Origin of the sequence: Leucobacter insecticola, from assembly GCF_011382965.1 — a bacterium.
Taxonomy (GTDB): domain Bacteria; phylum Actinomycetota; class Actinomycetes; order Actinomycetales; family Microbacteriaceae; genus Leucobacter; species Leucobacter insecticola.
The window spans coordinates 916,604-974,274 of record NZ_CP049934.1 but is presented as its reverse complement, the minus strand read 5'-3'; the positions used below and the strand labels follow the sequence as shown (position 1 = coordinate 974,274).

At 63.3% G+C, this 57,671-nt stretch carries 49 protein-coding genes, 1 pseudogene and 1 riboswitch (2 of these 51 running past the window's edge); of the genes and pseudogenes, 21 read left to right on the top strand and 29 right to left on the bottom strand.

What is annotated here, in order from left to right; all coding sequences use genetic code 11:
* From G7067_RS04515 to G7067_RS04490, 6 genes and pseudogenes are all read right to left on the bottom strand, one after another.
* A protein-coding gene (locus G7067_RS04515) for a flotillin family protein (RefSeq protein ID WP_244301253.1) crosses the window boundary here: on the bottom strand, positions 1 to 564 show its beginning. The gene continues 1,029 nt to the left of window position 1, outside the view; 564 of the gene's 1,593 nt are visible here — the first part of the coding sequence; the start codon lies at positions 562 to 564; its stop codon lies off the left edge, out of view.
* A 35-nt stretch (positions 565 to 599) separates the two neighbouring features.
* Positions 600 to 1,178 (bottom strand): hypothetical protein, encoded by a 579-nt coding sequence (locus tag G7067_RS04510; RefSeq protein ID WP_166322309.1) that lies wholly within the window; start codon positions 1,176 to 1,178, stop codon positions 600 to 602.
* Positions 1,179 to 1,384: 206 nt separating this feature from the next.
* A pseudogene (locus tag G7067_RS14100) lies at positions 1,385 to 2,736 on the bottom strand (ATP-binding cassette domain-containing protein).
* On the bottom strand, positions 2,697 to 2,894 hold the full coding sequence (locus G7067_RS14655; RefSeq protein WP_166322308.1) for an ATP-binding cassette domain-containing protein: 198 nt from the start codon (positions 2,892 to 2,894) through the stop codon (positions 2,697 to 2,699). The pseudogene G7067_RS14100 and the gene G7067_RS14655 overlap by 40 nt, the downstream one beginning before the upstream one ends.
* Entirely contained in the window at positions 2,891 to 3,865 is a 975-nt protein-coding gene (locus tag G7067_RS14095) for an ABC transporter permease (protein ID WP_166322307.1), read from the bottom strand. The genes G7067_RS14655 and G7067_RS14095 overlap by 4 nt, the downstream gene beginning before the upstream one ends.
* Entirely contained in the window at positions 3,862 to 4,881 is a 1,020-nt protein-coding gene (locus G7067_RS04490) for an ABC transporter permease (protein WP_244301329.1), read from the bottom strand. Before G7067_RS04490 ends, G7067_RS14095 begins: the two co-directional genes overlap by 4 nt.
* Before the next feature lie 289 nt (positions 4,882 to 5,170).
* Between G7067_RS04490 and G7067_RS04485 the strand changes: the two genes are divergently transcribed.
* The gene (locus tag G7067_RS04485; RefSeq protein ID WP_166325516.1) at positions 5,171 to 6,379 is read left to right on the top strand and encodes an IS110 family RNA-guided transposase; all 1,209 of its coding nucleotides are present in this window, start codon (positions 5,171 to 5,173) and stop codon (positions 6,377 to 6,379) included.
* A gap of 137 nt (positions 6,380 to 6,516) precedes the next feature.
* Here the strand turns inward: G7067_RS04485 and G7067_RS04480 are convergent, their stop codons facing one another.
* Positions 6,517 to 8,094 carry an ABC transporter substrate-binding protein gene (locus tag G7067_RS04480; RefSeq protein WP_244301252.1) on the bottom strand — a complete coding sequence of 526 codons (1,578 nt, stop codon included), beginning with the start codon at positions 8,092 to 8,094 and terminating at the stop codon, positions 6,517 to 6,519.
* Positions 8,095 to 8,396: 302 nt separating this feature from the next.
* On the opposite strand from G7067_RS04480, the gene G7067_RS04475 reads away from it, so the two are divergent.
* The 4 genes from G7067_RS04475 (at position 8,397) to G7067_RS04460 (ending at position 11,473) form a co-directional block, all read left to right on the top strand.
* Positions 8,397 to 9,590: an Ig-like domain-containing protein gene (locus tag G7067_RS04475; RefSeq protein WP_166322305.1), complete on the top strand. Its 1,194-nt coding sequence runs from the start codon at positions 8,397 to 8,399 to the stop codon at positions 9,588 to 9,590.
* Entirely contained in the window at positions 9,587 to 9,913 is a 327-nt protein-coding gene (locus G7067_RS04470; RefSeq protein ID WP_166322304.1) for an LPXTG cell wall anchor domain-containing protein, read from the top strand. Before G7067_RS04475 ends, G7067_RS04470 begins: the two co-directional genes overlap by 4 nt.
* 75 nt (positions 9,914 to 9,988) lie before the next feature.
* On the top strand, positions 9,989 to 10,363 hold the full coding sequence (locus G7067_RS04465) for a DUF2568 domain-containing protein (protein WP_166322303.1): 375 nt from the start codon (positions 9,989 to 9,991) through the stop codon (positions 10,361 to 10,363).
* A 57-nt stretch (positions 10,364 to 10,420) separates the two neighbouring features.
* Positions 10,421 to 11,473 (top strand): LLM class flavin-dependent oxidoreductase, encoded by a 1,053-nt coding sequence (locus G7067_RS04460; RefSeq protein WP_166322302.1) that lies wholly within the window; start codon positions 10,421 to 10,423, stop codon positions 11,471 to 11,473.
* A gap of 116 nt (positions 11,474 to 11,589) precedes the next feature.
* On the opposite strand, the gene G7067_RS04455 is transcribed toward G7067_RS04460, so the two are convergent.
* Positions 11,590 to 12,804 carry an NADP-dependent isocitrate dehydrogenase gene (locus G7067_RS04455; protein WP_166322301.1) on the bottom strand — a complete coding sequence of 405 codons (1,215 nt, stop codon included), beginning with the start codon at positions 12,802 to 12,804 and terminating at the stop codon, positions 11,590 to 11,592.
* Between the two features lie 167 nt (positions 12,805 to 12,971).
* Here G7067_RS04455 and G7067_RS04450 point away from each other — a divergent pair, with 167 nt between their 5' ends.
* The 4 genes from G7067_RS04450 to ppk2 all read left to right on the top strand — a co-directional run bounded on the left by G7067_RS04450 (position 12,972) and on the right by ppk2 (position 15,835).
* The gene (locus G7067_RS04450) at positions 12,972 to 13,880 is read left to right on the top strand and encodes an ROK family protein (RefSeq protein WP_166322300.1); all 909 of its coding nucleotides are present in this window, start codon (positions 12,972 to 12,974) and stop codon (positions 13,878 to 13,880) included.
* Between the two features lie 51 nt (positions 13,881 to 13,931).
* The gene (locus G7067_RS04445) at positions 13,932 to 14,384 is read left to right on the top strand and encodes a GNAT family N-acetyltransferase (RefSeq protein ID WP_166322299.1); all 453 of its coding nucleotides are present in this window, start codon (positions 13,932 to 13,934) and stop codon (positions 14,382 to 14,384) included.
* Positions 14,385 to 14,412: 28 nt separating this feature from the next.
* On the top strand, positions 14,413 to 14,727 hold the full coding sequence (locus tag G7067_RS04440) for a metal-sensitive transcriptional regulator (RefSeq protein WP_166322298.1): 315 nt from the start codon (positions 14,413 to 14,415) through the stop codon (positions 14,725 to 14,727).
* Positions 14,728 to 14,869: 142 nt separating this feature from the next.
* A complete protein-coding gene (gene ppk2 / locus G7067_RS04435) occupies positions 14,870 to 15,835 on the top strand; it encodes a polyphosphate kinase 2 (protein WP_166322296.1) in 966 nt (321 codons plus the stop codon).
* A gap of 24 nt (positions 15,836 to 15,859) precedes the next feature.
* On the opposite strand, the gene G7067_RS04430 is transcribed toward ppk2, so the two are convergent.
* Positions 15,860 to 16,363 (bottom strand): small multidrug efflux protein, encoded by a 504-nt coding sequence (locus tag G7067_RS04430; RefSeq protein ID WP_166322294.1) that lies wholly within the window; start codon positions 16,361 to 16,363, stop codon positions 15,860 to 15,862.
* A gap of 655 nt (positions 16,364 to 17,018) precedes the next feature.
* On the opposite strand from G7067_RS04430, the gene G7067_RS14090 reads away from it, so the two are divergent.
* Positions 17,019 to 17,819, top strand: coding sequence for a sensor histidine kinase (locus G7067_RS14090; RefSeq protein WP_244301251.1), 801 nt, complete (start codon positions 17,019 to 17,021; stop codon positions 17,817 to 17,819).
* Positions 17,816 to 18,463: a response regulator transcription factor gene (locus tag G7067_RS04420; RefSeq protein WP_166322292.1), complete on the top strand. Its 648-nt coding sequence runs from the start codon at positions 17,816 to 17,818 to the stop codon at positions 18,461 to 18,463. The genes G7067_RS14090 and G7067_RS04420 overlap by 4 nt, the downstream gene beginning before the upstream one ends.
* Positions 18,464 to 18,479: 16 nt before the next feature.
* Here the strand turns inward: G7067_RS04420 and G7067_RS04415 are convergent, their stop codons facing one another.
* The 4 genes from G7067_RS04415 to G7067_RS04400 form a co-directional block, all read right to left on the bottom strand.
* The gene (locus G7067_RS04415) at positions 18,480 to 19,793 is read right to left on the bottom strand and encodes a sigma-70 family RNA polymerase sigma factor (protein ID WP_166322290.1); all 1,314 of its coding nucleotides are present in this window, start codon (positions 19,791 to 19,793) and stop codon (positions 18,480 to 18,482) included.
* A gap of 165 nt (positions 19,794 to 19,958) precedes the next feature.
* Positions 19,959 to 21,089 carry an Ig-like domain-containing protein gene (locus G7067_RS04410; RefSeq protein ID WP_166322288.1) on the bottom strand — a complete coding sequence of 377 codons (1,131 nt, stop codon included), beginning with the start codon at positions 21,087 to 21,089 and terminating at the stop codon, positions 19,959 to 19,961.
* Positions 21,086 to 22,573, bottom strand: a complete 1,488-nt coding sequence (locus tag G7067_RS04405) for a hypothetical protein (protein WP_166322286.1) — start codon at positions 22,571 to 22,573, stop codon at positions 21,086 to 21,088. Before G7067_RS04405 ends, G7067_RS04410 begins: the two co-directional genes overlap by 4 nt.
* Entirely contained in the window at positions 22,555 to 24,840 is a 2,286-nt protein-coding gene (locus G7067_RS04400; protein ID WP_166322284.1) for a hypothetical protein, read from the bottom strand. The genes G7067_RS04405 and G7067_RS04400 overlap by 19 nt, the downstream gene beginning before the upstream one ends.
* 508 nt (positions 24,841 to 25,348) lie before the next feature.
* Here G7067_RS04400 and G7067_RS04395 point away from each other — a divergent pair.
* The 3 genes from G7067_RS04395 (at position 25,349) to G7067_RS04385 (ending at position 27,913) form a co-directional block, all read left to right on the top strand.
* The gene (locus G7067_RS04395; RefSeq protein WP_166322282.1) at positions 25,349 to 25,714 is read left to right on the top strand and encodes a hypothetical protein; all 366 of its coding nucleotides are present in this window, start codon (positions 25,349 to 25,351) and stop codon (positions 25,712 to 25,714) included.
* 655 nt (positions 25,715 to 26,369) lie between these two features.
* A complete protein-coding gene (locus G7067_RS04390; RefSeq protein WP_166322280.1) occupies positions 26,370 to 27,092 on the top strand; it encodes a 13E12 repeat family protein in 723 nt (240 codons plus the stop codon).
* Positions 27,011 to 27,913: an HNH endonuclease gene (locus tag G7067_RS04385; protein WP_166322278.1), complete on the top strand. Its 903-nt coding sequence runs from the start codon at positions 27,011 to 27,013 to the stop codon at positions 27,911 to 27,913. The genes G7067_RS04390 and G7067_RS04385 overlap by 82 nt, the downstream gene beginning before the upstream one ends.
* A gap of 143 nt (positions 27,914 to 28,056) precedes the next feature.
* Here the strand turns inward: G7067_RS04385 and G7067_RS04380 are convergent, their stop codons facing one another.
* The 3 genes from G7067_RS04380 to G7067_RS04375 all read right to left on the bottom strand — a co-directional run bounded on the left by G7067_RS04380 (position 28,057) and on the right by G7067_RS04375 (position 34,290).
* Positions 28,057 to 28,374, bottom strand: coding sequence for a hypothetical protein (locus tag G7067_RS04380; protein ID WP_166322276.1), 318 nt, complete (start codon positions 28,372 to 28,374; stop codon positions 28,057 to 28,059).
* Positions 28,375 to 28,765: 391 nt separating this feature from the next.
* Positions 28,766 to 30,232 (bottom strand): DUF7507 domain-containing protein, encoded by a 1,467-nt coding sequence (locus tag G7067_RS14085; protein ID WP_244301328.1) that lies wholly within the window; start codon positions 30,230 to 30,232, stop codon positions 28,766 to 28,768.
* Positions 30,154 to 34,290 carry a DUF7507 domain-containing protein gene (locus tag G7067_RS04375; protein ID WP_166322274.1) on the bottom strand — a complete coding sequence of 1,379 codons (4,137 nt, stop codon included), beginning with the start codon at positions 34,288 to 34,290 and terminating at the stop codon, positions 30,154 to 30,156. The genes G7067_RS14085 and G7067_RS04375 overlap by 79 nt, the downstream gene beginning before the upstream one ends.
* Before the next feature lie 330 nt (positions 34,291 to 34,620).
* On the opposite strand from G7067_RS04375, the gene G7067_RS04370 reads away from it, so the two are divergent.
* Positions 34,621 to 34,917: a metal-sensitive transcriptional regulator gene (locus G7067_RS04370; protein ID WP_166322272.1), complete on the top strand. Its 297-nt coding sequence runs from the start codon at positions 34,621 to 34,623 to the stop codon at positions 34,915 to 34,917.
* Between the two features lie 47 nt (positions 34,918 to 34,964).
* Here G7067_RS04370 and ccsB read toward each other — a convergent pair whose 3' ends face one another.
* The 10 genes from ccsB to G7067_RS04320 form a co-directional block, all read right to left on the bottom strand.
* Complete coding sequence (gene ccsB, locus G7067_RS04365; protein WP_425280693.1) at positions 34,965 to 35,876, bottom strand: c-type cytochrome biogenesis protein CcsB; 912 nt, start codon at positions 35,874 to 35,876, stop codon at positions 34,965 to 34,967.
* 65 nt (positions 35,877 to 35,941) lie between these two features.
* Positions 35,942 to 36,325 carry a hypothetical protein gene (locus tag G7067_RS04360; RefSeq protein WP_166322270.1) on the bottom strand — a complete coding sequence of 128 codons (384 nt, stop codon included), beginning with the start codon at positions 36,323 to 36,325 and terminating at the stop codon, positions 35,942 to 35,944.
* A gap of 83 nt (positions 36,326 to 36,408) precedes the next feature.
* Positions 36,409 to 37,206 carry an Ig-like domain-containing protein gene (locus G7067_RS04355; protein ID WP_166322268.1) on the bottom strand — a complete coding sequence of 266 codons (798 nt, stop codon included), beginning with the start codon at positions 37,204 to 37,206 and terminating at the stop codon, positions 36,409 to 36,411.
* On the bottom strand, positions 37,098 to 42,854 hold the full coding sequence (locus tag G7067_RS04350) for an invasin domain 3-containing protein (protein ID WP_166322267.1): 5,757 nt from the start codon (positions 42,852 to 42,854) through the stop codon (positions 37,098 to 37,100). Before G7067_RS04350 ends, G7067_RS04355 begins: the two co-directional genes overlap by 109 nt.
* Positions 42,851 to 44,008: a hypothetical protein gene (locus G7067_RS04345; RefSeq protein ID WP_166322265.1), complete on the bottom strand. Its 1,158-nt coding sequence runs from the start codon at positions 44,006 to 44,008 to the stop codon at positions 42,851 to 42,853. The genes G7067_RS04350 and G7067_RS04345 overlap by 4 nt, the downstream gene beginning before the upstream one ends.
* A gap of 258 nt (positions 44,009 to 44,266) precedes the next feature.
* Positions 44,267 to 44,668: a DedA family protein gene (locus G7067_RS14080; RefSeq protein ID WP_244301249.1), complete on the bottom strand. Its 402-nt coding sequence runs from the start codon at positions 44,666 to 44,668 to the stop codon at positions 44,267 to 44,269.
* Positions 44,665 to 44,829, bottom strand: a complete 165-nt coding sequence (locus G7067_RS14075; RefSeq protein ID WP_244301248.1) for an SNARE-associated domain-containing protein — start codon at positions 44,827 to 44,829, stop codon at positions 44,665 to 44,667. Before G7067_RS14075 ends, G7067_RS14080 begins: the two co-directional genes overlap by 4 nt.
* Before the next feature lie 176 nt (positions 44,830 to 45,005).
* Positions 45,006 to 45,905, bottom strand: a complete 900-nt coding sequence (locus G7067_RS04335; protein ID WP_244301247.1) for a bifunctional methylenetetrahydrofolate dehydrogenase/methenyltetrahydrofolate cyclohydrolase — start codon at positions 45,903 to 45,905, stop codon at positions 45,006 to 45,008.
* Between the two features lie 5 nt (positions 45,906 to 45,910).
* Entirely contained in the window at positions 45,911 to 47,209 is a 1,299-nt protein-coding gene (gene glyA / locus G7067_RS04330) for a serine hydroxymethyltransferase (protein WP_166322263.1), read from the bottom strand.
* Between the two features lie 17 nt (positions 47,210 to 47,226).
* Positions 47,227 to 47,309: riboswitch (ZMP/ZTP riboswitch) on the bottom strand.
* A 313-nt stretch (positions 47,310 to 47,622) separates the two neighbouring features.
* Positions 47,623 to 47,889, bottom strand: a complete 267-nt coding sequence (locus G7067_RS04320; protein WP_205881202.1) for a hypothetical protein — start codon at positions 47,887 to 47,889, stop codon at positions 47,623 to 47,625.
* Between the two features lie 81 nt (positions 47,890 to 47,970).
* On the opposite strand from G7067_RS04320, the gene purU reads away from it, so the two are divergent.
* A complete protein-coding gene (purU, locus tag G7067_RS04315; RefSeq protein ID WP_166322259.1) occupies positions 47,971 to 48,855 on the top strand; it encodes a formyltetrahydrofolate deformylase in 885 nt (294 codons plus the stop codon).
* 172 nt (positions 48,856 to 49,027) lie between these two features.
* On the opposite strand, the gene G7067_RS04310 is transcribed toward purU, so the two are convergent.
* The gene (locus G7067_RS04310; protein WP_166322257.1) at positions 49,028 to 50,278 is read right to left on the bottom strand and encodes an ATP-binding protein; all 1,251 of its coding nucleotides are present in this window, start codon (positions 50,276 to 50,278) and stop codon (positions 49,028 to 49,030) included.
* A gap of 191 nt (positions 50,279 to 50,469) precedes the next feature.
* On the opposite strand from G7067_RS04310, the gene G7067_RS04305 reads away from it, so the two are divergent.
* Together G7067_RS04305 and G7067_RS14650 are read left to right on the top strand one after the other, a co-directional pair.
* The gene (locus tag G7067_RS04305) at positions 50,470 to 51,786 is read left to right on the top strand and encodes an amidohydrolase (RefSeq protein WP_280115760.1); all 1,317 of its coding nucleotides are present in this window, start codon (positions 50,470 to 50,472) and stop codon (positions 51,784 to 51,786) included.
* Positions 51,762 to 52,115 (top strand): amidohydrolase family protein, encoded by a 354-nt coding sequence (locus tag G7067_RS14650; protein WP_280115759.1) that lies wholly within the window; start codon positions 51,762 to 51,764, stop codon positions 52,113 to 52,115. The genes G7067_RS04305 and G7067_RS14650 overlap by 25 nt, the downstream gene beginning before the upstream one ends.
* Here the strand turns inward: G7067_RS14650 and G7067_RS04300 are convergent.
* Positions 52,112 to 52,810 carry a TetR/AcrR family transcriptional regulator gene (locus G7067_RS04300; RefSeq protein ID WP_244301246.1) on the bottom strand — a complete coding sequence of 233 codons (699 nt, stop codon included), beginning with the start codon at positions 52,808 to 52,810 and terminating at the stop codon, positions 52,112 to 52,114. The two genes, G7067_RS14650 and G7067_RS04300, sit on opposite strands and share 4 nt — an antisense overlap.
* A 288-nt stretch (positions 52,811 to 53,098) precedes the next feature.
* Here G7067_RS04300 and G7067_RS04295 point away from each other — a divergent pair, with 288 nt between their 5' ends.
* Together G7067_RS04295 and G7067_RS04290 are read left to right on the top strand one after the other, a co-directional pair.
* A complete protein-coding gene (locus tag G7067_RS04295; RefSeq protein ID WP_244301245.1) occupies positions 53,099 to 54,661 on the top strand; it encodes an amidohydrolase in 1,563 nt (520 codons plus the stop codon).
* A 47-nt stretch (positions 54,662 to 54,708) separates the two neighbouring features.
* Positions 54,709 to 56,127, top strand: a complete 1,419-nt coding sequence (locus G7067_RS04290) for an APC family permease (protein ID WP_166325767.1) — start codon at positions 54,709 to 54,711, stop codon at positions 56,125 to 56,127.
* A 56-nt stretch (positions 56,128 to 56,183) separates the two neighbouring features.
* Here the strand turns inward: G7067_RS04290 and G7067_RS04285 are convergent, their stop codons facing one another.
* The gene (locus G7067_RS04285; RefSeq protein WP_166322253.1) at positions 56,184 to 57,029 is read right to left on the bottom strand and encodes a biotin--[acetyl-CoA-carboxylase] ligase; all 846 of its coding nucleotides are present in this window, start codon (positions 57,027 to 57,029) and stop codon (positions 56,184 to 56,186) included.
* A 130-nt stretch (positions 57,030 to 57,159) separates the two neighbouring features.
* Between G7067_RS04285 and G7067_RS04280 the strand changes: the two genes are divergently transcribed.
* Positions 57,160 to 57,671: the 5' portion of an acyl-CoA carboxylase subunit beta gene (locus G7067_RS04280; protein ID WP_205881201.1), read on the top strand. The gene runs 1,078 nt beyond the window's last position; the window shows 512 of its 1,590 coding nt (coding positions 1–512); it begins with the start codon at positions 57,160 to 57,162; the stop codon falls past the right edge of the window.

Sequence of the window (57,671 nt, the reverse complement as noted above, 5' to 3'; positions counted from 1 at the left end):
CTGCAGCGTATCGACCACGAGGCCCTGCTTCGTGAGCGCCTCTTCAGCGGCCTCCAGCACACTCTGCGCGACGACGGCGCGATCCCGGATAATCTGCAACACCGTCAAGCCACCGATAATCGAACGCAGCGAGCCCGAGAGCACTTCCTGGGTCGACTGGTCAATCTCGTCGGAGTTCGAGAGGAATCGCTGGGCGGCCGCGCGGATCATCTCTTGCGAGCCGCCGACCTTCACGACCGCAACGGCCTGCGCCTGAATCGTAATGCCGTCGGTGGTCTGCGCCTCGGTCATGATCGTGAGCCTGCGCGAACGCAGCGAGATCGTGAACGACTTCTGGATGAATGGAACAACAAAGACGCCGCCGCCAGTGACAACCTTTTGTCCGGAGAGATCCCGGCTCCTCCCACCGGACGCGTCAACGACCTCCTTGCCCTTGCCGCCGGTGACGATGATCGCCTCGTCGGGCTTTGCGATGCGATAGCGTTTGATAATGACAAGCGCAATCAGCACCAGCGCTATGACGGCGCCAAAGATGCCAACAATGGCAGGGCTAGCAAGGAACATTATTTCTCCGATCAATCGGTCGCGTGGGAAGTCGTCTAGGGTGCGGGTGTCTCAGGCGTTGTTGGTTCAGGATCCGCCGCCACCGGCTCTACTCGCACGGAGGTTGAGGTCACCGTCTGCACAATGCGAATTTGGGTCCCGCGTTCGATGGGGGTAGCTGCCGTAGCTGAAAGCGATACGCGCTCACCGTGCCTGGTGATGGCAATCTCACCAAGCCCCCCAGCAGGGATCGGGAGGACCACAGCACCCGTTGATCCAACGAGGTCCTCGTTGCTCAGGGCAGTGCTTGATTCTGCACCGCGGATGAGGCGCGTCAGCCACCACGCAGCCGCTCCTCCGAGCAGGCCCGCGGCGGCTCCCATTACCGAGGCGACAGGGGTGGCCATGCCTGCGCCCACACCGGCGAATGCCGTGAACCCGAAGATAGAGGTGAACGCAGCGATCGTCGTCAGACTCAGGGGGCCGTCACCAAAGTCGAAGGCATCGAAGATGCCGTCAAGAACGAAGGAGAGCAGTAGCAACACGCCGCCGACGATCCCGATCACAAGAAAGATACCGCCCGCAAAGAGGGACCCGTCAAAGAGCCGCTCGATCCAGTTCGCTGTTTCGTACACATTGCACCTCCCTGTCGCGTTCTCCCGCTCAGTCTATCGGTGGGTGGCGCGAGTAGAAGCCCTCGGTCCGTTGGTGGGCGCAAGGTCCCGCGGATCGGATGGAGTGAGCCGCGAGAGTCCCCCTTACCGACGAAAGGCCCCCTTATCCACACGTGGGTTTGGTGGTCTCTCGCAGCTAAGGGGGCCTCTCGTCGTCGGCAGGGGTGTCAGCCGAGGGTGAGTACCGTGGCCAGCCGCGGTACCGTCTCAAGCAGCTCGCGTCCGTAGGGGGTGCGCGGTGCGGTGAAGAACTCGGTGCCACCGCGTTCCACTACGCGGCCGGCCCGCATCACCAGCACGCTGTCACACAGCTCGTGCACCACCGCGAGATCGTGTGAGACAAACACGAGCGTCAGCCCGAGTTCGCGGCGCAACTCGCGCAATAGCGCGATCACCGTGGCCTGCACCGACACATCGAGCGCGCTCGTCACCTCATCGGCGATCAACACCCGCGGCCTGACGGCGAGCGCCCGCGCGAGCGCCACCCGTTGCCGCTGACCCCCGAGAGCTGGTGTGGGTAGGAGCTGGCGAGCGCGGGATCAAGGTGCACCAGGGCGAGGAGTTCCTCGATCGCGGTGGGATTCTGGTGGTGCCTGAGGAATTCGCCGAGAGTCTGGGCCACGGTCATTCGAGGATTGAGAGAAGAAGCTGGATCCTGCGGCACCAGCTGGATCCGCGGATCGCGCGTTCCTTGCCGCCCTCTACCGTGCCGCGGGGGCGCACCATCGAGCAGCACTTCGCCCGCTGCAAGCGGCAGTTGGCCCGCGATCGCGCGGGCCACGGTGGTCTTGCCCGATCCTGATTCACCGACAATGCCGAGGGCGCCGCCTGCCGGGACCACAAAGGAAACGTCTGCGGCGGCCCGGGTGCCTGGGGCGCCGGGATAGCGGATCTCTAGGTTGCGGACAGCAAGTGTGGGTGGGGAGTCAGATGCGGGGAGGATGCTGCGACTCGCGATGCTCGCGCAGCATGACGGAATGGGGGCGCAGGCCGCACCGGGCGACACCGGCGGGAGGGTGGACACGGCCCGCAGCAACTCGCGCGTGTAAGGCTCGCGCGGCGCCGTCACGATCTGCCGGGTGTTTCCCGATTCCACCACCCGCCCCTCACGGACCACGAGCAAGCGATCGCACACCGCAGACACCACCGCCAGATCGTGGCTGACAAACAGCAGAGTCAGACCGCGTTCGCGTCGCAGCTCAGCAAGCAACTCAAGCACCTCACGCTGCACAGTCACATCGAGCGCGGTCGTCGGCTCATCACACAGCAGTATTGCGGGATCACCGGCAAGCGCCATCGCGATCACCACCCGCTGACGTTGCCCGCCCGACAACTGGTGCGGGTAGGCGCGGGCGATCCTCTCGGGATCAGACAACCGCACCTGTGCGAGCAGATCCCTCACGCGCGCCTTCGCTGATCGCGGATCCGCGCCGGGGTGTCCTGCGGCGAGCGCCTCGCGCAGTTGCGCGCCGACCCGGGTCAGTGGATCCAGTGCGGCGAGGGGATCCTGAAACACCATCCCCACGGATCCTGCAGTGCTGATCTCCCCGCAGTCACGTACACGCCCCGGGGCATAAGGCCCATGACGGCACGCAGTGTCAGGCTCTTGCCGGATCCCGATTCGCCGACGATGCCGACTGCTTCACCAGGAGCGATATCCACGTCGATGTCACTCACGAGCGCCTGTTCTCGGGACGACGACGCGATCCGCAGCCCGCGGACCCTGATACCGCCGGGCCGCAACTCACGGTTCGCCCTTGCATCGGGGCGGTGACGTTTCGCCACTGTCCGCGGCGGCTGCGACGCCTGCCCCGCCCGGGCCGAAGCTCACCAGAGACCCGCAGCACATCTCCCAGGCCGTCGCCGAGCAGCGACAGCGAGATCCCCGTCACCACCACCGCGAGCCCCGGCAGCGCACTCAACCACCACTGGGTCTGGATGAACTGCTGGGAATCGGCGATCATGGTGCCCCAGTCGGGGGTGGGTGGCTGGATCCCGAGCCCCAAATACCCGAGCGTCACCACGGCCACCATGATGAGCACGATCTCGGTCGCGAGGAGCACGAGCGCCTGGGGCAGCACGTTGGGGAGCACATGGCGAAGCAGCACCCGCGCGTGAGACAGCCCGCCGCCGCGCGCCGCTTGCACCCAGCCCGAGTCGCGCAGTGACGCGGTCATCGCGCGGAGCACCCGCGCGTAGCCCACCCACCCGACGAGGGCGAAAGCGATGATGATGCCGCCCTCCCCTGCGCCCACCGCAAAGACGATCGCGATGACGATCACGTAGAACGGGAACGCGATCACCGTGTCGGTGAGGCGAGACGCGATCCAGTCCGTCGCACCGCCAAAGTAGCCTGAGACAAGCCCGACCAGCACGCCAATCACGAACGGGGCCGCCGCAGCGGAGAGCGCGATCCGGAGGTCGGTTTGGGCGGCGAACAGCATGCGAGAGAGCACGTCGCGCCCGAGCTGGTCAGTGCCGAACCAGTGCTCGGGCGAGGGTGGCAAGAGCCCGCCGGTGAGGTTCTGCGCGCTGGGCGCATAGGGCGCGATCACGGGCGCGAGGATCGCGGCGGTAAGGATCAGCGCGAAGAGCACGCCGCCCGCGACGAGGGTGCGCGAGGCGAGAGCCCGCTTGAGGGGGGTCATTGGGGGGATCCTTGATTCCGCGGGACCGGAGCAGCAACCCGCAGCCTGGGATCCAGCAGCCCAGACAGCAGTCCCGCGAGCGTCGTCACCAGCACGACCAGCACAGCGCAGTACAGCGCAACCCCCTGCACCACCGGGAAGTCGCGGCTGCCGATCGATTGGAACAGCAGTGTGCCGAGCCCGTTGATCCCGAACACCTTCTCCACGACCAGCGTGCCGCCGATGAGGTAGGCGGTGTTCACGCTCAACAGTGTGAGGCTTGGCACGGCAGCGTTTCGCAGCACATGACCGAACAGGATCCTGCGTTCGGACACCCGCGCGGCCCGGAGCGTCGTCACAAAGTCGGCGTCGAACACCTCCACGAGCTGCGCCCGCAACGACCTGATGAGGGGAGGTGCGAGACCGAGCGCGACGGCGAGCGCGGGCAGGAAGAGGCTGCGGATCGGCTCCCCCGGCCCGGATCCCACGCCGCCCACCGGGAACCACCGCAGCTGCACCGCAAACAGAATAATGAGCAGCAGCCCGATCCAGAACAGCGGCATTCCCATGCCCGCAGCGGGCAAGATCCTGACGAGATGATCCGCCCAGCCGTCGACGCGGCGGGCCGCCGTGAGCGCGAGGGGCACGGCGATCAGGATCGCGAGCGCGACGGCAAGCGCGACGATCCCGAGGCTGACGGGCGCGCGTTGGAAGACGAGCTCACGGGTGGAGACGCCGGAGACGAGTGAATCGCCGGTGTCGAACTGCGTAACGACGCGGGCGAGAAAGTCTATGAATTGCTGCCACAGCGGCAGGTCGAGGCCGAGTTGTTGGCGCAGGGCGGCGAGGGATGCGGGGGTCGCGCGTTCGCCCAGGATCATGGCTGCGGGATCCCCGGGCACCATTCGCAGCAGAAAGAACACCGCGACCACCACACCAAACATCACGGGCAGGATCCGCGCGAGCGTACCAAGGATCGCCCTCAGCACCCGCTGCGTTCGGCCCCGCTGCCTGCGTTCCCGCTGCGCTCCGTTCATCACGCTCTCACCTTACTTCTGCCCCGTTACTTTGTTCGTAGCTCCTGATCCGCGAGGATGAGGAGTGAGGCAGCCAGCCGGGGCCGGCATGATTGTTGCCCCCTGTCGTACCAATGATCTGGGGGGTGTTGTCACCGACCTCCGGTCTGGCGGTCGGTGATCGCTGATAGGGGCAAGACCACAGCCGCGCATATCGGGGCAGGGTCGTTCGTAACGTGGATGCCGACGCCTACCGCCACCTGACTGCCGAACACATACAAGCAGGACGGAGGAACACCCCTTGAACAGCATTGAGCACTACGACGACGTCGCGGTCTTCATCGGCCTCGATGTCGGCAAGAGCGAGCATCACGCGGTCGCGCTCACCCGCGACGGGAAGAAGCTCTACGACAAGCCGCTCCCGAACACCGAAGCCAAGATCATATCGGTGCTAGATCAACTCGCTGAGCACGGCCCCGCTCTGCTGGTCGTTGACCAGCCCGCCACGATCGGGGCGCTCCCCGTCGCCGTCGCGCAAGCGCATGGTGTGCTCGTCGGGTATCTCCCCGGCCTCACGATGCGCCGCGTCGCTGACCTCCACCCCGGTGAAGCGAAGACCGACGCACGGGACGCGTTCATCATCGCGGAGACCGCCCGCACGATGCCCTCAACTCTGCGATCGATCAAAGTCGCCGATGAGCAGATCGCGGAACTCTCGATGCTGTGTGGCTTCGATGATGATCTTGCCGCGCAAATCACGCAAGTCTCCAACCGCGTTCGAGGTCTCCTCACCCAGATCCATCCCACCCTGGAACGGGTACTCGGGCCGCGTCTGGATCATCCCGCGATCCTCGATGTGCTGCAGCGTTACCCATCACCGGGTGAGTTGCGCCGAGCCGGGCAGAAGCGCGTCGCGGCCAGGCTCCTCAAGCGTGCCCCGCGCAAGGGCGGGGCATGGGCGCAGGAGATCTTCGACGCCCTCGATCAACAGACCGTGACGGTCACCGGCACGAACGCCGCGAGTATCGTGCTGCCACGGCTCGCGAAGCAACTCAGCGAACTCCGCCAGCAACGCACCGATATCGCGTCCGAGGTTGAGAAGATCGTGGAAGCGCACCCTCTTCACCCGGTCCTGACGAGTATGCCGGGAGTCGGCGTCAGGACCGCAGCCAGACTCCTCACCGAGATCGTCGGGAAACATTTCCCCACGGCCGGGCACCTCGCGTCTTACGCCGGGCTCGCGCCCGTCACCCGCCGATCCGGCACCTCGATCCGCGGCGAACACCCCTCAAAGCGCGGCAACAAGGTCCTGAAACGTGCAATGTTTCTTTCCGCGTTTGCAGCGCTCCGAGATCCCGAATCACGGGCCTACTACGACCGGAAGATCGCGCAAGGCAAACGCCATAACCAAGCACTCATCGCACTGGCGAGGCGCCGCTGCGACGTCCTCCACGCAATGATCAGAACCGGCAGCCTCTACCAGCCACGAACCCAATCAGAAACCGCCCTCGCCGCTTGACAAACAACATAGGGGCACCCCCCGGCCCGGCCCGCAAGCACCATTCAGTTGTCACGGATGTGTACCAAAACGCCGGGAAGTACATATCCGTGACAACTGAACTGGAATAGTGCGGGCGACGGGCAGCGTGACGAAAGCTACCTCGCCAACCAGGCGTCTTGGAAGCGCACGCTGCCATTCGGGAGCACGGTGAATCCCTGCACCGCTTCGGTCGTGGCTTTCAGGTTTGAGGGGAAGTACAGCGGGATGTAAGGCACCTTCTCGGCGAGGATCTGCTGGATCTCCCGATATATTGCCTCGCGCTTTTCACCGTCGGGAGTCTCGCGTCCCTCGTGCATGAGTTCGGTCACCCGCGCGTCGGTGAAGTGGGTCCAATAGGACTTGCTGAAACCCTCGGGGTCAGCCTGGAAGGTGATAAAGCCGTTGGGATCCGGCGCGTCCGACTGTCCGTTGTTGATCATCATGTCGAAGTCGTAGGCGAAGAAACGTTCACGGAACACCGCGATATCGAGCTGCTCGATCTTGACGGTGATCCCGATCTCGGCGAGTGATTCTTGGATGACCTGAGCGATCTGGGCGCGCTGAGAGTTGCCGCTCGGGATCAGCAGCGTGGTTTCGAATCCGTCTGGATACGCAGACTCCGCGAGTTCCTTCTTGGCGGCAGCGACATCGAAGTCGAGCGCGATCCCCTTCTCACCGTTGGCTGAATAGAGGATGGTGGGCGGTAGCAGCACGTTCGCCGTTTCGGCGGTACCGAAGCCCGTGGCGGCGGTGATCCCCTCGCGGTCGAGCGCGTGGGCGATGGCGCGCCGCACGTGCTCGTCGGCAAACTGTTCACGCTGGGTGTTGAAGAAGACCTGCTCGGTCGACCAGGCCTTGGTCTTGCTGAGTACCGTGTTTGCCGCACCCTCGACCTCGGCAGCGTTGGCGGCAGGAACCGTGTCGATCGCATCGATCTGTCCGGCGGCGAGCTGCTGGCGAAGCTGCGTATCATCGGCGATGAACTTGTAGACGAGGCCGTCGAGGTAGGGCTTACCTTCTTGCCAGTAGTGCTCGTTCTTCACGAAGCTGATGTCGCCATTCGGATCCCACTCGTTCACGACGAATGGCCCGGTGCCGACGGGCTTCTTGAAGAACTCCTCTTCGCTTTTGCCGCCGAAATTGGCGGGGAAGATCCCGTTCGCGAAGCCGGAGAGCTCGGATAGAAATGGCGTGTACGGACCCGACAGCGTAATGACAACACCGCGATCCCCACTCGCTTCGATTGATTCGATGGGTGCCGTGAGCGGCAGCGGTCCGCCGACCTCGAGGTGGCGCTCGAGCGAGAAGAGCACGTCTTCCGGGGTGACGGCCTCACCGTTAGAAAAGGACACGCCATCGCGCAGGGTGAAGGTGTAGACGAGGCCGTCATCGTCGACCTCGTAGTCGGCGAGCCAGGGAATGATCTCGCCGTTGTCATCGAAACTCACGAGCGGCTCGAAGATCTTGTCGATCGCAAAGGCGTTGTTGGCGGTGATCTGCTGGTTCAGGTCGAGATTGTTCACCGCTGCAGTGCGGCCGAAAGTGAGCGTGCCGCCGGCGACCGGGGATCCTCCACCCGCGCCCGGTGCCGGGCTCGCGGCCGCGGAACATGCGCTCAATAGCAGCACGGCAGCGAGGGCAGCGGCGGCGACTGCGGCGAAACTCAGCCGAGTGCGGGTCTGGTGGTGTGGCACGGGTGGTCCTCTCGGGGTACGACAGCTTCGTGGTCTATCTGAATAAGCTAACCGAGAAGTTTCCGATGAACCACTTGTGCGCCCCTCCGCTAAACCACGCCTTGCGAAGATTCCTTCCGGGCGCTTTCTCCACACCACACGCCTCAAGGGAGCGCGGCAGGATTTTCCTGTGAACATCTGTGCAAAGTTGTTTCTTTTGTGATGCAAGATCTAAGATCATTTGGTTGATAACGACACGACAAGACAGACATTCCTGACCCTGTTGTGTGCGTATTGAATACCTATCTGAAAGTTCTGAATTCATGGGCCTCCTCAAGCGTCTTTTCGCCGGCGCCGGCGCAGCGATCTTCCTCATCGCCGGCAGCATTGCCGGGACAGCCGCAGCACACGCCGCCGTTGTCCCCTCGGCCATCACTTCCGTCTCTATCGAGCAGACGATGGCCATCAAATATGATTTCCTCACGATCCACCTGGGCTGGGCAGTTCCCGACGGCGCAGAAGAGGGCGACACCTTCAGCGTCACCCTTCCCGAAGAACTCCGCGCCGTCGGATCAGATTTCACGCTCACCGACGGATCCGGAGCGGTCGTCGCAACCGCGACCATGTCCGGAAGCACCGTGACCTTCACCCTGACGGACTACGTTGCCACGCACGCCAATACCCACGGCGACGCAACCATCCGGGCCCAGTTCTTTAGCGATGCGGCAGACAACACCTCGGTCCCGCTACGCTTCGTGACGGGCGACGGCGACGCATTTGATCTGTCGATCTTTAAGTACGCGGTCACCCCGATCGACCGCTCGCAGCCAGCAAAGGCCGCCTCCTGGATGGACCTGCAGGATCAGGGCATCACCAAACCGCAGAACGCGATCTGGTGGCAGGTCGCCGCCCCCAGGGGTCCGTCAACCACGACGCGCTTCACCGACACGCTCGGGCCGGGGATGAAGATGGACTGCGCGATGGGCTTTATGTCCACCTTCGAGGTGCAGCCATCTACGGGCTACCTCATCAACCAGGTCGACATCGATCCCAGCCGCGTCACCGTTCACAGCTGCACCGACACGGGATTTGACGTTTCAATCTCAGGTGCCCAGCCCGGTGAGATTCTCTCAGTCGGGTACTTCACCTCGCTCACTGATCAGTGGCTCGCCGACTACTCCAACACGGCCACGGTGACCCAGGATTCGGGATCCCAGATCGCCTCTTCCTCGATCCAGCGCTACAGCTCGGGCGGCTCCGGCGCCGGGAACAACCTCGGCCAGCTGACGGTCACGAAGGCATACGCGGGCGACGGGATCGCGCTGGCGAAGGGGCCGTTTAAGGTGCTCGTTGACTGCCAGAACGGCGGGAGCGCGGTGAACGGCTTCCCCCGCACCCTGAGCTTTGAGAACGCGGGATCGCAGTCGCTGGTGCTGCCGTTCGGTACGGTCTGCACCGCCGATGAAACGGATATCGGCAATGCCACCGCGAGCGACATCACCCCGCCGCCGGTGTGACCATCAGCGACACCCCGGCTGAGATCACGGTCACGAATACCTTTACGGCTCCGCCAACGGTCGTAGCTCCTGGCGGCGAAGAAACCACACAGAAGGGCGGATCGACGGGGCCTTCAACGACGCCGGCAGCGCCTGCACCGGCAGCGCCAGCAGACACTTCCGCTTCGGCAACACCGAACAGCGCGAAGTCCGAGGGCGGTCTCGCCGTCACCGGCGGCGAATCCCCGATCGCCGCCGCGGTGGCTGGTTTTGGCCTGCTGCTCGCTGCCGGAGGGATCTGGTCACTGTCACGCCGAGCACCTCGCACGGCAGGGCGCGTGTAACCCACGCTTATTCCAGCAGGGGCCGTGGCGTTCGGGATGACCGAGCTCCACGGCCCCTGCCGGTACACTTGACGGGTGACCAGCAATCCCGATTCCACACCAACCCCCTCAGTCCGCGCCGCCTCAGTACTGGTGCTCTCGCGAGGGCTGTTTCACCTGATCGCGATTGCGGCGGTGACCGTGTGGGGACTACTCGCCTGGCCATTACCCTTCCCCGGGATCCTGACCGGTCTCGGATTCCTCGTGCTGTCGGTGCTCGTGTGGGCGCTCTTCCTGTCGCCGCGCCCTGTGCTGCGCACCGATCGCTTCGGGCAGGCCCTCGTTGAGCTGCTGCTGCTCGCGGCCGCTGTCGCGGCGTTGCTCGACTTCGGAGTCTTCTGGGTGTGGGCCGCACTCTTCGGCGTGGCGGCTGCGGTAGTCGGCTTCCTCGCGTCTACGCCCCGCCGCTGACACGCGTGCCGCACACACGCGCGGAATACAATGTGAGTCGCCGCGGTTCTTACATGCATGAGCATTCAATCTGAAGCGCACGACCTCGTTCTCGGCCTCGACACCTTCGGCGACACCACCCTCGACCCCAGCGGCGATCCCAAAAGCCACGCCCAGGTCATCCGCGACGTCGTCGAACAGGCAGTGCTCGCCGACCGCCTCGGCATCGACGCGATCACCCTCGGCGAGCACCACCGCGACGACTTCGCACTGAGCTCACCGGAAATCGCGCTCGCGGCGATCGCCGGCAAGACGGAGCGAATCCTGCTCGGCACCGGAGTGACCGTGCTTTCGAGCGACGACCCGGTGCGCGTGTACGAACGCTTCGCGACTCTTGATGCGGTGTCGAACGGACGCGCGGAGGTGATCCTGGGCCGAGGTTCCTTCACTGAGTCGTTTCCGCTGTTTGGCTACGACCTGCAAGACTACGACGCGCTGTTCTCAGAGAAACTCGAGCTGTTCACTCGTCTGCGCAGCGAAGGACCGGTGACCTGGTCGGGCCGACACCGCAGCCCCCTTGTCGACCAGGAGATTTTCCCGAAGACCGAACAGCCAAACGGCGTGCAGGCGTGGATCGGCGTTGGTGGCAGTCCGCAGTCGGTGTTGCGCAGCGTGCAGGTCGGCATCCCGATGATGCTCGCGATTATTGGCGGTGATCCTGGCCGATTCCTGCCCTTCGCAAATCTGTACCGGCAGACCCAGGACGAGCTGGGCCGCGAACAGATGCCCCTCGGCGTGCACTCGCCCGGGCATATCGCAGCGAGCGACGCCGAGGCTCGGGATCAGCTCTGGCCGCACTTCGAAACGAACCGCAACCGCATCGGGGCCGAACGCGGCTGGCCCGCGACAACCCGCACCGAATTTGAACGCGAGGCAGATTCGGGATCGCTGTACGTCGGCTCCCCCGAGACCGTCGCGCAGCGGATCGCGGCGACCGTGCGCACGCTGGGCGCGAACCGCTTCGACCTCAAGTATTCAAACGGCACCATGCCACACGAGCAGCTGATGTCGAGCATCGAGCTTTACGGCACTGTCGTGATCCCGCGGGTGCGCGAGCTACTGGCGGAATAAAACCTGCGGGGCGTCGGCGCACTCAAGCACCAACGCCCCGCAGCTAAACAGAAGCTCTATGCCAACTCGCGCAGTAGCGCGACCACGTTTGGCGGGGAAACGCGCTGCGTTTCCCTCTATGCCAAACGTGCTTGCAGGTTCTCGTCGATCGCGGCGAGGAACTCCTCGGTCGTGAGGTACGCCTGATCCGGGCCGACCAGCAGCGCGAGATCCTTCGTCATCTTGCCCGACTCAACGGTCTTGATCACGACATCCTCAAGAGCGAGCGCGAACTCGATCAGCGCGTCGTTGCCGTCGAGCTTGCCGCGGTGCTGCAGGCCACGGGTCCACGCGAAGATCGAGGCGATCGGGTTCGTGGAGGTGGGCTTACCCTGCTGGTGCTGGCGGTAGTGGCGGGTGACGGTGCCGTGCGCGGCCTCCGCCTCAACAACCTTGCCGTCCGGCGTCGCGAGCACAGACGTCATGAGGCCGAGCGACCCAAAGCCCTGCGCCACGGTGTCCGACTGCACGTCACCGTCGTAGTTCTTGCAAGCCCAGACGTAGCCACCCTCCCACTTCATGGCCGAGGCGACCATGTCGTCGATGAGGCGGTGCTCGTAGGTGAGGCCAGCTGCCTCAAACTGCTCCTTGAACTCGGCGTCGTAGATCTCCTGGAAGATGTCCTTGAAACGGCCATCGTAGGCCTTCAGGATCGTGTTCTTCGTGGAGAGGTAGACCGGGTACTTGCGGCCGAGGCCGTAGTTGAGCGAGGCGCGAGCGAAGTCGCGGATCGACTCGTCGAGGTTGTACTGCACCTGCGCGACGCCGTCGCCGGGCGAGTGGTAGACCTCAAACTTCTGCGGCTCCGAGCCGTCATCGGGCGTGAACTCGACGGTCAGCTTTCCCTCGCCGGCGAAGCGGAAATCGGTGGCTCGGTACTGATCACCGAAGGCGTGGCGGCCGATGATGATCGGCTTGTTCCAGCCGGGCACCAGACGCGGGATGTTCGAGATGATGATCGGCTCGCGGAAGATCACGCCGCCGAGAATGTTGCGGATCGTGCCGTTCGGGCTCCGCCACATCTTCTTCAGGCCGAACTCCTCGACGCGCGCCTCATCGGGCGTGATCGTCGCGCACTTGACGCCAACGCCGTGCTTCTGGATCGCGTGCGCCGCATCGATGGTGACCTGGTCGTTGGTCTCATCGCGGTACTCGATGCCGAGATCGTAGTACTCGAGCGTGAGATCGAGATAGGGGTGGATCAGGCGGTCCTTAATGAACTGCCAGATAATGCGAGTCATCTCGTCGCCGTCGAGCTCGACGACCGTACCTTCAACCTTGATCTTCGCCAACGCGTCTCCCATTGTCTGTGATGTATTAAGCCGCGTTCCATCCTACCCGAGAATCGGACTTTATCTTGACGTCAAGATAATGCAGCGCCTCTGGCCGCGGTTCTTCCCCGGATTCAACTCCGGTGGCGGCACGCACAGCTACGCTGGAGTCAGGAGGAAGCACACCCATGACACCAGAACCCTGCGCCCGCATCGGCATCGACATCGGCGGCACCTCTACTGAGGCCTTGATGCTCAATGACCGCGGCAGCATCGAGGCCGAAGTCCAACTCGACACGGAGCCCGGCATCGAGGCCGTGCTTGACACCGTCGAACGTGCCGTCGCGATCCTCTCCGAACGGAGTGGCCGCAGCCTCAGCGATTTCGTGTCGCTCGGGATCGGGATCCCCGGCCAGGTCGATCACGAGCGCGGGATCGTGCGCCATGCCTACAACATCGGCGTCGACGAGCTCGCTCTCGCGAGTGCTGTGCAGGGACGGATCGGGATCCCAGTTTCCCTCGACAACGACGTCACCGCCGCCGCAATCGGCGCGGCACAGCTGATGCAGCTTGATGGCTCAGTCGCCTACCTTAATCTGGGCACGGGGATCGCGGCTGGCTTCGTCATCGACGGTCAGCCCATGCGCGGTGCACACGGCGTCACCGGAGAAATCGGCCACCTCGCGATCGATCCGCGGGGTCGGGCATGCCCGTGCGGTCAGCGCGGCTGTCTCGAAACGGTGGCGAGCGGATCCGCGCTGAGGTCGTTTTGGCGCGCGGATGCGAACGGCCGGCTCCTCATGTCCGAGCTTGCGGCGGGCGATCCTGGAGCGGAAGACGCCTTCGAAGCGCTCGTCACGGGCGCAGCAACGGCGGTGCGGCTGCTGGTGCTGACGCTTGACCCGCACACCGTGGTAATCGGTGGGGGCCTACGCATGCTGGGCGCCCCGCTTCTCGACGGGATCCGCGACACCCTCGATGCGTGGGCGGCGGCATCTCCGTTCCTTGCAAACCTCAACATGAGCGCCAGGATCCTCCCCCTGCCGGCCAATTCCCCCGCCGCCGCGGTGGGGGCCGCCCTCTCCTACCGCGGCTAGCCTCCCCCTCGCAGAGCTTGCGCATCGCCGAAGACACGTTAGCCTGGAAGCATGAGCACTCTCCGACTTGAAGAACTCTCCGCCGCGACCATCGTCGCCGTCAATAAGCTCGGCCTAAAGCCCGGTCAGGAACAGTTCGTCACGCCGGTCTCCTACGCGGCCGCCGCGGCGGTCACCCCAGCGCACACCGCCTGGCAGCGCGTGGTGCTCGAAAACGATCGTGTCGTCGGCTTCATTCACGGCAACTTTGACCCCGATGCTCCGCAGGAGGAATTCCGTGCGGCACTGTGGCGCATAAACGTCGATGCCGACGCGCAGGGCATGGGTGTCGGCACCTTCGCGGTGAACGCGCTGATTGAAGAGGCCCGGGCCCGCGGGGTGGATCGCCTCACGGTGCTGTGGGAGCGCGGCGAAGATGGACCGGAAGAGTTCTTCCTCCACATCGGCTTTGTTCCGATCGGCGAGACTCCGTACGGTGAAGTCATCGGAGCCATTCAGCTGTAAAGCGCGCGTCTGCGTGTATGGTGCTGACATGAGTGAGACAAGCGACTCGGTCACGGCACACGAGGGTCACGGCTATGTCGGGCACAAAGAAGACCTCCTGAAGCGTCTGCGCCGGGCGGAGGGACAGGTTCGAGGCGTGCATCGCATGGTCGAGGAGGATCAATACTGCCTCGACATTTTGACGCAGGTTTCCGCGGCGACGAAAGCGCTTGAACGCGTCGCGCTCGTCCTGCTTGACGACCACCTGAGTCACTGCGTCGCGACGGCGGCGGAAGAGGGCGGCGAGGTTGCGGCCGCGAAACTGCAGGAGGCTTCGGCAGCGATTGCGCGGCTGGTGCGATAGCGGGATCCCGGGCGACAAGCGCCCCCCCAGATTTGGAGGGTTGGCCCAGTCGAATCGCTGCTTCTCTATGTAAATCCGTAGAATAGGAAGAATGGCGCGCGCCGAAAACTGCCGCCTATTCACCCAGCGAAGGATGCCGCGTATGACCAACGATCCCACCCCGACATCGAACACCCCAGAATTTGAACTCGCAGAGCCGGGTCAGGTGGACGTCACCCCCGAAATCGATGAGATCAGTGAACTCCTCCGCGAAGACGCTCCCGACGACAACAACGGCCCCGACGCCGCGTGGCGCCAGGGATACCCGTATTCCGAGAAGATCTCACGGAAGTCCTACGAGAAGCAGAAGCGTAAGCTGCAGATCGAGCTGCTGAAGTTGCAGGCGTGGGTGAAGGAGTCGGGCGAGCGGATCGTGATCCTGTTTGAGGGCCGCGACGCCGCGGGCAAGGGTGGCGCGATCAAGCGGTTCACCGAGCACATGAATCCTCGTGGCGCGCGGGTCGTGGCGCTCGAGATTCCGACGGAGCGTGAACAGACGCAGTGGTTCTTCCAGCGTTATGTGCAGCACCTGCCTGCGGCGGGCGAACTCGTGCTGTTCGACCGTTCCTGGTACAACCGCGCTGGTGTCGAGCGCGTCATGGGCTATTGCACGCCGCAGCAGTACCTGGAGTTCACGCGTTCCGCTCCCGAGTTCGAGCGCATGCTCGTGAACTCGGGCATCCACCTCATCAAGTTCTGGTTCTCGGTCGGCAAGGCGGAGCAGCGCGAGCGCTTCGTTTCGCGATCGCAGGATCGCGTCAAGCAGTGGAAGCTCTCCCCGACCGACCTCGCAAGTTTTGACAAGTGGGATGACTACACGGCTGCGAAGGAGGCGATGTTCTTCTACACGGACACCCCTCACGCTCCCTGGACCGTCGTCAAGTCGAACGACAAGAAGCGTGCGCGCCTGGAGGCGATGCGCTGGGTGCTCTCGCGCTTCGACTACCCGGACAAGGACGAGTCGGTTGTTGGCACCCCTGATCCGAAGCTGATCGGCTCACCCTCGACGGTGTACGACGAGGGCGAGGCCCCGACCGGCACCTTCCCGGTCGTGACCCCGGGGTCGTAACGCCCCGGGTGTGGGCCCTGGCGGTTAGCTGACCGCGGTCAGGATCCCGCTGAAGACTGCTGCGGTGATGACGGTCCAGCCAACAATCGCGACTGCCTGCCAGATCAGGATCCGGGAGCGAGTAACCCCTGATGCCGCCAGCATGGTGGCGGTGACCTGCGTCGGCAGCAGCAGCGGGCCCAGCAGGCTCACGCCCGGCACGCCGTAGCGCTCGAACGCGCGCTGAAACTTTTGGCGACGCGCCGATGGTGTCTTGCGGGGAACCTCAAGATCACCGCGCGCACCCTCGCGAGCGAGCACCGCGGCGCGCGCACGCGAACCCAGCATGACGAGCACGGCGACGCAAATGAAGTTGCCGACGATCGCTGCGGCCGTGGCAACCACCGCGTTCATGCCCCCGGCCAGCCCGATAATCGCCCCTCCGTGTCCCTCGACGTAGGGCACGGCGCCGGCCGCGCCTATGATGAGCGGCTGCACCAGTTCGTGCACCTGGCCGAGCAGATCCTGGAAGGTATCGATAAGGGTCATAGTGTTGCTCCTTGTTGTTATGGTGACTGCTGTGATGGTGATTGCTGCCGTTTGGCACATCTATAGTTCATCGCCTGCGCACCCCTGGCGTAAGTGAGTGGCCGTCACCTCTTTGCGGGCATTTCGCACACGCGAGCAGTGACATTTGTCATGCGTCTAGGGTTGTAGGGGCACGGCGAAAACCAAAACGAGCACGCGAACGAGAGAGGAGCAACATGACGGCGGCCCTCGCGCATGATGAGACGCACTCCCCCACGTCAAGTCTGCGTCTGACGAAGAACATCTCGGCGACCTGGTGGTACACGGCGAGCGCGATCGTCGTGTTCGAACTCATGCTCATCATCAGCTGGACCGCTGTTCTGCTTGGCGGCAACGCGGGCACAGGCACAGGGCCGGAACTGCCGATCCTCGTCGTGTTCCTCGGGGGCCTCGTCTGGCTCGGCGCGACCTTTCCCCTTCTGACGCGCTACCGCCGCAGGGGCGACAGCGTCTCAGGCACTCGCTGGACCGGACTCATCGCACCGCTCGCGATGGCTGCGGGCTTCGGCCTCCTCGCCGGATCGGTGACCGGTTCGGGGCTGGTGGCTCTCGCCCCGCTTGCCCAGTCACTCGCGCTCCTTGATTGGCCCTCGGGGTCCGACTCAGGGTCGTTTTGGTGCTCACGGCGATCCTCACTGTGCTGGCCGTCGTCGATGCCAAGATCGGGGCCGGGCCGACATCATGGCCGGGATCCGAGCAGGTGCCGATGCAGCAGTGGCTGCTGTGGAGCGCGTTCGCGATTCTGCTCCCCACGGTCACGGCGATATCGCTGTGGTGGTGGGATGTGGTACTTGATCTTGACCGGGCTCGCGCGGCCGAGGCCAGATTGGCGGCGACTCAGGAGCGCCTCAGGGTCGCAGGCGACGTACACGATCTGCAGGGGCACCACCTGCAGGTGCTCGCACTGCAGTTGGAGCTCACGGAGCGCCTCGCCGCCACCGATATTGAGGCCGCGCTTGAACAACTGCGGGCCGCGCGCTTGAGCGTCACGGCGGCGCAGCAGGGCACTCGGGATCTCGCCCACCAGTTTCAGTCGGTGCCGCTCGGCGACGAGATCGCGAACGCGGCCGATCTGCTCAGAGCTGCGGGGGCGAAGGTCAAATTGACGGTGGTAGGCGACTGCGAGGGCGCCCCCGCGGGCGTGCTTGGCCCGGTGATCCGCGAGACCACTACCAACGTACTTCGTCACGGCGGAGGCGCGTGGGCGAGGCTGAGTCTCAACAACGCTGGGGGTGAGTGGCGGTATTCGATCAGCAACGATGCTGGGGATGCTTCACTGGCAGCAGCAGGATCAGCGGCAGGATCCGGGCTTCGCGGCATCGCGCGGCGCGTTGAAGAGGCAGGAGGCTCGGTCGAGGTGGATCGCGGCAAGCAAGATTTCACCGTGTCAGTTGTGCTCCCGGGGGACGCTCGATGAATCAACGCACGACGGATCGCAGCTCGGCGCAGGAGACCACCAAGATCCGGGTACTGCTCGCGGACGATGAGGGCATGATCCGCTCCGCCCTCGCAGCGCTCTTGACACTCGAGGGTGACATCGAGATCATTGCGAGTTGCGCGGACGGCGAGGAGGCGGTCACCGAGGCGCTGCGTCTGCAGCCGGATATCTGCCTGCTCGATCTTGATATGCCGGGCCACGATGGCGTTGAGGTCGCGGAGCGCCTGCGGCGGGAGATCACGGCCCGGTGCATCATCGTGACACGCCATGCCCGGCCCGGCGTGCTGCGGCGGGCCCTCGGGGTCGGTGTCGCGGGGTTCTTGCCGAAGTCACGTGACGCCTCGGAGGTGGCGGCCGTTATTCGGCAGGTTGCAGGAGGCGCGCGCTACGTCGATCCCGAGATCGCCGCCGATGCTCTGACCGCGGAGCGCTGCCCGCTCACCGATCGCGAACTCGATGTGTTGCGGGCCGGTCAGCGCGGGGAGACGACGGCGCAGATCGCGAGGGCGCTGTCGCTCGCGCCCGGCACGGTGCGCAATCACCTTTCGGCGGTGCTCGGCAAGCTCGGTGTGCCGGGTCGCCAGCAGGCGGTGCATCTCGCTTCGGAGCGCGGCTGGCTGTAGGCGGAGCCGGCGGACGCTATCGCTTCGGGATCGTGAACGTCTTGGTCTCGCTGCGTGTGCCGAGCGTCAACTCGACCCGCAATTGCCCCGGGCGGGTGAGGATCGTCACCTGGGTGTCGCGCACCGAGAACGGCTCAAGTACCTCGGTGTCTCCCTGCCAGGCGCGTACTTCGCAGGTGCCGCCGCCGGTGTTGGTGGTGACGAGTTTTGCGAGCACGGCTCCTGATGTGACGGTTTTGAAGTCGAGCGTGCATGTCGCTCCCCCGGCGCCGTCGGCGCCTGATCCCTCTTGTACGGTGATCCTGTCGGACTGGGATCCGGTGTCTCCCCGCCCGGCAGCGCCCGCGATCAGGATCCCGCCGATGGCGGCGAGGGCGATGACCCCCGCAGCGAGTCCGGCCCACGCCCACGGGGCGAGCGTCGGCAACCCGGCAAGTGCGGCGGCACGGGTGCCGTTGCTGAGGCCGGGCAGCACCACGCTCGCGGCGACGCCTGCGAGGGCGGGCGCGATGGTCTTCTTGTTGAAGCGTTGCGCGAGACTGTCAAGTTCCAGGTGCGTCGAGCTGCACGTCTCGCATCCCGCCATGTGCGCGTTGAGCAGGCGCTGTTTGCCTCGAGTCAATTTCCCGGTGGCGCTGAGTTTTGCGAGATCCGGGGCAAACTCCTGACATTCGGCTGAGCCTGATCCGCTGCGCGCGGACGCGATTTCGCTCAGGTATTCTTTGCGCAGCCCGTCCCTGGCGCGTTTGTAGAGTTCAACTCCGGCGGCGGCTTTCAGCCCGAGGGCTTGGGCGCTTTCGGCGCTGCTGCGCTGTTCGACGACGCGGAGAAAGATGATGTGCCGCCAGCGTTCGGGGAGCCGCTGGAAGGCGTCAACGATTTCGACGTCTTCGCCTTCTTCGAGACCGGAGTGGGCTTCGGCGTCTTGCCCCGACTGTTCGGCAAGTTGCGGCTCGTAGAGCGTGAAGTCGGCGATGCTCTCGGTGCGGTTGTGTTCGCTGTACCAGTTGAGCGCGATACTGCGGATCGTGGCCCGCAGGTAGTAGCGAAAGTTTTCGGTGGGGCCTTTGCCGCGGTCGATGAGCTCGAATATCTTCGCGAAGGCCTCTGCGACGAAGTCTTCGGCGGTGGCGTGATCGGTGACGGCGTCTTTGGCCGCGATCAGCGCATCATCGTAGTAGAGGGTGTAGAGCTTTTCCCCGGCGGTGGTGTCGCCGTAACGGTAGGCAGAAAGCAGTTCCAGGTCGCGCTCACGCCGGATCGCGGCTACTCGTTCTGGTGTTTCGCCGGGTGCTCCGGGCGCTCCAGATTCATCTGTCGTTTCCCCCATGTGTCTTCCTGTCGAGGCAGTCATACCGCCATCCTCATATCCCCTCAGTGTAACCCGCTTTGCGCCGCCGGTTGAGTGGTCCCTCCACCAGCAACGCACAGAACCCCGCGGTGGCCGTTGGGGGAACAACGAACACCGCGGGGTGGCTTATCTGTGCGAGGCTACCTACGCCTCTTCAACTTCGCGGCGCTTGCGGCGCAGGATCAGGATCCCGGCTCCAAGCCCGAGCAGCACAGCCGCGATGGCGGCGCTCAGCCCGATCGTGCCACCGGTGACAGAGAGGCCACCAATATTGAGGCCACCCTTTCCACCGTCGACAACCGCGTTCCCGTCACCGGTGTCGGTCGGGGGTGCCGGCAGCACGGTGATCGTGGTGTTCACGACCACGGACTGACCGAGATCATCCACCACGGTCGTCGCGAACGACACGGTACCCACGAACCCGGGCTCTGGCGTGTAGACCACCATGCCGTCAGCGTTGAGCGCAACTGTGCCGTGGGCGGGCTGGGTGAAGCTCGCATCGGTCAACGGCTGCAGGTTGGTGCCGGTGACCACGCCGAGCACGTCGATGGTCACGCTTTCGGTGCCCAGTTCAACGGTCTCGGTGATGTCGCCCTTCGAGATCGGTGCGGCCTGGACCGTCACCGTATACGTGACCGTGGTCTCCTGATCGAGATCATCAATATAAGTGACATCGAAGGTATACGTGCCCGGATCAGCAGTACCCGCTTCGAACACCACCTCACCCGTGGCCTGATCAACCGTCACCGCGCCACCCGCAGGCGATATCGCGGATGCCGTCGCGGACTTCAGGTTCGCCACATCATCAATGATCGGGGTAAACGTTGCCGTACCACCCTCACCAATCGTCATCGACGACTTCACATCAATCATGAGCTCGCCCTGCACCGTCACCGAATACGCGGCAGTTGCGAACTGGCCCACCGCATCCGTATACGTCACGGTGAACGAGTAGGTGCCAGCAGACGCAGAACCTGCGAACTCAATGTCACCATTCGCATCAATCGACGCCATGTCCGCGTTCGTGCCACCGATCACACCCGCAGACGCAAGCCCGGCAGGAGTGACGTTCTTCGGGAAGGTGTGTGTCACACCCAGCCCCACGGTCGCAGAGTTCCCCGTCGCGACGGGTTTCGCCAACACGATCGCCGTGTATTCCTGCGTCGTGACCTGGTTCAGGTTGTCGGTGTAGGAGACCGTGAACGTGTACGTGCCAGGCGTCGCTTCCGTCCCGCCAGCAGCGTTGAACGTCACCTCACCCGTGGTCTGATTCACCGCCACCTCCCCCTTTCCGGGGCGGTGGTCACCGTGGCGGACTTCAAGCCACTATCGGTGGTCAGGGTCGGCGTGTAGGTCGCGGTCGCTTTCTCACCGATCGTCTTCGACGCAGCCTCAGGCGTTGCAAAGGTCACCGTGATCGGCTTGTACACCGTCACCTCAACCGTCGCGGTCTTCTTCACACCGAGCACGTTCGTCCACGAATACGTGAAGGAATCCACAAACGATGCCTGGTCCGCATACTCGGCAGGCCAGGTAGCAGGGGCGGTGTACTGGATCTTTGACAGACCCGACGTAGCAAGCTGTACCTGAGCGGTACCGTGTGTGGGCTGCGACTCCACCGCAATGGTGTTCGCTGCCGTAGTCCCGGCCATCGCGATACTGCCCGCGGTCACCGGATACGCGAGTGTGTCACCCGCGGCCACATCAATCAACACCGGGGTTGAGGCCGTCATGCCTGCTGCGGCGGTCTTATCGACCAGGATCGGGTCAGCAACCTCTTCCTGATACAACACATCCGTCGCAGGACTCTGATATGTCTGCCCGGGCTCGGTCACGATGGAACCGGCGAGCTTCTTCCAACCCGTCGGGGTCTTGAGCCGCACCTGGTAGGTGTCTGCCCCCACGAGCGGGAACTGGTACGTGCCATCAGCGGCGATATCGGTCGTCGTGACCACCGTGCCGTCAGGAGCCACGAGTTCAAGACCGGCCGTGGTTGCAGGCCAGGTGCTGTCACCGGCAGACACTGAACCGTCGAAGTTCAGGTCACGGTACACCTTGCCGCTGATGTTCACTGCGGAGGACTTGAGCGGGCTCGACGAAGCCGCGGACGACTTCAGGTCGCCGCCGGTCTCAGCGATCAACCACGACGAGATGGTGTTGTTCACCTTGCCGTCAAGCGCGAGCGACGGAGCCGATACCTTCACCAGCGCCGAACCCGAAGCGCCGATCGGCATCCCGCCCTCAACTGTGAACCTGAGCGCGGTCACGGTCTTCAGGTTCGCGGGAGCGGTCGCGGTCCAGGAGACCCCGGTCGCAGCGTTCTCGTTACCGGCCGTCGCCACGGCGGTCTGCACCTGCACCGCAGGATCAGTCGTGTACTCGATCGTGACAGGCGCGACCGAGGGAGCCGCCATCGACGCCGAAACAGACTTCAGCTCGACCTTTGAACCGCCAAACCCTGTCGATCCGCGATTGTCACCATCAAACGGCAACACATCAACAAACTGTGCCGAGGTGAAGTTCTTGATCGACGCGTTCGCGAACGAGATCGTGTATGCCATCTCCTCACCCGGGCCAACATAGCCTGGGGTTGCGGTCGAAGCGATCTTCTGATTCTTAAACACCGCCGCACCCGCGGTGACCAACTGCGGCAAGTAGGTCTTGTCCTGAGCCTTCGCCGTCGCGGACGCCTGAGTGTTGCCCTCGTACGAGACCACCGACCCGTCAGACGGGGAATCGATCACGACCGTCGCCGCCACAGTCGCGGGGGAGTGTCGAGCGACACCTTCACCGTGACCTGGAGGGCGTTCAGGAACGTCGCGTGACCCTGATACGGGGCAGGGCCAGCGTCTCCACCTGCAGCGTTCAGATTACCCAGGGTGTACACAATCGTTGCGGGGGTTCCCGTGGCGCAGTTCGCACCCGGAACACCGGGGGTGAGCTGCGCGTTTGCCGGCAACACACTCGCGACGGGCTCGTAGCACGCGTTCGGCATCGTCACGGTCACCTTGGTATCCGCAGCCGCCGTCGTTGCATTGCCGACCGGGCCGATCACGATGGGCGTGATCTTCAGGTTCACCAGATCACCACGCTGCGCGTTGCCCGCAGCATAGGTTTCACCCTCCACCTTCTGCCACGCCACCTCGGCTCGCACGAGAGCGTCAGATGCCTGGACGTTGCCGCCGGAGCTAGTCGTTCCGCTGCCGCTGTAGACTGATTTCACGACGGTACTGGACGCTGATCCGTACTGCCAGAACCAAGGCATCCTGGTACCAGTTGCGAGCCCCGCCGAAGCCAGAGTGCGCTGCAGTGGTGTAACGAGCGCAATCGTGGAGTTGGGAGCAAGCGGTTTCAGGTACTTCACCCGCACACTGGTTACTGCCGCCATTCCGCCGGGAAGCTGAGCGGCGTCATTCACCCAAGACATCGCCGGGTCTGTGAACGAGTCTCGAGCCTTGCGATCTGCGTCGTCTACGAACACGAAATCCGTGTATTCGACGACGTAGTCATTTTCATCCAAAGCGGTTCCGGAACCGGGCGCATAGAGGCTGGTGGCCGCACCCGACGGCGCAAAACGAAGGGTCGGCTTACCGACGAGGTTCATGAGAGTCGGGTCCCAAGCCATCGAGCCGTAAGCCCCGTTCGCGGCATCCTCGGCCGAGCCAGCGTTAAACAACCCGTTTACGGCCATGAAGTTCTGACCAGGAACAGCTGCCTTATTCTGCAGCCCACCGGCCTCAACCTGCCCGTGGAAGTCACCAAACATAAATGAGGAACTTGAGCTCCAAGAGGCACCCAGTGTTGGCGCGAGTGACACGCCGGCCACACGAGTCGCGGGCGATTGAGTGCAGTTGAGTTGAACTCCAGCAGCGGGATTCTGACATGCAGCGCTGGGCTCTTGGCCGGGTGCGAACCCGGCACCAAAGTTTGACTGACCGGAAAGCGAGTCCGGGTCAAAGCCCGAAACTTGCTGCCGTAATTGCACGGTCGCCCCCGGTGCAATATATCCTTCGTAAGGTAGGAAAGTGTAGATTTGGTAGGCATTGCCGCCGGCCATCGTTGCAGGCATTCCCGTGAGAGTTCCGGCGTTGAGGAAGTTGGTAGTTGCGCCGGTCACTGTGTAGGTGATTGGCGTACCTGCTCCACCAGGCTGGGAGGGCGTTATCGTGCCTGCGCCAGCGACAACAGTTTGTGTATCAGGAATCACTCCAGCCGGGACATCAACGGTGAAACTGAAGGGCGATTGGAGGGCTTCATAGCCAAAGAAGGAGGGGTTGGCTGGGTCCTTTGTTGCCCCCAAATAGACTGCCAAGTTGAGGCGAACCCCACGCGCACCGTCGAGGGTGTAGCCGAGAGTAGGGATCGACCCGTATACGGAAAGCTCGGTCTTCGGTGTTGCCGAGACCTTCACCGTGGTCGAGGTTTTGCTCAGCCCGTCAACGTCGACCTTCAATGCGATATCGGTGCCGTGGGCGACCGATCCGACTCGCGCCGAGATCGTGAGCGCTGCGGGGCCACCGGCCATCACACGATCACACGTCAGCACGTTACCGGCAGCGTTGATGTTACCTGCCGTCGGTCCGGTACAGTTCGTGGCGGCCGCGGACGACGCGTCAAACACCATGCCCGCGGGCAGCGTCATCGTGTACACGGAAGATCCTGACGCTGCTTCCGAGCCGACAACGTTCCAGGTGATCCTGTCTTGCGCACGCACAATCCCGTTGTTCGGGCCGGTGTCGTGGCCCGGATCATTGTCGTTATCAAACGGCGCGCTGCCGTCACTCAGCACCGTCACGTCAACGTTCGTGACCGCGGTACCGGCAATGGCCGGTGCGGCGACCGCGAGCAGCGATCCGCCCCCACCAGTGTTGCGGTAGCTGCGAGAGCCACCCCCCGCCGAAGAGCGAGCGTAAACGGACGTCGTCGCTTCCCTGTTAAGTCGATTTTCAAACGAGCCCCCAAGCTTGGTCGCATTATCTAGTTCCTGCCTTCGTTGTACTTCAGGGATGACACGATCGTGTTCCATCCACGTGCCCTTAAGCCCGGGGCGCTTGGGGAGCATTGCTCCCGCCCACCCCTTTGGCACCAGTACCTAGACAATGCACTGTCGAAAATAAAACGCGTATTCAAAAAAATTTCCAAATTCCACAACAGTTTGATGATTCCCCTTTGAAACCACTCACCATAAACATGCACGAGCGTGCCTGTTGCGGACCATTCCCCCCGCAGCAAAATCATGCCGTATAAATAGCTTCTTCACGAATCCACCCTGCCCGACGCCCAGCCGCACGCGGGTTTCGACTCGCTCTGGGGCAGTGACCCCAGCAGCGAACGCGAGAAAACGCGATGCGTTTCTCTCCGAGCATTCGCTCCGCTCGCTCACCCGGCGGGGCGCCCCGCCATCCACGTCAATCTGCGCGCCCCACGTCAACCTGCACTGGGAAGTGCGCGTAGGCATACCGCGAGCATCGGAACCAGCCCGCGGCAGGCACGAGGTTCGGGCCATCGAGCATCGCAGACACCGCCGCCGGGGCGTGGGCGAATTCTTCGATGGCAACGTCGATGAAGAATCCCTCGCCCCAAATCAGTGGGGTAACCGGGGCCCAACGCTCGTCGACATTGCGGCGCGGCTTCGTCTCCTGTCGCAGGATGCCGACGTGGTGTGGGTAAGGGTCGGGCTTCACCCGGATGTCGAGTTGGACGAGCCCGACGGGGACGTGGCCGCTGAAGCGATCCTCATCACGACGACAGCTCCGGCGGCGGACCTGGAAGATCGAATCAATGTGACATGGCTGTGCAGCGATGGCATCTTCGAGTCCGACGATAGTTCCTTACTTGACTACTGTGAGGTCCCCGAAATCTCTGGCAACGAACGGATCGTCTTCCTCCTCTGGGACTGAGAGTTATCTGATGCCAACGCGCAGCGTCGAATAGAAACCGAATCGCATCTCCGAGATGCTCGTCCGCGCGAAGCGGTGCTGCGTCACACCCTCGCACCAGAAATGCTGGCGCGCACCTCCTGACACCCCACACAAAGGGCCTGCGTTTCTTCCGCTCCCCGCTGCCGAGTGAGTGTGCGAGATCAAGATCCTCTGCCTTCTTTCAGCACGGTGCCTCCTGCGCTCACTGGGCCCGGCATTGGGGGTGGCACCCCAATAGCTGCAGGACGCAACCTGGGCAGAGCGGTCTGGCCCGGCACCAGCGGGGCAGCGGCGCGGCCCACCGCCGATTGAGTGAACGCAGTGAGTCGAAATCACCCCGGCCCCGGGATTTCGATACTTCGACAAGCTCAGTACAGCGCTCGCTGCACTCACCCGACGAGGCCGCCACCCCAACCGTCATCCTGCGCTCCGAAGGAGTCGCAGGATCCTCGCGTCAACACACCCCCTCTTGTGGATAACCCACGCTCTCCACAGATGCACACCCCGCGGTCCGCGGCAAACACGATCCCCCACAACATTCCGTCTCGTTCTTTGTTCAAGAATCTTCCTCAGATCGGCCCGTTTCTGCGGTTTTCCGGCCATGAATGTCGGAGGTCCCGTGTTGAATGAAACCATGTTCACCACCACATCCACCCCGCCAGGCGCAGCGCCCCATACCGGCGCTGCTGCCGGTGCTGCTGCCGGTGCTGCCGGTGCTGCCGCGCTGGTGGACGCGGTCACCACGATCGACCCCTACGACGCACTCTCCGCCACCACCGACCTCCTCGTCTCCCTCCGCTCCAACATCCACGCCCTCCACGCCCTCGAAGCGACCGTGCTCGCGGCCGGACACCAGATCGCGCACCGCATCGCAGACGCAGACGGCGGGCAGGATCACGGCGAGTTCGCACACCGCGCCGTCGCAGCAGAACTCGGCCTCGCCGTCCACGAATCAGACCGCGCCATGACCATCAAGATCAACCACGCCGTCACCCTCGTCACGGACTACCCAAACACACACGATGCACTCCTTACCGGGCGCATCTCCCACCCCCACGCCCGCACCATCATCGACTGCGGCACCAACATCACCAACCCCACCCAACGCAGCAGCTATGAAACCATCGCGTTAGACATCGCGGAACGAGAAACCATCGGCAGGCTCCGCCCCTACTGCGTGAACTCGCGGAACAATACACCGAGAAACCCATCGATGAACGACACCGGGACGCGAACGAGCTCCGCTGCGTGTATGTCCAAGAACTCGACGACGGCATGTCACAACTCACCGCGATCCTTTCCACCCCCATCGCGGTCGGTATCAAGGACCGTCTCAACCAGATGGCGAAGCGGGTGAAACTCAAAGAGATCGCCGACCGGCGCGACCAGCAACAACACACCAACACCGGGGCTGATACCGACACCGACGTTGATCCAGACACTGAGGTGCTGCCGGTGCGTGGCCTGGGGCAGATCCGCGCGGACCTCTTCACCGACATGCTGCTCTGCGCAGACCCCAGCGAGACCGCCGCGAGCGGCGAGACCGGACTCGGCGCGATCAGGGCACGAGTCCAGGTCATCACCCCACGCTCACGCATCACCCCACGCTCACGCCTCACCCCACGGGCAGGCCTCACCCCAAACCACTCCGGCACGGGGAACACTCCGGACGCGCACACCACTCAGGACCCCCGTCCCGCTCCCGCATCCCTCGCCGGGCACGGCCCGATCGATACCGCCACCGCAAGGTTCCTCGCCAGCACCACCCCCACCTGGGACGACGTCACCATCGACCCCGATACCGGGCGGGTGATCAAAGTCGACACGTACCGGCCCTCAGCAAAACTCCGAAGATTCTTGAGAGCCAGAGACCAGCACTGTCGCTACCCCGGCTGCCGCACCCCACTCGACCTGTGTGACATCGACCACACGATTGATGCTGCACTCGGCGGGGAAACCTCAAACACCAATACGGCTCATCTCTGTCGCAGACACCACACCTTTAAGCACCACAGCAAATGGACCGTGACGCAAGATCCCGACGGCACCCTGAACTGGGCGAGCCCAACCAGGCGCGACTACCGTGAACCCCCACCCAGCACCGTCAGATTCCAACACTACGGAAGCCGCGAACCCGAACCAAACCCCGAAGAGGCAGACCGGGACCACCCGTTCTGAACGGTCGCCACACCCACAACACTCGATGCCCTTCACGCCGCCCGCATCCTTCCCCGTCATTCTGCGCGCAGTCGCAGAATCCTCGCTGTCTGACAGCACTCCTATGGGCGAGGCAGGCTGGGAGGGGAGGATCCTGCGATCCGCTACGCGGCCGCAGGATGACGTGGGGGCGCAGGGTGATTTGGCCATCCATTCGAGTGTCCTATGAACAAAACCACCGGATTCTCAACGTGGCGCAGCTCTGTCAATGCCTTAGGGGTGATGGTTTCTGACCATTCCTTGTAATCACTTGTTCCTGGGGAGAACGGTGTGAAACGCGACGCCTCCCACGAAAACACTGGATAGCTCACGACATTCGAGGCTTCCTCCGAGCGTTTGCTCATCGCCTCAAATACGTCATCATCGACATCGTCTGCCCAGTCTTCAAAGAGAGGCGCCGCTTTGCCTTCCGGAAAGCTCACGCTTTGGAGCGTCGCGCACGAACAAGGGGTCGACCTTTAGCCGGACTCTTGTTCGTGCGGAAGATACAGCCCAATATCGGCAAGCACTCTGCACTCAGCACTCAGTCAAGTCACATGCGTTCTTGTCGAAATAGTGCCGGTGAATCGCATTGTCAGTGCTGGGCGCGCGCTCCCAACAACCTTCGCCCGCTCTCCGGGCAAACCAAGAAAACTCCCGCTGGATAGCCTGGGGGGCGACATCCAGCGGGAGCTTTCTTGGAGACGCGAGACCGCCATTGGCGCTCGTGTCTATCGCGCAGCGTGCTAGAGGGGGAATAAGCAACGCTGCGCGAGCTTATGGGGTCACACCCCGCCGGTTGAGCGCGCACACTCCGCCGGCGGGGTGCGACCGCTACGCGTCCTGACGCCGCTTCCTGAGCGCCAGGATTGCGCCAGCGAGGAGCAACATGCTGCCAAGCACACCCACCCCGACGGCTCCCACCGCACCCGTGACCGCGAGGAGGCCCTGTGGACCCTCAACGAGCTCGGGTGCCGGTTTCACCTGCGGCACCGTCTTCTCATCCGGCACGAACACGGCCGGAACAGTGTTGCTGGTGGAGGCCGTAGCGTTCACCGCCACGCCGAGCCGGGTGGTGCCTTCGCTGAGCGCGGTCGCGAGCACATCGGTGCCGCGCATCGCATCAGTGAAGGGCACACGCAACTCAACCGTGGCCGTCTCACCCGGTGCGAGCATGCCATCCTTGCCCGGCCACGCCACCGTCAGCTCAGAAGCGAGAGAGTGTGACAGGGCCACATCCTCGAGCGTCTGGTTGCCGGTGTTGGTGGAGCTCAGGCTGTACAGGATCGCGTCGCCCGCAGGATCCAGCTCGCTCGTCATTGCGAGGTCGATGGTCGGTGCGCTCACCAGATCAACCGTGGTGGATCCGTCCTGTGTCACGGCACTGCCCTTCGGCGAGGTGCCGCTGGTGACCGCATCGACGCTGATCTTGCCCGCATCAATGTCGTCTTGCGTGACAGTGACGGTGGCAGTGCCGGTGACGGACTGACCGGGAAGCAGCACCTTCTCGTCGCCAGGCCAGCCATCAATCGTGATGTCTGACATGCCGTCGGTCGGGCTCGTGATCTCTGCTCCGGTGATCGTCTGATTGCCGGTGTTGGAGATGACGATCTCAACGGTGACTTTGTCGCCCGGGCGAGTGGTGTCGGCGTCGTTATCGAGCGCGCCGCCCACGCTCAGATCGAGGCGGGGTGTCACGGCCAGCGTGACGACGCCTTCCTCTTCGACCGTGTTGATGCGATCCGGCACCTGGGAGTAGCCCGACGCGGTGACCGGGTTGGTCGCTTCGCCCGCGTCGATGACCTCCTGGGTCAGCGGAGACGTTGCGCTCAGCTGCACGCTTGCGCCCGGCGCCAGGTGGTTCATGGCACCAGGATCCGGAGTCACCACGTATTCGTAGTCACCCGACTCCTGCAACTCACTCACCACGTCGATCATGCTGAGATCAACGTTGCCGCTGTTGGTCAGCGTCACATTCCAGGTGACCAGCTCACCGGCCGCGACCGTGTCGGGTGCATTACCTTCAACCTGCAGGCTCAGGCCTGGGATCTGGTTGCGGAAGCCGAAGTCGTGCGGTCCACCCGATCCAGCCGGCGTGCCTGCGTCAAAGGAGGTGTCCATCCATTCGCCCGTGGTCTCGGGCAGGCTGCTCTCGTCCACGCGCAGTGCGTACTCGTCCACGTAGATCCCCGCGAACGTGTACACGCCGTCCTTGCCGGTCTTCACCGTCTCAACAACTTTGCTGTTCTGCAACAGCTCGACGGAGACTCCGGCGAGTGGGGGTTCGCCAGCGTCACGCACACCGTTGCCGTTGACGTCGTCCCACACCAGGCCGGTGACCTTTGCGGGGATCGGTGTCTGGGTTGCCGCCGTCGCCTGCACCTTGGTGCCCTGGGGGTGGTGCCGCTGGTTGCCGCAGTCGCGGAAACCGTGGTGCCACGCATCGCATTGGCGACGGGCACCACCGCGGTTGCGGTTGCGACCTCTCCCGGTGCGAGCACGCCGGCCTTGCCGGGCCACTTCACGGTGACCTTCGCCGCAGGATCGTGCGACAGGGTCACCCCATCGAGCGTCTGGTTGCCCGTGTTGGTCGCCGTGATCGTGTACCCGATTTCGGCCTTTGCGGGATCCAGCTTGTCGGTCATGGCCAGCGCAATCGTCGGCGCACCGGTGAGGCTCACCGTGGTCGAATCGGTGTCCGTTACCTTGTCACCCTTGGGCGTGGTGCCCGAGGTTGCAGCATCGATCGTGATCTTGCCCGCATCGATGTCTTTCTGCGTCACGGTGACAGTCGCCGTACCGGTGACGGATTCGCCGGGGAGCAGCCCCTTCTCGTCGCCAGGCCAGCTATCAATCGTGATGTCTGACATGCCGCCGGTCGGGCTCGTGATCTCCGTGCCGGTGATCGTCTGGTTGCCGGTGTTGGTGACCTCGACGGTGACGGTGACCTTGTCGCCGGGGCGCACGGTCTGTCCACCGTTATCGAGTCCGGCCGCGACCGTGATGTCGAGGGCAGGTGAGCCCTTCAGTGTCACACTGCCGGTGGCGGTGTCAGTGTTGACGCGGGCGGGCACATCGGAGGTGCCTGCCGCGGTAACCGGGGCCTTCACCACGCCGGCATCGATCTGCGCATGCGTGAGCGGTGAGGTCGCCTGGATCTTCACCGACTCGCCTGGAGCGAGCGTGCCGGGAGCTGCAGGATCGGGCCACACAATCTCGCCGACACCCGCGAAGCCGTCAAGCGTGCTCGCGAGGTTCACGTCGGTGAGCGATGTGTTGCCGGTGTTCGTGATCGTCGCCTCCCAGTTCACGTGTTCGCCGGCAGCAACCGTGCCGGGTGCCTTGCCGGTGACGTCAACGGTCAGTGCGGGGAGCTGATTGCGGAAGCCGAAGTCCTGCTCCTCGAGCGGAGTTCCTGCGGCAACATGGATGGTGTTTCCGCTGGATGAGTAGGTGCTCATCCATTCGCCGGTCGTCGCAGGCAGGGTGTCGGTGTCAACCTCGAGCGTGTATTCGCCCGCTTCCTGGTCGGCGAACACGTATTCGCCATCAGCGTTCGTCTTCGTGGTTTCCACGATCTTGCCTCCGGAGAGGAGGTTGACGGTGACACTCGCGATCGGTGCGTCGCTTTCGCTCCGCACACCGTCGCCATCCTCGTCGTTCCAAACGAAGCCGTTGACGGTGTCATCGTGCACAACGACCTCGACCGGCTCGGCCTGCGCAAGACTCGAGGCGCCACCGTTCAGGCTGGCTGAAAGGGTGTTGCGGATCTTGTCGCCGTTGCGCATATCGGTGGTGTTGAAGAGGAGGTTCAACGAGCCGAGGCTGTCGGGCCCCGAAACGAAGTTTGCGAGCGATACGCGGACGGCGGTCGCCGAAGCGAGCTGCTCAGGCGTAGCCTGGTCGTACGCGATCCACGTCACCTTGTCTACCGGCGGGGCGGTACCAAGCAGGGTACGAATCGTCTTGTCTGTGGTGATCTCGAGCGTCGCGCCCACCGCCGGTTTGGTTTTGAGCGTCGCTGAGACGAGCTTGACATCGCCGTGAGTGTTCGTGCCGCGGTAGTCGCCGGTGTACGGCAAGACGTCAACGAAGGTCGATTTGCCCTGCGACATCGTCAGCGTGTTGTACCAGCTGATGTCGAAGCTCGCCTGGTTGCCGCGCCACACGGTCGGTGTGGTGGTGGTCTGGTCGTACTGCACCACACGGTTTTCGTTAACGGTCACGGTTGCTGCGGCCCAGCTGACGCCGGTAAACCTGAGCTGAGGAATCGGGTTCAGGCGGGCTTCGACGCGCATCTGGTGGCTTTCAGGAGCCGCAAGTGACGTCGTGAAGTTGATCTTGATCTCCTTCACTACGTGCCCGAACGTCACCTCTGGCAGGTACGTGAAGCGCAGTATCGTGCCGGAGTACACCGCTTCTGTGGAGTCAAGGCGCCAGGCGGGGTCGAGATCCGTGAGGTCGATTGATTCGGGCAGCACATTGTTGGGGAGAGACACGAGTGCCGTCGCCTGAGTGACGCTGATCCGGTTGTCAGGATCCTCGCCCTCGAAACCCACCTGGATATTGGGGGTAAACACGGCCTGCAGAGATTCACCGGCCGTGATGGCGGTGGCCGGGCTCACAGTGCCCATCACGGTGTTCTTCTTGAAGAGTTTCACGCCGTAGCTGGCGCTGCCCTTTTCCAAGCCAAGGGTTGATGACTTCGAGAGAGTGAGGCCTGAATCCGCGGTGAAGGAACCGTTCATGGTCACTTCGTAATTGTCATACTGGCCGGCATTCGCAGGAATTGCCTTCGTGATTTTGAACTGCGGCTGGGCTTCCAGCGTCGTGTTGCTTACATCACCTGGGCCCGGCTGGTAAGTGCCTCCGTTCGCGAGGTACTCAAGCCGCAAACCCGTCACATCATTGATGTCACCGGTGTATTCCGCACGGGGCACCCATGTTGGGGTGGCGACACTCGCGTCGTCGGTCGTGTAGAAGGCTTCATAGTCCGTGCCTTCCTGCAGCGCAATCTTGACGCCTTCGGCCGTGAAATTGAACCCCGCCTCCGGCTGCAATACAAGCTCATCGGTCTTCCAACGGTAGATCAAGCTCGGGCTCGTCAGTGCATCTGACGTGAACTTCCGCGTTGAATTACTGAAACTTCCCGGTGGGCGCAGGAAGACCCGAACTCGGCTTGACACCCCAGGCATCGGGGCCGTAGCGCCGACGAAGTACGTCTGCAGATCGGCGCTACTCGCTACAGAATCTTGCTGCCTTTGGAGGCGAAAAGAGGCATCGTAACCATTCTGCACCTCAGCGGTTCTGTTCCCGTTCACCAGCCAGTCGGAGCCCTCCGTCTTGGTTGAACTCATACGGATATTCCTGAGGTCAGGCGCGTAGGGCACATCTTCGAGCGGCAGGAATAAGTTCAAGGTACTGCTCGCAGACGGCGCTCCCGGAGACATTCCACTCATCGAGAAGTTGATCAGGCCCTGCGTCAGGTCGACGCTTTCCAGCTTCGCAGAAACACCGCTCGGGCTGCTCGATCCGGCGACAACCGCGAACTTCTGCAAAAGCTCATTTCCGCTGCTTCCATCGGGCTTGGTGACCTTGAGCCGCGCGGTGACGTAGGCGGGAGAATCCCACTGCAGCGGGATATCGCCGGGCTCATTGATGACCGACATGCTGGTAGTAAGGTCAAAGCGACATGCCGGAACAGCGCCCGCACCGAAATCGTAGGTGGTCTCGGTGCAGCGTCCCCCATCGGTGTCGAGTTTCACTCGCTCCCGATACACGACGGTCAGCGTCTGCCCGGACTGCACGGTCGCAACCCCATTGCCGTCTTGCACGGTGAGCTCCGGTGAATACGGCGCGTACGAGCTTCCCAGCTTCTGCAACACGGTTGCGCTCAGGCCGCTGAACTCGATCCGCTGCTGCCCTGTCACCCCAACAGCAGGGGTGAGCGTCACGGCGAGCTCTCGGGAGGAGTTAGAGATCTTGTATGTTGACGTGTAGCCGTTGGCCCCAGTTGGCTGGTTTGCTCCGGAGCTGTCGACAGAAGCGGCGTTCCACACCCAGCCTTCAGGCAGGGTCTGGGTCAGCGTCACGCTGCTCTCGCCGCTCAGGGTGACACCCCAGTTAAGCTTCGCGGAGTTGCCAGCGGCGATGAGGCCATCAGTGATCGATTTGTCGCCCGGCACGTTGCTCTTACCGTCACTCGTTACGACGATGCTCACGTCGCTCGCGCCACCCACGGGGGCGGGATCCTCCGCGCGAGCGACGCTCGGGGCGAGCGTCGCTGCGCCCGTCGCCACCAGCATGACGGCCAGGGTGCCGCCGACTATTCGATACGCGATCGATCGCGCATTTCTCATGTGCTCTCCGAGCCTCATGGATTGTCTCCTCTATGGTTAACGCACGGCGTGCAAAAGCGGCGTGCAATATCTCTCCATAGACCAAGACGAAGGAAACCCCGAAAAATAACGCAAAACGAAAAATAAATTTACGAATGATGGTGAACCCGCATGTTTCACCGAAATCGTGACGCAATTCTCACTCGAATCGAACGATCTATTCCCGCCGTCATTCTGCGCGGCCACATGATACCCTTGGGGTATTTACGGACCGACGCCACTGCCTGACACAGCCCACCCCTCTCGAGGGTGTCGCGGGTGTCAATTTCAAGCTCGAGAGAAAGCGATCCCATGTCTGAACTGAGCGGGACCACCGCTGCTGCTGCAACCCACGATCCTGAAGCGAAACGCAAGATCGCCAACCGCCTCCGTCGCGCTCACGGTCAGCTTGCCGCTGTGATCAGCGCGGTGGAATCCGACACCCACTGCCGGGACATCGTGCAGCAGCTCTCCGCAGTCTCCAAAGCACTCGACCGTGCAGGTTTCTTGGTCATCTCCACGGCCCTGCAGCAGTGCCTGGAAGATCCACAAGCAGAGGGCGCCGCAAGCCCTGAAGAGCTCGAAAAGATGTTCCTCTCGCTCGCTTAGCGGCGCGAGCCAATCAGCCTGACACCGGCTGGTCCGGCCCGGGCGGTCTACAGCCCCGAGTAGGCGTGAAGCCCCTTGAAGAAGACGTTGACAATCGTGAAGTTGAACACGACCGCGGTGTAGGCAATGATCGACAGCCACGCTGAGCGGGTGCCGCGCCAGCCGCGCGTCGCGCGCGCGTGGATGAAGCCGGCGTAGAGCACCCAGATCACAAACGTCCAGACCTCTTTCGTGTCCCAACCCCAGTAGCGACTCCACGCAGCCTCAGCCCAGATCGATCCCGCAATGAGCGTGAAGGTCCAGAACACAAAACCGATGATCGCCATGCGGTACGACAGATCTTCGAGCCGCACGGCCCCCGGCAGGCTTCCGAGAAAGCGCATGCCGCCCGGCTCCCCCGCCGCCATCTGAGCCTCGCGACGTGTCTGCAGCAACTGCAGCAGCGACAGGCCAAAGGAGAGCGTCAGAAAACCAACAGCGAGCACTGCAACCAGGATGTGAATGACAAGCCAGTGCGAATCAAGAGCTGGCGGCAGCGGCACGATCGGCACGTAGAAGTTCGTTTTAGTGACGCCAAGGAAGAGCAGTGTCATTCCGGTGACGAGCGTGCCGAGAAAGCGCAGATCAACGAAGAACTGCACGAACAAGTAGATCAATACGATCGCGCAGGTCGCCGTGAGCGCAAACTCGTACATGTTGGCCCAGGGCACACGCTCGGCACCGATCCCGCGCATGATCGTTGCCGCGAGATGGAGTGCAAACCCCACCACGGTGAGTGAGAAACCGATGCGCAGTGAACGCGACCGGCGCGGTTTGCCGGGAACAGAGTCGCCCGGGACGGCGAGGGCCTCACCGCTCCGGTTCGCGAGATCGACCGCGTAAAACACGAAGGCAATCGCGTACACGATCATCGCCGAGTACAGGGAGATCGTTGAGAATTGTTCTAGCTCACTCAGCACAATGTCTTACTGTACCCGCTCCAACTCTGAAGATCACTGGGAAGAGGCAGCATCGACGTTCGGGCCTACAGCTTCACAATGTTGTAAACGACCTGGAACTTGCCATCCTGCTGCGTGAGGAGCAAGGTGACGTTGACCTTCTCCTTGTCGTTCGTGAGCGCAATCGTCTTACCCGAACTCGTCTCGCTCTGCCCGAGCTCCCGGAATCCGGCATCGGTCAGTCGCGTCACAGCTTCTTCTTGCGTCTTCTTGTCTTCAACCGTCACCGTGAACGACCAGTTCGAATCATCAGCAGAGGCCGTATTCGATACCTCCCCCGGCACCGTCTTCACCTGCTCAGGCACGCCCTCAACAGAGACTCCTCCGCCCTGGCAGGCAGAAAGCGTGAGCGCCAAGACCAGCGCAACCCCCACAGATGATCCTGCCGCGGCAATTCTCAATTTCCCCATGATTTCCCCTCGATCGTTCGTTGATCCGCTGGCTGAGCGAAGCGTGCCTCGCTCAGCCAGCGGAACAGACATTGTTTGAGATGTTACTCCGAAGCCCTGCGCCGCCGGGCGACAACAACGAGCGCGCCGCCAACTGCGAGGATCAGGATCGCGGCTCCGCCAAGCAGCAGCATCGACTGGCCGCCGGTAATCGCAAGCCCCGGAGCCGCCGTGACCTGGAAGGTCTGACGCACATCCCCGCTGAAATCACCGCTCAGGGTTACTGAGTGCTCACCCAGCTCAATGTCAGTCGGGACCGCGAACTCGAAGCGCACGTCACCGTTCGCATCCGCAGTCTCCTCGCCAATAGTGACGGGCGTGGAGCGCAGCACCGCGGTGACCTTTTCTCCCGGCTGGAAGAAGTGGCCCGTAGCGACCTGCGTCTCACCCGGGTGCAGGCTTGCTGAACCGAGCTCCAGTGTGATGAGCCCCGAACGCAGCTCCGTCGCGATCGACTCGTTGCCGTCACGATCAGTCGCGGTGACCGTGATGGAGGATCCGGGCTTCTGCTCTGGATTGAGCTCGATCTCGAAGCGGCAGTCGTCACCCGCAACCGCGGTGCCAATAACGTTGCCCTCGGCATCGCGGACCGTCACGGTGGATCCGGGAGCGGCGCAGCCGGTCACGGTCTTGCCGTCGCTCGGATCGAGCACCGGCGCGGTCGGTGGGATCCGGTTGATGAGCTCAATCTCAGCCATCGCGTCAACCGCCTCACCGTCAAGCGCTGCAGTGATCACCGCAATGCCGGGCGTCGTCGAGCGCAGCTGCGCCGTGTAGACACCGTCACCCAGATAGGTGAGACCCGAGACCTCGCCGATGGAGCTGCTAATCGTGAGCGGCATCTCAGCGGTGATGGGGTTTCCGAGCGCATCAAACAGTGACACGGTGATGATGCCCGTATCCTTGCCGTCGGCAGAGATGCGGGGGTTACCGTGATCGTCGTGTTCGCGGAGTCGAACGCACCCTCGACGAAGACTGCATCAGCGTTGCCGTTGGCCTTCAGCGCCTCCCCGAAGTAGGAGACGGAGATCGGCTTCGCACCCGAACGGCTCGAGGTGATCGTCGCAGCATAGCTGCCAGGATCGGTCTCCTCGAAGGAAGAGATCACACCATCACCGAGAGAATCTGCAGCCGCGGCAGCAAGCTTCGCAGCCTGACCCGGAACCGGGTTGCCGAACGCGTCAGCCAGCTTCACCGTAACCGTATGCGATCCTGAACCGGCAACCTCTTCGCCCGTCGACACCGTGTATGCGGTGCCCGGATTCTTGACGTCAACGTCAGCGGCAACGAATTCGGCGATCCCGTTGCCCTGCAGCGTGACCGTCTTGCTGTTGTACTGAACCGTGATCGTCTTCTCACCAGCAACCGTCGACGTCACCGCCGCCGTATACGTACCAGGAACCGCAGACTCACTAAACACCGTGAACTCACCCGTGCCCAGCTCATCCGTGGTCGCCGCAGCAAGCTTCGAAGCCTGCCCCGGAACCGGGTTCCCAAAACCGTCAACCAGCTTCACCGTCACCGAATGCGACCCGGATCCCACAACCCGCGTACCCGTCGACACCGCATACTGCGTACCCGGCTGCGAAACATCAACAGCAGCAGCAACAAACACTGCCTCACCATTGCCTTCAAGCCGAACACTGGCGCCATTCGCCGTCACCGTCAACGCCTTCACACCCGTCACGGTCGAAGACACAGCCGCCGTATACGTACCAGGAGTAGCAGACTCAACGAAAGACGCAATCACACCGTCGCCCAGATCATCTTCGGTGTCAGCCATAAGACTCGTAGCCTGCCCAGGAACCGCGTTCCCGAACTCGTCCACCAGCTTCACCGTCACCGTGTGCGACCCGGATCCTGCAACCTCTTCACCCGTCGACACCGCATACTGCGTGCCAGCGTGTGAAACGTTCACTCCCGCCGCAATGAAGACAGCCGTGCCGTTCCCGTCAAGCCTGACAGCAGCACCGTCAAACAGGACCGTCATCACCTTGTCACCCGACACCGTCGAGGTCACCGTCGCCGTGTACGTGCCCGGCGTGCCACTCTCAACAACATCAGTGACACCGCCAGCACCCAGCGCATCCTCGGTCGAAGCCTCAAGCTTCGAAGCCTGCCCCGGAACCGGGTTCCCAAACTCATCAGCCAGCTTCACCGTCACCGTATGCGACCCGGAACCAGCAACCTGATCACCCGGAGAGACCACATAGCTCGTGCCAGCATTCGCCGTGCTCACCGCAGCAGCAACAAACACCGCCGTGTCGTTCCCGTCAAGCGTCACCAGCGCGCCATCAAACGTCACCGTGATGGCCTTATCACCAACCACCGTGGACGTCACCTCAGCCGTGTACGTGCCCGCAGTCTCCGTCTCGGTGAAGTCGCCGACCTCACCCGTTCCGAGCGCATCCTCGGTCGCAGCAGCAAGCTTCGCCTCGACACCAGGAACAGCGTTCCCGAACTCGTCAACCAGCTTCACCGTCACCGTATGCGACCCGGAACCAGCAACCTGATCACCCGTCGACACCGCATAGCTTGTGCCCGTGCCCGAAACATCAACACCAGCAGCAACAAACACTGCGTTCCGGTTGCCGTCAAGCGTCACCGCGTCACCACCGAACGCGACCTGGATCGCTTTCGTACCCGACACCGTTGACGTCACCGTCGCCGTATACGTACCCGGCGTGCCCGACTCAACGAAATCAGTGATACCACCATCACCCAGCGCGTCAACCGTCGTGGCCTTCAGCCCCGCCGACTGCCCAACAACCGGGTTATTGTCAGCATCAGTCAGCTTCACCGTCACCACGTGCGAGCCAGAACCAACCTCCTGGTTGCCCGTCGATACCGCATAGCTCGTGCCAGCGTTATCAACCGAAACACCACCAGAAATGAACTCCGCCGTGTCGTTCCCGTCAAGCGTGACCTCGTCACCACCAAAGGTGACCGTCACGACCTTGCCACCCGACACCGAAGACGTCACCGTCGCCGTATACGTGCCAGCCGTCCCGGTCTCAGCAAACCCGGTCACCCGACCAGTTCCGAGAGCATTCTCAGTCGCAGCTTCAAGCTCCGCCGACTTCCCAGAAACCGGGTTCCCGAACTCGTCAGCAAGCTTCACCGTCACCGTGTGCGAACCACCAGCAACCGACACCTCACCACCAGAAACCGCGTAACTCGTCCCCGGATTCGCAAGGCTCACACCCGACGAAACAAACTTCGCCGCGCCATTACCCGCAAGCCTCACCGCACCACCATCAAACGTGGCCGTGATCGCCTTCTCACCAGCAACCGTCGACGTCACCGTCGCCGTATACGTGCCCGGAGTCGCAGACTCCGTGAACACCGAAACCTCGCCAGTACCCAACGCGTCCGTGGTCGCCGCACCAAGCTTCGCAGCCTGACCCGACACCGGATTACCGAACTCGTCCACCAGCTTGGCAGTGACAGTGTGCGAACCGCCCGCGACAGACACCTCACCCGTCGACACCTCATAGTTGGTGCCCTCGGCTGCCAGATTCACGTCAGCGGCAACGAATTCGGCGATCCCGTTGCCCTGCAGCGTGACCGTCTTGCTGTTGTACTGAACCGTGATCGTCTTCTCACCAGCAACCGTCGACGTCACCGCCGCCGTATACGTACCAGGAACCGCAGACTCACTAAACACCGTGAACTCACCCGTGCCCAGCTCATCCGTGGTCGCCGCAGCAAGCTTCGAAGCCTGCCCCGGAACCGGGTTCCCAAAACCGTCAACCAGCTTCACCGTCACCGAATGCGACCCGGATCCCACAACCCGCGTACCCGTCGACACCGCATACTGCGTACCCGGCTGCGAAACATCAACAGCAGCAGCAACAAACACTGCCTCACCATTGCCTTCAAGCCGAACACTGGCGCCATTCGCCGTCACCGTCAACGCCTTCACACCCGTCACGGTCGAAGACACAGCCGCCGTATACGTACCAGGAGTAGCAGACTCAACGAAAGACGCAATCACACCGTCGCCCAGATCATCTTCGGTGTCAGCCATAAGACTCGTAGCCTGCCCAGGAACCGCGTTCCCGAACTCGTCCACCAGCTTCACCGTCACCGTGTGCGACCCGGATCCTGCAACCTCTTCACCCGTCGACACCGCATACTGCGTGCCAGCGTGTGAAACGTTCACTCCCGCCGCAATGAAGACAGCCGTGCCGTTCCCGTCAAGCCTGACAGCAGCACCGTCAAACAGGACCGTCATCACCTTGTCACCCGACACCGTCGAGGTCACCGTCGCCGTGTACGTGCCCGGCGTGCCACTCTCAACAACATCAGTGACACCGCCAGCACCCAGCGCATCCTCGGTCGAAGCCTCAAGCTTCGAAGCCTGCCCCGGAACCGGGTTCCCAAACTCATCAGCCAGCTTCACCGTCACCGTATGCGACCCGGAACCAGCAACCTGATCACCCGGAGAGACCACATAGCTCGTGCCAGCATTCGCCGTGCTCACCGCAGCAGCAACAAACACCGCCGTGTCGTTCCCGTCAAGCGTCACCAGCGCGCCATCAAACGTCACCGTGATGGCCTTATCACCAACCACCGTGGACGTCACCTCAGCCGTGTACGTGCCCGCAGTCTCCGTCTCGGTGAAGTCGCCGACCTCACCCGTTCCGAGCGCATCCTCGGTCGCAGCAGCAAGCTTCGCCTCGACACCAGGAACAGCGTTCCCGAACTCGTCAACCAGCTTCACCGTCACCGTATGCGACCCGGAACCAGCAACCTGATCACCCGTCGACACCGCATAGCTTGTGCCCGTGCCCGAAACATCAACACCAGCAGCAACAAACACTGCGTTCCGGTTGCCGTCAAGCGTCACCGCGTCACCACCGAACGCGACCTGGATCGCTTTCGTACCCGACACCGTTGACGTCACCGTCGCCGTATACGTACCCGGCGTGCCCGACTCAACGAAATCAGTGATACCACCATCACCCAGCGCGTCAACCGTCGTGGCCTTCAGCCCCGCCGACTGCCCAACAACCGGGTTATTGTCAGCATCAGTCAGCTTCACCGTCACCACGTGCGAGCCAGAACCAACCTCCTGGTTGCCCGTCGATACCGCATAGCTCGTGCCAGCGTTATCAACCGAAACACCACCAGAAATGAACTCCGCCGTGTCGTTCCCGTCAAGCGTGACCTCGTCACCACCAAAGGTGACCGTCACGACCTTGCCACCCGACACCGAAGACGTCACCGTCGCCGTATACGTGCCAGCCGTCCCGGTCTCAGCAAACCCGGTCACCCGACCAGTTCCGAGAGCATTCTCAGTCGCAGCTTCAAGCTCCGCCGACTTCCCAGAAACCGGGTTCCCGAACTCGTCAGCAAGCTTCACCGTCACCGTGTGCGAACCACCAGCAACCGACACCTCACCACCAGAAACCGCGTAACTCGTCCCCGGATTCGCAAGGCTCACACCCGACGAAACAAACTTCGCCGCGCCATTACCCGCAAGCCTCACCGCACCACCATCAAACGTGGCCGTGATCGCCTTCTCACCAGCAACCGTCGACGTCACCGTCGCCGTATACGTGCCCGGAGTCGCAGACTCCGTGAACACCGAAACCTCGCCAGTACCCAACGCGTCCGTGGTCGCCGCACCAAGCTTCGCAGCCTGACCCGACACCGGATTACCGAACGCATCGGCCACCGTTAGGGTGATCGTGTGTGATCCACCAGCGACCGAAGCGTCGCCCGTCGACACCGCGTACTTTGTCCCCGTGCTTGCGGCGCTTGGTGCGCCCGCAACAAACCGCGCCACTCCGTTACCGCTCAGGGCAACGGCTTCGCCCGGTTCCCCGCCACGCGTCACGGTGATTGCCTTCGATCCGGCAAGAGTCGAGGTCACCGCTGCTGTGTATTCGCCCGGCGTGCTCGTCGGGACAAAATCGGTGATATCCCCGCCACCAAGGTCGTCTTCGGTTGACGCACGAAGGCCCGCAGCCTGACCGAGCACCGGGTTGCCGTAGCGGTCAACAAGCTTCACTGTGACAGTGTGCGATCCCTCGCCCACGGTGATCTCGTTCTCAGACACCGAGTATTTGGTGTCTGCGTTTTCAGGATCAACAGCGCCGGCAACGAAGGCAACCGTCGCCTTGGGGGTGGCTGCCACGTTATTCAGTGTGAAGCCGATGGTGGCTGTTCCTGCCACCGTCGACGTGATCGTGGCCGTGTAGGTGCCGTCTTTGTTGTCCACAACTTCGCTGACAGTACCAAAATCACTCACGAGTTCGACCTTCGCGCCACCAATGTTGATGCGCTCGCCCGCAGCATCAAACGCGGTCACGGTGATCGTTGAAGCGCTCTCGCCGTCAGCTGTGACCGTGGCGGGAGCCGCCGCAATCTGACTCTTCGCAGCGGTGCCGGTCGCGAGTACCGTGACGGAGAGTGGCTCACCACAGGTGCCAGTGACCTGGCACGCATTGGAGTCGATTCCATCGGAAGAGGTCGCGGTCACCTGCGTCGTATGTACGCCTGGCTCCTCGGCTCGAGCGGAAATGGTGATACTCGCGGTTTCTCCCGCAGCCAGAGTCGGGATCTTCCACGCACCTGCGACGGCGTCGTATGCGCCATCGCCAGTCGCCTCTTCAAAAGCCAAGCCAGCGGGCAGCGCAAACGCGAGCTCGTTGTTGCGCGCGGTGTCGGCCCAGCATTGCGCAGCGAGAGGGTGTACTTCACGGTTTCGCCGATAGAGGCCTGGTTTGTGCTGACCGACGAGCCGGGAACGAGATCAACGAAGGCGAGATCCTGCGTGTAGCTGAGGTAAGCGGTGCGAACGGCGGTTTCCCCCGGCGCAATGTCTGTAGCCCAAGCCATGCCAAAACCGTTATCAACGTTGACCGCACATGAACCGATCGTGGCGCTGGAGACCCAGCACTTATCAGCGTTCGCAGTGCCAACAAGTGGTGACTGTACAGCGAAACGAACGCCGCCGAAGTAGCCGCCCGCGAACACTGCCCCGCCTGAACTGTCGATGAGTGACATCGCTTTGTCGCCCTTGATGCACTGCACCATCTTGCCGGGCTCGACGTTCGACGTTCCGGAGTCGCTGCCGTTGAAGTAACAGTCACCAAACTGTCCAAACTGCAGGGACCTTGTCGCAGCACCGTTATTTGTGATGCTGATGTCATTGCGCATGTACTCGGTACCTGGCACATGGCTCAGTCTTTGCGTCAGAACGAGCGTGTTCTGGGGAGACACCATCGCACCTGAGGTCTCGAGCCAGAACGGATCTGTAATGGTCCCGGTGCCTCCGAAGGTGCGCGTTCCCGTGGAGCGTGTCAGGTTGGCGCCCGTTGCGAGGTCAACGACGACGGGGTACGCCGACGGCGGGCCGCCATTCTGGTAGAAGGCGTTTCCCCCGAGCGTGCGGGAGGTGTACTGCTGGGTATAGTCGCTGTTCAAATAGATGTACGAAACCGGGTTTGGCGCATCGACACGGATGATGCCAGCTGCCACACTGTTCGCAGCCTCAGCGGGCGCCGCGGGAGCGAGACCCGAAACGCCAATCACCGCTGCCGCAGCAAGCGCGAGCAGGCGCACCACGCGCCGTTGCCTCGAATTGTTACCCACACCCGAGCCAAAGCTCTTTTTTGCACGCCAAATAACCACTAACAGTTCCCCCTCGTTGAAACACTCAAAACGGCGCGGGGAATGGCTGTTGTCCCTATCCCCCTGAGTCATCGGCTACCGAGCGCTGATCGCGCTGCAGGAAGCCGGAATTCCCTAACAATCAAGTGTGTCACGCAGTAAGTCCCAATGACCAATTACGTGCTTCATCTCAGTAAAAAAATGTCATATCTCAGTGTAAAAATCGTCGATCTACGAGTGGGGAATATGCAATTGCGTAGAAGCCGTGGCTCGTGCGCTCTACTCAGCCGCGGTGACTCTCTTCGCACGCCAGGAGCGAAATGCCCGCCACAGCTCAATCAGGATCGGGACACCCGGGATCAACACGAGCACAATAATGAACACCTCGCTGTAGTCCCGCACAAACGGGATCTGCCCCAGGAAGAAGCCGAGCAGCGTCACCCCCACACCCCACAGCAGCGCACCGATCGCGTTGTAGGTCACAAAGTGCCGGTAGCTCATCTTGCCGACGCCGGCTGCGGCCGGCACAAACGCCCGAAACACGGGCAGGAAGCGCGCGATGATGATCGCCTTCGGGCCGTGCTTTTCGAAGAACGCGTGGGTGCGTTCAACGTTTTCCGGATTGAACAGGCGGCTCTTCTTCCGCGAGAAGATCTTTGGCCCGAGCTTGCGACCGATCATGAAGCCCATCTGATCCCCGCAAACGCAAACGCAAACAGCAAGATGCAGGTGATCCAGATCGGTACGTCGATGATGCCGGTCGCGGTGAAGAGCCCCACCGTGAACAGCAGCGAATCGCCAGGCAAAAATGCGAGGACCAGCACCCCTGTCTCCAGGAACACGAAGGCGCAGGCGAGGATCAGCGCCGCCCAACCCCGGCTTTCAGTAGGGTTTCGGGATCGAGCCAGTCGATCCCGAGCAGAGCGGGGGTTGTCGCGAGCGCGGCGGAGATCAGTAGTGTCACGAGACTCATTATGCCCGCCCCCGCTGAGATGATCCCGGCGGGGGCGGGTACACACTACGCCGAAGCGCGCTCCGCCATCTCGACGACGTTCTTGAGGAGAAGCGCGCGGGTCATCGGGCCGACCCCGCCGGGATTCGGCGAGATCCAGCCCGCGACAGACGCGACCGCAGGATCCACGTCGCCCACCACGCGGCTCTTCCCGGTTTCAGGATCAACGCGCCGCGACACCCCCACGTCGAGCACAATCGCGCCGGGCTTCACATCCTCCGCGCGCACGATCCCCTCGACGCCCGCCGCCGCTACGATCACGTCGGCCCGGCGCAGCTCGGCGCCCAGATCCTTCGTGCCAGTGTGCGTCAGCGTGACAGTCGCGTTCACGGCGCGGCGTGTGAGCAGCGGCCCGATCGGACGGCCCACCGTCACGCCGCGGCCGACCACCACAACGTGCTTACCGGCCCAGGAGAGCCCGTTGCGCTCCACCAGCTCGATCACTCCACGCGGCGTGCACGGCAGCGGCGAAGTGATCTCGGTGGTGGCGTTGAGCACGAGGCGACCCAGATTCGTCGGGTGCAACCCGTCAGCATCTTTCGCGGGATCCATGCGCTCGAGAATGCGGTCGGTGTCGATGTGTTTCGGCAGCGGCAACTGCACGATGTACCCCGTGCACTCGGGATTCGCGTTCAGTTCGTCGAGAACCGTCTCGAGTTCCTCCTGCGTCACCGACTCGGGGAGTTCGCGCTTGATCGAAGCAATGCCGACCTCAGCGCAGTCGCGGTGCTTGCCCGCGACGTACCACTGGGATCCGGGATCCTCGCCCACCAGCACGGTCGCAAGCCCGGGAACGATGCCGCGAGCCTTCAACGCAGAAACCCGCTCGGCGAGTTCGTGCTTGATCGTGGCCGCGGCCTGCGTGCCGTCGAGCTTTTGCGCGGTGCCGGAAACGATATCTGGCACCTGGCTTACCACTCTTCGAGGCCCGGGTAGAGCGGGAACGCGTCTGCGAGTGTCTGCACGCGCGCCGACAGCTCCTCAACGCTCGTTGAACCCTTGCCCGCGGCATGCTGCAGCGTCAGCGCAATGATGTCCGAAACCTCGGCAAACTCGACGTCTCCGAAGCCGCGGGTCGCGAGAGCGGGGGTGCCGATCCGCAGGCCGCTCGTCACCATCGGCGGGCGCGGATCGAAGGGCACCGAGTTACGGTTGACGGTGATGTTGACCGCGTGCAGCGCGTCTTCCGCCTGCTGCCCGTCGATCGGAGAGTTGCGCAGATCCGCGAGCACAAGGTGCACGTCGGTGCCGCCGGTGAGCACATCGATCCCTGCAGCCTTCGAAGCCTCGGTGGTCAGAGCGTCCGCCAGCAGCTTCGCGCCCGCGAGGGTCCGCACCTGGCGGTCCTTGAACTCGTCGCTCGCGGCGAGCTTGAACGCGGTCGCCTTTGCAGCGATGACGTGCATCAGCGGGCCACCCTGGTGACCGGGGAAGACGTTTGAGTTGATCTTCTTGTACATCTCAAGATCGTTGGTGAGGATGAAGCCCGAACGTGGGCCACCGATCGTCTTGTGCACGGTCGAAGAGGTGACGTGCGCGTACGGCACCGGGTTCGGGTGGAGGCCTGCGGCCACGAGGCCCGCGAAGTGCGCCATATCCACCCAGAGCGTCGCGCCCACCTCATCGGCGATCGCACGGAACGCCGCGAAGTCGAGGGTGCGCGGGTAGGCCGACCAACCGGCAATGATCACCTTCGGCTTGTGTTCGAGAGCCTTCTGGCGCACCACATCCATATCGATGAGGAACGTCTCGGGATCCACGCCGTAGCCCACGATGTTGTAGAGCTTGCCCGAGAAGTTGAGCTTCATGCCGTGCGTCAGGTGGCCGCCGTGGGAGAGCTCAAGGCCCAGGATCGTGTCGCCGGGCTCAGCGATTGCCGAGAGCACCGCCGCGTTGGCGGATGCGCCGGAGTGGGGCTGCACGTTCGCATACTGAGCGCCGAAGAGGCTCTTGGCGCGATCCCGAGCGAGATCTTCTGCGACATCGACGAACTCGCAGCCACCGTAGTAGCGGCGGCCGGGGTAGCCCTCGGCGTACTTGTTGGTGAGCACCGAACCCTGGGACTCGAGTACGGCGCGAGGCACGAAGTTCTCGCTGGCGATCATCTCGAGGGTGGATCGCTGGCGGTTCAGCTCGTCGCGGAGCACGGCGGCGATCTCGGGATCGACAACCTCGAGCGGCTCGTTGAAGAAGGCGGACTGGGATGACATAGAAATTCCTCCATGAAATATGCGACCCAGGCGAGCGGCCTAAAACTTGAGTGTCGTTTCCCGATGGTGAACCATCTGCACGCCAGTCACGACGTTCATCATCTTAGTGCCCCGTGCCGCAAGTTGCGAGCGAAAAACGGACTATGCAGCTCGCCCTCCCAGTAAGCTTTGGGCAAGTGCCTGCCGCGCAAACTCACTCGTGCTCAGTTGCTCTTCGGCCGCCCGCAATTCGAGAAGCGCCCAAAGTCGAGCCGGCACACGGATACTATGCGTTTCCATTGGCTCCCGCCTCTTCCAAGGTGCGACCTCATCACGGCTCAATTTAGAGTTTGGAAACCCTAGTTCGGCTTCTCTTGCAAGCTGCGCAATAACTTCATCCGTGAGAACAGTGCCGTCAGCAGCTACATATTTATTCATCGCGCATCCCTCATTTCTCTTTCAAATCCAGCAGTCAAATAGTTTGCATGAATGATCAAAAGGTCCCCATCTCCGAGCTCGACTGCAACCAGTTCTACTGCACGGGCAGAGTTGTCAAATCCAATGATTCCCCACCGAGGCGGGTCAGACTCTGAATCGCGCCAGCGAATTCGCGCTTCTGTAGCACCGGTCTCAAATGCAGAATGAATCTGTTCTTCATTCAAGCCGTGCACGAAAGCGTGCTGATGAATAATGGTTCTCACGTCATAAGTTTACGCGAACGTATTACGTTTTGCCATACGCGTACTCTCTGCATGCAACCCGACGCGATACCCTTGTATTCCATGAACACAGTTCTCCCCGCCAGCGCCGACACCCAGTGGGTCCTTACCCTTTCCTGCATCGACGGGCCCGGAATCGTTCACGCGATCAGCGGGGCGGTCGTCGCAGCGGGCGGTAATATCGCCGAGAGCCAGCAGTTCGCGAGCGCCGACACGGGCCGCTTCTTCATGCGCCTGCAGGTCGAGGCGGTGCGGGATCCCGAATCCTTCCAGACGCGCTTCGAAGCTTCGCTCGCCCCCGTCACCGAGCACTACGGCATGTCATGGCGCCTCGACACCGTGGGGCGGCCAGTGCGCACCCTGATCCTCGGCTCCACCGCTACACACTGCCTCAACGATCTGCTCTACCGTCGTCGCGGCGGCCAGCTGCCCATCGAGGTGCCGCTGGTGCTCTCAAATCACACCACCATGCGCGATATCGCCGAGTTTTATGACGTTCCGTTTGAGCACCTCGCGATTTCGAGCCCCGCCGACAAAGCAGCGTTCGAGGCGCGGGTGCTTGCGGCGGTCGAAGAGCTCAACATCGAGCTGGTGGTGCTCGCCCGCTACATGCAGATCCTGTCGCCGGAACTGTGCGCGGCGCTTGCCGGCAAGGCGATCAACATCCACCACTCGTTCCTGCCCGGTTTCAAGGGCGCGAACCCCTACAAGCAGGCGCACCAGCGCGGCGTCAAGCTGATCGGCGCGACCGCGCACTTCGTCACGACTGATCTCGACGAGGGGCCGATCATCGAGCAGGACGTCACCCGCGTCGACCACTCCTATTCCGCGCGCGAGCTCGTGCAGCTGGGCCAGGATGAGGAGGCGCGGGTGCTGCGCCGCGCGGTGAACTGGTTTGCCGAGAACCGGATCCTCACAGACGGCGATCGGACGATCATTTTCCGCTAGTGTCCTGTGTCGCAAGTTGCTTTGCAGATCCCGGTGCTCCGGTGGATGCAACGCTAGGCGGAGGAGTGAGGCGATGCCGTTGCATCGTCGAGCGACGACAACGACGCGGTGCGCCGCCGGAGTGCCGGGATATGTGAAGCGAATTTGCGACACGGGACACTAGGCACGCCAGCTACCGCCACAGTCGATCCACCGGGAGCGAATGGAGTCGATCCTCCACTTGATAACCGACCTTGCCAAGGTGGAAGGCGATCCCGGCGACAAATGAAGACCCGAGGCGGTCCCGAAGCTTCCTGAGCCCAGAGAATTGATGGCTCTCCACCTGCTCACCTGCCTTTATCTCGATACCGATCACCGCGCCATCGCTACGTTCGAGGATCAGGTCAACCTCATCGTTGTCACGCGTACGCCAATGCCCCACAAAGACGGGCGCACTCATCCACGTCGTTTGTCGGATCACTTCTTGCACCACGAACGACTCGAGCAGATGGCCGAACTCGGTCATGGCCGAAGGATCAAGCCGACGCAACTTGGCACTGCTCAACCGAAGCAAATGTGCACCGATGCCCGAATCGACGACGTGTATTTTTGGTGCTGCCACGCTTCGAGACGAGATCGTCGTGCCCCATGCAGGCAACGAGCTCACCAGAAACAACGATTCCAGCAGTTCGAGGTAGGCGGCCGCAGTGTCACGCGACGACTCCAAGCCCTGAGCAAGCTTGCTCACGTTCAGCAAGCTCGCCGTTTGCCCCGCGATTCTATTGAGGAAATGGCGCAAGTCAGCCTTGCGATGGATCCGGCGAATTTCCCCAGCATCCCGCTCCAGCGACTGCCGCACATGACCCTGCAACCAACGACTCCGAGCATCGGTTGATCCCGCAGCGACCGCGAGGGGCATCCCACCGCGCATAATCCGATCAATATACTCAGCACGCTCCGTGAGAGCCGGAGTCGCAGAGTGCGTGATGGATGATTCAAATGCGCGCTCGATGAAACGGTTGTCGGTGCCATCAATCTCTGTCTGGGTAAAGGGCATCACTGTCAGGCGCTGTATTCGACCGGTCAACGCTTGGGTGCCCTGAGGCAGCGAGTCATAGCTGGATGATCCGGCGAGCACAAACATTCCGGGACGGGAGCTCTGGTTCAGCCGCGCCTTAATGGCGTCGAGCAGGGAGGGCACACGCTGGTACTCGTCAATCAGTACGGGCGATTCGCTGGCGACGAGCGCGGATTCGTTTTGCTCGGCAAGTCGCCGGAACTGCCCCTGATCAAGGTCGAAGATTGGATGCCCACTCGATGGCGTGAGCTCCGCGAGCAGCGTAGATTTTCCAACGCTTCGCGGCCCTTCCAAAAGCATCACAGGTGTCTCTGCGACCCGATGAGGCAAAACCGCGCTCAAACTCCGCACTATCAGGTCACTCATATCGCCCAGCATAGCTCAGAATCGGAACCAGCCGAGGTTATTTATCGAAAATAGCCGTTCTTCTTTATCGGAAACAGCCGCATAAATTTATCGGAAATAGCCGCGGCGCATCGACGCGGCAGTATCGAAACAGATAGGTTCGTTGCGGAGGCTATTGGGGTCAGATCTCGAACGAGCAGAAAGAAGCACCAATGCGAATCACTGAAGCGGCAGGATCCGAAGCACGATCACTCGCCATCGTCGGCGCGCAGTTGCGCCGAAACCTGCCAGAGAACGGCGCAGAGACAGCATCACCCGCAACCGCGCTGCTGATCACGGATGGCAGGATCCAGGCCATCGGTTCTGACGCCGAGATTCAAGCGGCCGCACCCCACGGCACGACCATCGTTGATGCGCAGGGAGCCACGGTCACCCCCGGCCTGTGGGACTCGCACGCGCACCCCGACTCGGGTGCCGTGTGGACCCGCGGCATCGATCTCGGTGGAGTCGACACCCCGGAAGAACTCAGGCGGCGTCTCGCGGCAGAGCATGCCAGGCTCGCTCCCGGCGCATGGCTTGAGGGGTGGAATCTCGAGTATGAGATGTTCGAGGAGAGCGGGATCGACCGCGGCATCTTCGAGGACGTGACGGGCGATCGGCCCGTTCTCTTGCGGTTCTACGACGCGCACACCGGCCTCGCCTCGCTCGCCGCGCTGAGCGCCGCCGGGATCACCGAACCCATCCGCTACCCCGACGGCAGCGAGACGGTGGTCGACGAGACCGGAAGGTTTACCGGCGAACTCAGCGAGATGTCGATCCTCAGCTACATCACCGACGCCATCCCGATCCTCGACCTCGAAGCGGAACTCGACCGACTCGCCGCCGTGCTCGACCGCTTCGCTGAGGTCGGCCTCACCGGCTGCGCGATCATGGACGGCTCGGCGCGCACCCGCGATTTTCTTCGCGAACTCGAATCGAGGGGCCGCCTGCAACAGCGACTCGTCGTGCACGAGTGGCACAAGGTCCACTTCACCGACGAGGACCAGGATCGGATCATCCGCGAGAAGGATGAGCGCGGGCGGCTGTGGGAAGGCGGCGCCATCAAGCTTTTCTCCGACGGCGTGGTGGACACGGGCACGGCGCTCTTGCACGCGGAAGACGCCCAGGGCGAGGGGCTGCGCGCCGCATGGCCCGACTGGGATCGCTACACAGAGGTCATCGGCAGGTACCACGAGGCGGGCATGCTGATCGCGACGCACGCTGTGGGCGATCGCGCGGTGAACGACGTGCTCGACGCCTATGCCGCGCTGCCCCCGCGGGATCCGCAGCTCCCCGCCCACTCCATCGAGCACCTCGAGGTGATGAGCGATGCCGATGTTGAAAAACTGGGGCACTCCGGCATTACCGCCTCCATGCAGCCCTACATATGCAGTGGCGGAAGCCGGACAACTGGTCCGCGCGCCTGGGCGCCGAGCGCCGATCGACGGGGTACCGCGTGCGCAGCGTGCTCGCGACAGGGGCGCGGCTGACCCTCGGCTCCGACTGGCCGGTGGCGCAGCTTGATCCGCGGATCGGCCTGGCCTGGGCGCGGGGCAGGCACACGCCGGGCGCGGATCCTTCCGCCGTTTTCGAGCCAGAGCAGCAGCTGAGTGGCGAAGAGGCCCTGTTGGCCTACACGCTGTGGCCGGCGCTCGCGCGGGGGCACGAGGATCGCGGCCACCTATCCGTCGGCTGCCTCGGTGACCTCACCGTCTTCGGCGGCGATCCGGTAACGACGCCCGTGGACGAGCTGCTGGAGCTCCCCGTGCTGCTCACCGTCGTCGACGGCGAGATCGTGTACCGCAACCCCGCGGTCTAGGCCTGCGCGCCGTACAGCGCCACAAACTCAGCTCTGAGTCCCGCGACGAGCGCGCGGATTCCAAGCTGATACGCGGCCGTCGCGGGATCGATGCCCGCGGCAGCAAGATCCGCGCTGCGCGATGCGAAGGCGCTCGCGAAAGCTGCGGTGTCGGGGCGCGACCCCGGGTCGAGCATCGCGGGATCCGCGGCCGCGTCGAGGGCGGCGCCGAGCAGGAATGATTCGATCGCAACAATCACCGTTAGCACGCGCTGCTCTGGCCACCCCGCACGCATGAGCGCCCGCACAACCGCGTCGTACATCAGACTCGTGCGAGAGTCGGGCGTCAGGGGGGTCGTTGCGAGCAAGGCAACCGTGGGGACGTGGGCCGCGAACGCCGCACGGTAGGAGTCGGCCCAGCAGATCAGGGCGTCGTCCCAGGCAAGCTCATCGAAGCATGCGACGTCGATGCGGTCGCTGATGAGCTCGCGGATCCCACCGACCAGGTCTTCCCTGCCCGCCACGTGGTTGTAGAGCGCCGAGGGTCGCACGCCGAGCTCGCGCGCGATCTCACGCATCCCGGCGCCGGACTCGCCGCGCTCGTCAAGGAGGCGCAGCGCGGTTTCGAGAATGATCTGCCGCGAGAGTAGCGGGGTGCGCGGTCGGCCCGCGCGACGTGGTTGCTGTGCTTCCATGGCTTCAGAGACTACCGCCAATCGACGAGTGTCCCCCAAACTAGCGAGCGTCCCACAAACCCGTGCGCGTCATGGCGCCGGAAAGGGGGACTCTCGTCCGTTTGGGGGACGCTCGTGCGGGCCAGGGCAGGGGCAGCGTGAGGAGAAGTTGCGCATTGGGGGCGGTTTCGTACTATCCTCGGTAGTCGAACACAAAAAGAACTATGTTCATTTAACCCGGACCCTCACAACGAAGGAGGCGCTCATGTCTGTCACCGTCTTTACCGGAGGCACGATCCTGGTCGATCCGGTACCCGGCGGCACCCCCTCGTGAGCCGCGCTCTCGCGATTCGCGGCGGCAAGGTCGTGGCACTCGATGCCGAAGCCGAGGCGCTCAGCAGCGAACCAAGCTCCACCGTCATCGATCTCGCAGGCGGGGCTCTCGTGCCCGCCCTCGGCGACGGCCACGCCCACCCGATGCTCGGCGGCGTTGAGGCGTTTGGCCCGCAGATCCGGCAGGCGAAGGATCTCGCCGGGATCCTCTCCGCCGTCGCCGAATGGCGCGAGGCCCACCCCGACGCCGACTGGATCGTCGGCGGAAGTTACGACGCCACCTTTGCCGAGCAGGGACTCTTCGACGCGCGGTGGCTCGACGAGGTCACCGGCGACACCCCCACCATTCTGCGATCCTGGGATTACCACACCGCCTGGGTCAACTCCGCAGCACTGGCCGCCGGTGGAATCACCGCGGACACCCCGGATCCGCACCTCGGCCGCATCGTGCGGCGCGCGGACGGATCCCCTCTCGGCACGCTGCAGGAGGCGGCCGCAAACGACTTCCTGGCGAACGTTGCGCCCGCGTTCACCCTCGAGCAGCGACTCGACGCACTCGAGCGCGCGACACGGTTGTACGCAGCCCAGGGCACCACCTGGGTGCAGGACGCGTGGGTGGAGGCGGACGACGTTGCCGCCTACATCGCCGCGGTCCAGCAGCAGCGCCTCCACACCCGGATCAACCTGGCCCTGCGGGCGGATCCCGCGCAGTGGCGCGATCAGCTCGCCTCCTTCGTCGCGATCAGAGACGAAGTGCGCGCGCTCGGGTCCGATCGCCTCACCGCGGAGACCATCAAGTTCTTCTTGGACGGCGTCGTGGAGAGCCACACCGCAGCCCTCACCGAACCCTACGCCGATCGCCCCGATGACCGCGGACTACACAACTGGGACGCGGCCGAGCTGAACGCGGCGGCCACTGCGTTTGACGAGGCGGGCTTCCAGCTACACCTCCACGCGATCGGCGACGCCGCGAACCACACGGCGTTGAACGCGGTCGAGGCGGCGCAGCGCACAGCAGCCCCTCGGGAACGGCACCACGTCATCGCACACGTCGCCGTGCTCGATCCGGCCGAGGTGAAGCGCTTCGCTGATCTCGGTGTGATCGCGAACTTCGAACCCTACTGGGCGCAGTGCGACGCCGTCATGCGCGACCTCACGATCCCGCACCTCGGTTCACCGCGCGACAGCTGGCAGTACCTCATCGGCTCGGTGCAGCGCAGCGGCGCCACCGTGACCTTCGGCAGCGACTGGCCGGTGACCACTCCGGACTGGCGACCGGCGCTCGCGACCGGGATCACCAGGCGCAGCGAGCCGCACGGCGACGCGTGGCTGCCCGAGGAGCAGATCGATCCACAAACGGCGTTCGCCGCTTACACGCGCGGGATCGCCCGCCAGGCTCAGGTTTCCGACCGCGGCACGCTCGCGGTCGGCATGGTCGCCGACGCAGTGTGGTTGTCAGCGAGCCCCCTCGACATTGCCCCCGAGGAGATCCCGCAACTCGCCGTGCACGGCACCTGGCTCGCGGGTGAGCGTACCTTCGATCCCGCAGCAAGCAACTAGCATTCCGACACATCTCCCATCATTCTCACACCCCATTCAAAGGAGAAATCGTGAGTAACACCACCCCCCAGCTCAAGCGCACCCTGGGCCTTACCGGCCTCACGCTCTTCGGCGTCACCTACATGACCGTGATCACGGTGTTCACGACCTACGGCATCGTCAACAAGGTCACCGACGGACACCTCCCCGCCGCCTACATCGTCGCGGTCGTCGCGATGCTCTTCACCGCCGCGAGCTACGGCGCGATGGTGCGACGGTACCCGGTGGCGGGATCCGCCTACACCTACACGCAGCAGTCCTTCGGTGGCGCCGCCGGCTTCCTCACCGGATGGGTGATGCTGCTCGACTACCTGTTTATCCCGATGATCAACTTCATGCTGATCGGGATCTACCTGAACACCCAGTTCCCGGCGATCCCGGTCTGGGCATTCACGCTCGCGGCGCTGCTCCTTGTGCTCGTGTTCAACATTCTCGGGATCACGCTGGTGAGCAAACTCAACATGGCGATCATCGGGCTGTCGGTGATCCTGGTCATCGTGTTTGTTGCGCTCTCGTTCAAGACCGCGTTTGGCGGCGACGCCTCCGTCAGCCTGATCGAACCCTTCACCTTCGGCTCCGGTGGCATCGGTGCCATCGCTTCCGGCGCGGGCATTCTCGCGCTGTCGTTCCTCGGATTTGACGCGGTATCAACCCTGTCCGAAGAAGCCAAACAGCCCCGCAAGGACATCCCCCGCGCCATTGTGCTCTCCACGCTCGTCGGAGGGCTTCTCTTCATCATCGTGTCCTGGGCCGGATCGCTGGCCTTCCGACCCGACTGGGCAACCCTTTCGCAGGCCGAAGTGGATGCGGCTGGCACCACGGTGATGGATAACTTCGGCGTCCCGTGGATGACCTCGCTCTTTGTCGCCGTCTACGTTGTGGGAGCGTTCGGCTCGGGTATGACCGGACAGGTGTCGGTATCGCGGATCCTCTACGCGATGGGCCGCGATGGCATGCTCCCGAAGCCCCTCTCTCGTCTGCACCAGCGCTTCGGCACGCCCATCGTGGCCGCCGTCACGGTGTCGGTGTTCGCACTGTCGGCGCTGTTCCTGTCTCTCGATACCGTCGCGTTTATGATCAGTTTTGGCGCGCTGGCGGCCTTCGCGATGGTCAACCTCTCGGTGATCCGAACCTACATCTTTCCGCGCGGCGGGCGGCGCGAACCGCTGCGCGCGAAGCACATCGTGCTGCACCTGATCTTCCCGCTCGTGGGCTTCGCCCTGACAATCTGGCTGTGGACCTCGCTGCAACCGACCACCTGGATCGTGGGTCTGATATGGGTACTGCTCGGGGTCGGTATCATCGCGATGGTGACGGGCGGTTTCAGGCGCCCCGTGCCGAAGATGGACTTCTCCGAGCAGGATCCCACGACCGAGCAGATCGACCAGCTCGGTGAGGACTACCCGCTCGAGGGAAGCCGCCACTGAGACGGGGGCGGCTGGGTCACGTACTCGCAACCAGCCGCGCTCGCCAGCACCGGCGTCTAACGCAGGTGCTGCACGTCACCGGCGGACACGGTGAGCTGTCCGCCGGTCGGCAGGTCGACGACGAGGGAGCCGTCGTCGGCAAGTTCACGGGCGCGGCCATCAACCAGCTGCTCGTTCGGCAGATGCACCCGGACCTCGCTTCCGAGCGTGAGCGAGTGACGCGCCACGCGAATCCTGACCGCGGCCGGATCCTTCTCGGCAAGCTCGGTGAGCCGCAGCAGCCCGGAAGCCACGTCGTGCAGCACCCGGTCGAGCAGCGCCTCACCTGCAGAGTCGGTGAGGCTCTCCGCACCGCCCAGCTCTGCGCCAGCGGCGAGCAGCGACGTCGCGCGGTCGGTCGGCAACTCCCACTCCGGGACGAGCAAGTTGATGCCCATCCCAACAACCACAGCACCGTCCGGCAGCATTTCGCACAGGATCCCGCACAGCTTCTTGCCGGGGTCCCCGATCTCGGCGTCCGCCTCGCTGCGCACATGCACATCGTTGGGCCACTTCACGCCGACTCGGCGCGCCTCGCCGGGGTATCCGCTCGCAAAGAACGGCTGCAGCGCACCCGTCACCGCGGATCCCGCAATCAACGGGAGCCAGCTCGCGGGGAGCGCAGCGCGTGCGCCGAAATCACGGATCAGGATCGAAGCGGCGACCGCGGTCCCCACAGGCGTCACCCAGTCTCGCCCGAGGCGGCCCCGCCCCGCGGTCTGTTCCGAGGTCGCGAGCAGCGTGCCGTGCGGCACCTCCGCACCCTCGGCCGCAACCAGCTCGCGCAGCTCCGCGTTTGTTGAGGGTGAACTCTCCCGCCACAGCACGCGGGGCAGTAGTTCGCGGGTCCCTGTCAATTCCATGCTCCGAGACTACCGGCCCGGCCGCAGCCCAGCCGTAAGGCCAAAACTGTAGACAATCGCACAAGGATCCCAGGATCCATTGGAGGAGAACTCCGGCGAAGGGAATGGTCACCGCGCTAGGCTGGCAGGCGTGAATGCAGACAATTCCCTCGCTACCACCGCCGGCCGGATCGCGGACCACCGCCGTAAGTACCAAGAAGCCGTAGGCGACCGCGATGCCGCCGCCGCCGCAAAACAGCACCCGCGCGGCAAGATGACCGCCCGCGAACGGATCACCGCGCTGCTCGATCCCGGCTCCTTCGTCGAGTTCGACAAGTACGTGAAGCACCGCAGCGTGGGCTTCGGTATGGAGAACAGCCACCCCTTCGGTGATTCCGTCGTTACCGGCGCGGGTACGATCCACGGCCGTCAAGTTGTCGTGTACTCGCAGGATTTCACCACCTTCGGTGGTTCGCTCGGCGAGGTTGCCGGCGAGAAGATCGTGAAGGCGATGGAGTTCGCACTGAAGACGGGTGCGCCGGTCCTCGGCATTCTCGACTCGGGCGGCGCGCGCATCCAGGAGGGGGTCGTCGCGCTGTCGAACTACGCCAAGATCTTCCGCCTGAACACGATGTGCTCGGGCGTGATCCCGCAGATTTCGCT

Coding starts and splice junctions, on each gene's coding strand:
- G7067_RS14095 (WP_166322307.1), bottom strand. CDS start 3,865: ATGACCCCCCTCAAGCGGGCTCTCGCCTCGCGCACCCTCGTCGCGGGC.
- G7067_RS04490 (WP_244301329.1), bottom strand. CDS start 4,881: ATGAACGGAGCGCAGCGGGAACGCAGGCAGCGGGGCCGAACGCAGCGG.
- G7067_RS04475 (WP_166322305.1), top strand. CDS start 8,397: ATGGGCCTCCTCAAGCGTCTTTTCGCCGGCGCCGGCGCAGCGATCTTC.
- G7067_RS04460 (WP_166322302.1), top strand. CDS start 10,421: ATGAGCATTCAATCTGAAGCGCACGACCTCGTTCTCGGCCTCGACACC.
- G7067_RS04450 (WP_166322300.1), top strand. CDS start 12,972: ATGACACCAGAACCCTGCGCCCGCATCGGCATCGACATCGGCGGCACC.
- G7067_RS04445 (WP_166322299.1), top strand. CDS start 13,932: ATGAGCACTCTCCGACTTGAAGAACTCTCCGCCGCGACCATCGTCGCC.
- G7067_RS04440 (WP_166322298.1), top strand. CDS start 14,413: ATGAGTGAGACAAGCGACTCGGTCACGGCACACGAGGGTCACGGCTAT.
- ppk2 (WP_166322296.1), top strand. CDS start 14,870: ATGACCAACGATCCCACCCCGACATCGAACACCCCAGAATTTGAACTC.
- G7067_RS04430 (WP_166322294.1), bottom strand. CDS start 16,363: ATGACCCTTATCGATACCTTCCAGGATCTGCTCGGCCAGGTGCACGAA.
- G7067_RS04420 (WP_166322292.1), top strand. CDS start 17,816: ATGAATCAACGCACGACGGATCGCAGCTCGGCGCAGGAGACCACCAAG.
- G7067_RS04415 (WP_166322290.1), bottom strand. CDS start 19,793: ATGGGGGAAACGACAGATGAATCTGGAGCGCCCGGAGCACCCGGCGAA.
- G7067_RS04400 (WP_166322284.1), bottom strand. CDS start 24,840: ATGGAACACGATCGTGTCATCCCTGAAGTACAACGAAGGCAGGAACTA.
- G7067_RS04390 (WP_166322280.1), top strand. CDS start 26,370: ATGTTCACCACCACATCCACCCCGCCAGGCGCAGCGCCCCATACCGGC.
- G7067_RS04385 (WP_166322278.1), top strand. CDS start 27,011: ATGTCACAACTCACCGCGATCCTTTCCACCCCCATCGCGGTCGGTATC.
- G7067_RS04375 (WP_166322274.1), bottom strand. CDS start 34,290: ATGAGAAATGCGCGATCGATCGCGTATCGAATAGTCGGCGGCACCCTG.
- G7067_RS04370 (WP_166322272.1), top strand. CDS start 34,621: ATGTCTGAACTGAGCGGGACCACCGCTGCTGCTGCAACCCACGATCCT.
- G7067_RS04360 (WP_166322270.1), bottom strand. CDS start 36,325: ATGGGGAAATTGAGAATTGCCGCGGCAGGATCATCTGTGGGGGTTGCG.
- G7067_RS04355 (WP_166322268.1), bottom strand. CDS start 37,206: ATGCCGCTCACGATTAGCAGCTCCATCGGCGAGGTCTCGGGTCTCACC.
- G7067_RS14080 (WP_244301249.1), bottom strand. CDS start 44,668: ATGATCGGTCGCAAGCTCGGGCCAAAGATCTTCTCGCGGAAGAAGAGC.
- glyA (WP_166322263.1), bottom strand. CDS start 47,209: ATGTCATCCCAGTCCGCCTTCTTCAACGAGCCGCTCGAGGTTGTCGAT.
- purU (WP_166322259.1), top strand. CDS start 47,971: ATGAACACAGTTCTCCCCGCCAGCGCCGACACCCAGTGGGTCCTTACC.
- G7067_RS04310 (WP_166322257.1), bottom strand. CDS start 50,278: ATGAGTGACCTGATAGTGCGGAGTTTGAGCGCGGTTTTGCCTCATCGG.
- G7067_RS04305 (WP_280115760.1), top strand. CDS start 50,470: ATGCGAATCACTGAAGCGGCAGGATCCGAAGCACGATCACTCGCCATC.
- G7067_RS04285 (WP_166322253.1), bottom strand. CDS start 57,029: ATGGAATTGACAGGGACCCGCGAACTACTGCCCCGCGTGCTGTGGCGG.